Genomic DNA, 56,456 nt, shown 5'->3' on the forward strand with positions numbered 1-56,456 from the left:
CGCGGGCCTTGCCCGCGCTGCCGGGCCCAAGGCCGCTCAGGGGATCGGCGGCAGCCGATGGCCCGTGGCGGGCGCGGGAGGGTTTGTGCGATTGATCAGTCCTCTTCGAACGGATCCCATTCGTCCTCGACCTCGGGCAGCGCCTCGGTTTCGACTTGCGCCGCGCGTTGCTCCGGGGTTTCGATCCTGGTAATCCGCGCCTGGGGGAACTGCACCAAAACAGCCTGAACCAGCGGATGTGCTTCCGCTTCGGTCCGCAGCGCGGTTTCGGCGGCATCGCGGAGTTCGGCGATGGTTGGCGCGTCGCCGTCCGATACGATCGATACCGCCCACCGGTTCCCGGTCCAGCGTTGCAGCGCGGCCCCCAGACGCTGTGACAGGTCGGTCGGGGCATTGTCCGTCGGGGTGAATTCGATGCGTCCGGGCTGGTATGCGGTCAGCCGCACGCCATTTTCGACCTCGACCAGCAGCTTGACGTCGCGGTTGGCGCGGATCAGTTCGACCACGTGCTCGAAGCTGGGATAGCGCGCCAGAGCAGTCGTCACGTCCTCCGCCAGCGCAGCGGTCGGAGCGCCCGCGGGGCTGCGCGGGGGTGATGCGTATGCCCGCGGGGCCGGTTGCTGAGCAGGCGCAGCCGGGGCCGCGATGCCGCCGCCCGGTCCGCCGGTAGGGGGCGGAGGGCTATCCTGCAGCCGTTTGATCAGCTCTTCGGGGCTGGGCAGGTCGGCCACATGGGTCAGGCGGATCACGGCCATTTCGGCGGCCATCATGGCGTTGGGGGCCGCCGAGACCTCCTCGAGCGCTTTCAGCAGCATCTGCCACATGCGGGTCAGCACACGCATTGGCAAGGCGTCGGCCATTTGCTGGCCCCGGGCGCGTTCGTCGGGGGAAACGGTTGGATCCTCGGCAGCGTCGGGTGTGATTTTCACGACCGACACCCAATGGGTGATCTCGGCAAGGTCGCGCAGCACGGCCAGCGGATCGGCCCCTTCGGCGTATTGGGCGCTGAGTTCGGTCAGGGCCCCCGCCGCGTCGCCGCGCAGGATCATGTCGATCAGGTCCAGCACCCGGCCCCGGTCGGCCAGACCCAGCATCGCACGCACCTGATCGGCGCTGGTCTCGCCCGCGCCATGGGATATGGCCTGGTCCAGCAGCGAGGTCGCATCGCGGGCCGAGCCTTCAGCGGCGCGGGTGATCAACGCAAGCGCATCCTCGGCGATTTGGGCCCCTTCGGCGTCGGCGATCTTGCGCAGCAGGCCGATCATGTCCTCGGGCTCGATCCGGCGCAGGTCGAAGCGCTGGCAGCGTGACAGCACCGTCACTGGGACCTTGCGAATCTCGGTGGTGGCGAAGATGAACTTTACATGCTCGGGCGGTTCCTCAAGCGTCTTGAGCAGCGCGTTGAAGGCGCTGGTCGAGAGCATGTGGACCTCGTCGATGATGTAGATCTTGTAACGGGCCGAGGCGGCGCGATAGCGGACGCTGTCGATGATCTCGCGGATATCGTTCACGCCGGTGCGGCTGGCGGCGTCCATTTCCATCACGTCGACATGGCGGCCTTCCATGATGGCCACGCAATGTTCGCATTGGCCGCAAGGCTCGGTCGTGGGCTTGCCTTCACCATCCGGGCCGATGCAGTTCATGCCCTTGGCGATGATCCGGGCGGTGGTGGTTTTGCCGGTGCCGCGAATGCCGGTCATGATGAAAGCCTGCGCGATCCGGTCCGCCTCGAACGCGTTTTTCAGGGTGCGCACCATGGCGTCCTGACCGACCAGATCGGCGAAGGTTTCCGGGCGGTATTTGCGGGCGAGAACCTGATAGGCGGGGCTGGGCGTGTCGGTCATGTCTGCTTTCGCGGATTCGAGTTCTGCCGCAGCGTAGAGGCCCCCGCTGTCCGCGTCCACCGCCCGCCTTCATGATTTTCGTTTTGGAATGCCGGGCCACGCGGTTAAGATCGGACACTTGAAGACAGTATGAAGATCTTGCGATCAACGTTTCGGGGGGAACGTAGAATGTCTGAGATGGTTATCCACGCACTTCAGGTTGGCGGAGGAACGCTTGCGCTGACATCCATGCCGGGTCGGGGGGGCGATTATCAGAGTGATCTTGATGCCGTGGCCGATTGGAAACCCGGCCTGATCCTGTCAATGGCGACCGAGGTCGAGATGATACTCGATGGCGCAAGAGATTTCGGGATCGACGTGCGAAGCCGCGCCTGCCGCTGGGTTCATTTGCCGGTCGAGGATTATGGCACGCCATCGCCCGAGGTCGACGAACGCTGGGTCGAGGTCAGCGCCGCAGCGCGTCATGCGCTGTCAGGCGGTGGGCGGATTCTGGTTCACTGCAGGGGCGGCTGCGGTCGCTCTGGCATGATCGTATTGCGTTTGATGATAGAATGCGGAGAGCATCCTGATGCGGCGTTGCAGCGGTTGCGCGCGTTGCGGCCCTGTGCCGTCGAAACCGATGCGCAGATGGAATGGTCGATTGCGCCCGCCGGCATTCTGGCGGCGGGCTGAAGATCAAGCTGACGGGCGGCACTCGGCTTGCATCGGTGCGCCCCGAGACAGCGTCAACGCTTCGAGCATCGCGCAAGGCGGTGTCGTCAGGATATCCGTCGACAAGGCTGCGGTCTCGGAGCCGAACAACAGGTCTGCATAGCTGTCCAGTTGCTCGATGGCCTGGTCTGATCCGGTTCCGCAGAATACTCTGATTTCGGCCGCGCGGGCGCGAAAACGGGCGGTGCACCCGTCAGCGCAGTGCGTCAGTTCACTGCTGCCCTGAATCTCGAAATCTGCAGTTGTTGCTGGCGCAGCCTTGGTCATCGAATTGGCCAGTGCCCGTGCGATTCGCGCCAAAGCCGGACAGGTTTTCCCCGTCCTTTGGCAAATTGTTGCCGAGAACTGGTGGGTTCCGGTCTTCCATATCATACTGCGCCCTCCGCGCGTGGGGCTGAGGGCGTGAAACAGGTTGGACGGCGCTTTGCTGTCAGGACCTGCCCGGACACCCCGCCCGAGTTTCAGTTTCTGTTCCGATGGCAGGTCTCCTGACTTGCGGGTCATCGCTTTGCCGACCTTCCCAGCCTTTCGGCCAGTGGCATTTCGGCATTGCTCAACGCTTACAGTTGCGGGGGCAGTCGCGGATTTGGTCCGTTCCGGTTGTCGCCGGGCAGGGCCGCACCGTGTTCCCTTTTCATCCCGGCCTTGGTCAAAGGCGCGGGAACCATCACCGCATCGCTAGCGGTTGGGCGGGCATCGAGTCAAGCGAATTGGCGGGCGCGGCCCGCTAGTGGTCCCTTTACGTCAATCTTGACTCTGCGGTGACGAAATGAACTGATCGGTTCAGATTGTGCCAGAGGACCCAATGTTAGATGCGCAGCAGACCGTGATGACGGAAGATTTCCGGTTCCCCTCCGGCCCTGCGATGCTGTCGGCGCGGCTCTACCGGCCCGCGTCAGAGCCGGAAACGGTCGTCGTGATCAACAATGCGACCGGGGTGCCGCGTGACTATTATCAGCATTTCGCCCGCTGGTTGGTGGCTGAGCATGGAATGGCTTGCCTGACCTATGACTATCGCGATTTTGGCCAGTCCCTGACCGGGCCGCAGAAGGCGTCGACGGTGACGATGGCGGATTGGGCGCTGATCGATATCCCGGCCGCGCGCACTGAGATGCGGCGGCGGTTTCCGCAAGCAAAACTCTGGAGCATTGGCCACTCGTTGGGGGCGATGCTGGGGCCGGTGCAACCCGATATTGACCGTATTGACCGGATGATCTGTGTCTGTTCCGGGCTCGTGACGCTATCGGATCACCCGTGGCCCTATCGTGCCCTGGCTGCATTGTTTTGGTACGGTCACGCGCCGCTAGCGGCGCGTGCGCTGGGCTATCTGCCGGGTAAGGCGCTGGGCTTTGGTGAAAATCTGCCCGCCGGGGTTTATTGGCAATGGCGCAAATGGTGCACCGCGCCCGACAGCTATCTGCCCGAGATCGGACAGACCCTGCCCGCCGCGCGATGGTCCAGCATAGGCGGGCCTGTTGATCTGTTTGCCTTCGAAGACGACCAGATGGTGCCGCCCGAGGCGGTCTGGCGGCTCGCCGATCTCTACGGTCCCGCCGCGCGCCGTCATCTGCTGTCACCGCAAGAGTTCGGATTGTCCAAGGTCGGCCATATCGGTGTTTTCGCCCGGCGTAACGCTGCCGTCTGGCCCCGCCTGATCGCCTGATCAGACGAGGCCTGCCGGTCACAGTCGCTTGCGCGATTTCTTCTCTTGCATGACTCCGCGCACCATCTTGCCGAACGCTTTGTCGCGGGCACGAGACTGCGCGATAGTTTCCGAGTTGCGCTGATCCTCCCGCCGCAGCTTGCGCCACCGCTCCAGCCGTGAGGGATCAAGCGCACTGTCTTGGATCGCGGCCTGCACGGCACAGCCGGGCTCCGCCTCGTGCTGGCAATCCGAGAACCGGCAGTTCTTGCCAAGCTCCATGAGGTCCGAGAACACCTCGTCCACACCTTCCTGCGCGTCCAGTAACCGCAAGGCGCGCATGCCGGGCGTGTCGATCAGCCATCCACCGTTGCGCATGCGGTGCAGCGCGCGAGCGGTGGTGGTGTGCCGCCCCCTCGCATCGTCCTCGCGGATGCCTGCCGTGGCTTGATCCTGCCCGGTCATGGCATTGGCCAGCGTCGTCTTGCCAACACCGGATGAGCCCACTAGTGCGCCGGTCTGGCCCTTTGGACACCATGACAGAACCTGTTCGATCTCAGTCGGGTCCAGCGCATTGATCGCAAGTACCGTCAGAAACGGGTCGATGGCCTGTACCTGCTGCACATAGGTCTCGGGCGCATCCGATATGTCGGCCTTTGTCAGCACGATCACCGGATAGCTTCCGGCCTGATGGGCCAGCGCCAGATAACGCTCCAGCCGGGGCAGGCTGAAATCGGCGTTGCACGAACTGATGATGAACAGCACGTCGACGTTGGCAGCGATCAGTTGTGCCGAAGCTCCGGTGCCAGCCGCCCGGCGTTGCAGCAGGCTGCGCCGGTCCAGCAGGTGCCGGACGCGGTTGTCTGCGTCCGCCAGAACCCAGTCGCCGACCGTATAATCGCCCGTCGGGCGGTCCGGGGTCAGCAGCGGGGATTCGCCATCCGGGCTGAGACCGATCAGCCGGTCCCGGTGCACGGCGGTGATGCGAAAAGGTTGGCATGAAGGGTTGGCCGCGTGTTGCGCGGCGAAATGAGAGGACCATCCGAGGTCCGAGAGGGAAAGATACATTGCTCTGCCTGTGATCAGAAACAGCGTGTCCGTCGGATGGCAATCGCGCATCCGCTGGTCATGTGTTCAGGCAGTCAGAAGATCGCTGAGGATCAGAACCGGGCTGCCCGAAGGGTTTTTGCTACAATCATAAAGCCCTCCTGCGGCTATGGGTTGGTTCAGGTGAGAGGCTGGACATCGACCCAAGCGGGACTCGTTGTGGCTGCTTCCTTCCGGACCTGACCAGGTTGGCGAGGCGCTCGCCCGCGCCAACCTCTCGCCCCCCATATAGGCGCGCTGCGTGGCCTTGGCAACCCGTCACAGGGTCAGATGAACGGGCAGAAACCCGTCGTCATCCAGGGGTAGGAGGCGTGGAGCGTATTCGGCGAGCTCATCCATATAGGCGCGCGCGCCGGGGCCCGTCCGCAGAATTGCTTCGGTCCCGGTTGGCGCGGTCAACGTGAACGGACGCGGTGCCTGTTCCAAAAGATCTTTGGGGCATTTTCCAGATAGGTAGTCGCACAAAAGATCATGAATACGCAGCGCGGGCAGTGTGATCATCTGTAGCTGATCAGCAAAGGGAAAATGCCCGCCGCCGCTGGCGCGATAGTTATTGGTCGCGATGACAAAACTCTGATCGGCAGCGACCGGTTCGCCGTTCACCGCAAGCGCCCGGATGCGTCGATGGGCCGGGTCGGTCAGCTGGCCCGAGCTGTCGAAGCGGGCCGGTTGCGTCGGATCAATCTGGTATGTTGCACCGTGCAGGACGTCAAAGTTAAACCCGGCCCGATCAGAATCGATCAGGTCCACGGGTCCTTTTGCGTAAAGCTGGTTGAATACCCCTGCAGACATCTCCAGCCAATCGCGCAGCTGCGCTCCCGTCACACGGACCGCGCGCAGTTCATTGGGAAACACGTGCATATTGGCGACGTGGCGGATCGATATGTCGCCTGCCTGAACTTCGGTGTAGTGCCCGGGGCCTGCACGGCCACCGAATTTTGCTGGTGCGGTGGCCGACAGAATGGGCAGACCCTCGCAGTCTGTCCCAACAAGGTAAGGGCGCACCGCAGCCGCCTGTGCTGCTGCCATCAGCGCCAAACCCCGGTCCGGCGCACAGTACGAGAAATAGCTGTGCAGCGTTTGCGGCACCGACCCCACTGGCTTGGCAACCCGCTTGCGCGTTTCGGCATGGCCTTCGGCAAAGAGTCGGGCGATCTCGGCGTCTTCGGGTGTGAGCCCGGCGTCGGTCTTGATCGGAACGGCCTCGACCCGGCTGTCCACAACAGTCCAACCGCGCTGCGGGTCTTGCTCAAGCTCCAGATCGATGACGCCAAGATGCGAGCCCCCCCATCCCTGCATCACGACCGGTTTGCCATGTACCAAGCCCTTCTCGTGATCGACAAAAGGCAGTTCTGCATGCGCCTTGCCCGGCAAGGTCAGATGGGTATGACCTGCAACAATGACATCGATCCCAGCCAGTGCGGCCAATGGGATCGTCGCGTTTTCAAGACCGACTTTCGCCTTTGCGTCGTTCAACCCCGAATGCGCCAGCGCAACAACCAGATCGCACCCTTCGCCCTCAAGGTCTGACACAGTCTGCCGGGCTGCGGACAAAATGTCGGTCACTTCGACCTGACCGTGAAGCACATGCGCTTCCCATTGCGCGGTTTGCGGTGGCACGAGCGACAGGACGCCGATCCGGATTGGAACCTCCTGCCCGTTGACGCTGACGTGCCGATCCAAAACGAGATAGGGCAGCCACCCCTGCGGTCCATTGGTTGCGCGCATGTTGCTGCACACCATGGGGCAGGCATTCTGCGCGGCGATGCCATCGACAAACTCCAGCCCGAAGCCGAAATCATGATTCCCCAGCCCCACCGCATCATACCCCAGCGCGTTGAACGCAGCGGGCAGCGGGTGCGCATCGGGCGCGGCCTCCGCTGCCCAGTCACCGAACGGGGTTCCCTGCAGCGCGTCTCCATTATCGACCAACAGAACCAAGGCACCTTCTCGCCGAGCCTCCTCGCGCGCGGCGCGGATCAGGCTGGCCGTGCGGGTCAGGCCGATATCGGTGGTCGGGCTGTCGGCGTAATAATCGAATGCCGTCAGATGCATATGCAGGTCAGAGGTCGCCAATATCCGCAGGGATGCGCCGGAACGGCCCCCTTGTTGTGGGCGTGACGATGGACTGGATTTCAAAATTTCTACTTCTGGCTGTCAAAGTAACTCGATATTCACCATGAGGATGACTTAGTGCAAATTCCGGGGCAATGCTGCGGTCTTTCGGCGGCAGACGAAAATAATTTCGCTGGTGAATACCCGTTGCGCCGGGTCCAAAGACATGGCAGCCCTTTGCCCGGTACTTGAGGACAACAGGCATGAAGCGTGCGGAACAGGTCACATTTGGCGGCTCGGGGCTGAACCGGGCGGGATTGCTGCGCGGCGATGCGGGGAAACTGGCGCAGACCTATGACGATCCGGCGGCGCGTTGCCTGTTGCTGTGGCGCGGCAAGCTGCTGGTGCAGGGCGAGGGGTTGGACACGTTGGCCCTGATCCCGATGGATCACAAGGTTCTGCAACACGGGCCGGGCGGCGTGATAGAACAGCCGGTTCTGCTGGGCCTGTCGGACGATGGCATGCCGCTTTTTGCCATGGATATCTCGGGTTGGGCTGCCGAAGGGCTGGATCTGGCCGATGTAGGCGCCTTTGTGGATCGCAGCGAACAGCAGCACCCGGACCTGCCGGACGGCCATGTCTTTGCCGAGCTGCGACGAATCATGACCCGCCTCAGCCCGCGCGATGCCGAACTGGCGGCGACCGCCAAGGCGGTGATCGGCTGGCACGAAACGCACCGGTTCTGCGCCCGCTGCGGCGCGGCCAGCGAGATGTCTCAGGGTGGATGGCAACGCAGTTGCCCCGCCTGTGGGGGGCAGCACTTCCCACGCACCGACCCGGTGGTGATCATGCTGATTACGCATGGCAACTCGGTGCTGATGGGGCGATCGCCCGGCTGGCCCGAGGGGATGTATTCGCTGCTGGCCGGGTTTGTCGAACCCGGCGAGACGCTTGAGGCGGCGGTGCGGCGCGAAGTTATGGAAGAGGCGGGCGTGCCGGTCGGCGCGGTGCGCTATCTGGCCAGCCAGCCCTGGCCATTTCCGGCCTCGCTGATGTTCGGTTGCGCGGGCCAGGCCCTGTCCCCCGAAATCGAGATTGATCCGGTCGAGATCGAGGATGCGATCTGGGTCAGCCGGACCGAGATGATGGAGGTCTTTGCCGGGGATCACCCCCGGCTGCTGCCCGCCCGAAAAGGCGCGATTGCGCATTTTTTGCTGCAGCATTGGCTTGCAGACACACTGGACTAACGAGAAACTGGCCCCGAGCCCGGGGATGGAAAAGAAACGAGATGCAGTTTTCAGCGCAGGAAGATATCGAGGTTCCGATCGACACGGTGTTTGCCATGGTCGCCGATTTCGAACGTTTCGAACGGATGGCCATGCGCCGCGGGATCGAGGTGCGCCGCACGGCCGGATACGGGACCCCGCAGGCCGGGGCGACGTGGGAGACCGAGCTGAACATCCGCGGCAAACCGCGCCAGATCTCGGTATTGCTGGCCGAATGCGAGACGCCGTCGCTGATGCGGTTCGAGGCCAGCAGCAAGGGCATGAACGGCGACACGGTGATCGAATTGCTGGCCCTGTCCCAGCGCCGCACGCGGCTGAGCATTGCGACGTCGCTGGGCGCAAAAACGCTGCCCGCGCGGCTGTTGCTGCAATCGCTGAAACTGGGCCAGTCCAGATTTCGCCGCCAGTTCCAGACTCGCCTCAGCGACTTTGCGCGCGAGCTGGAAGAACGCCACCTGCACGGGGCCTGAGGGGTAAGCCGAATGGCTCAGATCACTATTCGAGAGGCTCGGGACAGTGACGCGGCGGGAATGTCCGCAGTGCTGCAGGCTCTGACCCAGGCGGGCAAACGCACCAAGCCAAGCGATGCCGCGTTCGCGCTGTCCCACTACATCAATGGTCCTCATCAAATCCGATGCTCGGTCGCGGTTGCGGCGACGGGTGAGGTTCTAGGGTTTCAATCGCTCAAACTGGCGATCGGGGGCAATCCTTATGGTGTGGCAACCGGATGGGGCATCATCGGGACACATATTGCCCCAACAGCCGCGCGCCGCGGCGTTGGACGGGCGCTGTTCGACGTCACTCTGACAGCGGCACAGGCCGCGGGTCTGCCGGCCATCGACGCCACCATCGGAGCGGGCAATGCCGAGGGTCTGGCCTACTATGAGGCGATGGGGTTTCGCGACTATAGGCAGAGCGCAGAGGCTATTTCAAAGTCCTTCGACCTCGGATAGCGTCATCCGATTAGTGCTGCAGGGGGAAGAACAGACATGGCGCAGATCATCTTCCTGCACGGTGCCTCAAGCAGCGGCAAGTCGACCATCGCCCAAGAGTTGCAGAACAAGGCCGAGGTCCCCTTCTGGCACGTCTCGATCGACCATCTGCGGGATTCGGGCGTCTTGCCGATGCAGCGATTCCGGCAGGGTCATTTCGACTGGGCCGAAAGCCGGTCGGCGACATTTGATGGCTTTCACGCGTCCCTTGCGGCCTACGCGAATGCAGGCAACAACCTGATCGTTGAACATATTCTCGATACACCGGGATGGATTGATGCCCTGAAGCAAGGTTTCGCGGGCCATGACGTTCTGTTCGTTGCCGTCCGTTGCCCCGTGGACGTGTTGGTGCAACGAGAACTTGCCCGCGGCGACCGCCAAGTGGGCAGCGCCGCCCGGGATGAACGCTCCATACATCTTGGAAGAGTATACGACCTAGAGGTCGACGCGACCGAGAGCGCGGACGCAAACGTGGCGACAATCCTCGACCTATGGCGCTCGGGGCGACGGTGTTCAGAGTTTTCGGGGCCCGAATAGCCCGCCTTCACCCGCGCGGCTGCGCTGCGGGGTAGACGCCCAGCAGTTCGACATTGGTGGTGAAGTGCTCCAATTCGTCCATCGCCAGCTGCACATTGCGGTCATCGGGGTGGCCCACGATGTCCGCGTAAAACTGCGTCGCGGTGAACGAGCCGTCGACCATATAGCTTTCCAGCTTGGTCATGTTGACACCGTTGGTGGCAAATCCGCCCATCGCCTTATACAGCGCGGCAGGGATGTTGCGGACCTGAAAGACGAAGCTGGTGATCATCCCGTGATCGCCGCGGCGCGACAGATTTGCCTCGCGCGACATGACCAGAAAACGGGTGGTGTTGTCGCCCTGATCTTCGATATGGCGCGCCAGCACGTTCAACCCGTAAATCTCACCGGCCAACTCGCTGGCCAGCGCGGCCGAGTGGATGTCACCGGCCTCGGCCACCTCGCGCGCGGCACGGGCGTTGTCGGGGCTGACGCGGCCCCGGATATCGTGCTGTTTCAGAAAACCCGCGCATTGCGGCAGCAGGACCAGATGAGAATGCGCCTCGGAGATGTCTTCAAGCTTTGCACCCGGCACTCCCAGCAGGTTGATATGTACCCGCACAAAGGCCTCATCGATGATATGCAACCCGCTATGGGGCAGCAGGCGGTGGATATCGGCAACCCGGCCATAGGTGGTGTTCTCAACCGGCAGCATCGCCAGTTCGGCCTCGCCCGAGCGCACTGATTCGATTACATCCTCGAAAGTACGGCAGGGCAGGGCGTCCATATCCGGGCGGGCATTGCGGCAAGCCTCGTGGCTATAGGCGCCGGGCTCTCCCTGAAATGCGATACGTTTGGTCATTTGGTCGATTCCGTGCAACAAGTTCGCGAATTGGGCGTTTCGTCGCGGTGTCTATACCTTGCCTCTTGTCAGGGGAAGCCTTAGACACCCCGCAGACAGCTGAAATGGACTCGCGATCAAAATGTTCGACACGATGACAGTTACCAAGGCCGCTGCAGGCCTGTTCGGCACCTTCCTGGTGCTGCTTCTGGCGAAATGGGGGGCGGACGTCCTCTATAGCACCGATAGCCATCATGCCGAGGCTTCCTATATTATCGAAACCGAAAGCTCGGGCGAAAGCGCCGACGGGGAAGAGGTTGTATTCGAAGACATGCTGGCCGCAGCCGACCCGGAAAAGGGCGCGCGTGTGTTCCGCAAATGCACCGCCTGCCACAAGCTTGAAGACGGCGCGAACGGCACCGGCCCCTACCTGTATGGTATCGTCGACCGCCCGGTTGCATCGGCCAAGGGTTTCACCGGCTATTCGGCCTCGATGCAGGCGCATGGTGGCAACTGGACGCCTGAGGCTCTGGACGCGTTCCTGACCCGCCCCAGCGCCTATATCTCGGGCACATCCATGAGCTTTGCGGGCCTGAAAAAACCGCAGGAACGCGCCGACCTGATTGCGTATCTGCAGACCATCGGCAACTGATCATTCGATCAGAATTGCAGGTTTCAAAGCCGCTGCTCTCGTGCAGCGGCTTTATTTTTTGTCTGACAGGAACTTCACAAAGCGTTCACGCATTCTAAACTTGCAACAGTAAGTGTTGGCCTTTTAGCTGGCGCGCACGAAGATTAAAGACGTCAACGACCCAGAGGATGAGCAACGATGAAATCCCTTCTGACCGCCCTGCGCCCGCCCGAATTTCAGTCATGGGCTGCAGCATTGGGGATTTCAGCGGCAGTTGTCCTGTCAGCGGGCAGCTTTGCCTCGGCCGCCGAGGATGGTGTCACGCGCAGCCATGGCTATTCCTATTTTGGCAATCTGGATTATCCGGCTGATTATCCGCATCTGAACTATGTCAATCCCGATGCCCCAAAGGGCGGAGAGTTGTCGCTGGCCGGGTCGGGGACGTTTGATTCTCTGAACCCCTACTCGCGGAAAGGCCGCCCGGGGGCGCTGACCACTCTGCAATATGACTCGTTGATCGAGTCGACCGCCGACAGTGTGGGCCAGTATTACGGGGTTCTGGCCGAAAGCATGGAGTATGACGAAGGCCGCAATTATGTGATCTTCCACATGCGCCCCGAGGCGACATTCTGGGACGGCACGCCCGTGACCGCCGAGGATGTGGTGTTCAGCCACCGTTTGTTCATCGAACAGGGCCTGCCCTCGTACGCGCAGGCGGTGGGTCGCATGGTCACCGGGGCCGAGGCTCTGGACGATCACACCGTAAAGTTCACCTTCAGCCCGGATGTGACGCGACGCGGCCTGATTGAGACGGTCGGGTCGACGACTGTGTTCTCGAAAGCGTGGTTTGAGGCGGATGAAAGCCGTCGTCTGGATGAACCAAGGCTCGAGGTCGCTGTCGGCTCCGGTCCTTACAAGCTAGACAGCTACGACATCAACCGCCGCATCGTCTATAAACGCCGGGATGACTATTGGGGCCAGGATCTGCCTTTCAACGTTGGTCGCAACAACTATGACACCATCCGGGTCGAGTATTTTGCCGACCAGACCGCCGCGTTCGAGGGGTTCAAGGCCGGAGAATACACCATGCGGATCGAGAGTGATCCCAAGCTCTGGGCGTCGGGCTATGATTTCCCGAAACTCAGCGAAGGGTCCGTGGTGCGTGATGAGATCGCCGATGGCAGCCCGCCGACCCCGTCGGGGTTTGTCTTCAATCTGGGTAAGCCGCAATTTGCCGACAAGAATGTACGCAAGGCGCTGGCGCTGGCGTTTAATTTTGAATGGGCCAATGAATCCCTGATGTTCGGATTGAACACGCCCCGCAACTCGTTCGTGCAGGGCACGCATATCGAAGCAACCGGCGCGCCGGAAGGTGCGGAACTGGAGTTCTTGGAATCGCTCGGCGATATCGTCCCGGCCGAGGTGCTGAGCGAACCCGCACTTGTGACGCATGAATCCAACCCGGCCCGTCTGAATGACCGGCGCAATCTGCGTAAGGCCTCAAAGCTGCTGGACGAGGCCGGATGGCCCGTAGGTGATGGTAACCTGCGCCGGAATGCGGAAGGGCAGACGCTGAAGGTGAATATCCCTTACGCGTCCAGCATCCCGACCTCGACCGCCACGATGATCGAGACCTATGTGCAGAACCTGCAATCCATCGGCGTCGATGCGACCGCAGAAAAGGTTGACCCGGCCCAGTTCACCCTGCGTCGGCGCGAGCGTGACTACGACATGGTGTATTCGAGTCGGTATGGTTCGTTCCTGTCGACGGGCGGCGGCCTCAGTCAGATGTATGGATCGAAAGAGGCGGCGTTCAGCCTGTTCAACCCGGCTGGCCTTGCCAGCCCGCTGGTGGATGCCGTGATCGAAGCGTCATTCGACACCACAAATCAGGCGGAACAGGACGCAGCGCTTATGGCGCTGGACCGCGTGTTGCGCTATGAGTTCTTCGTCATCCCCGATGGGTATGTGGCGGACTATTGGACAGCTTACTACGATATGTATGAATACCCCGAAAACCTGCCCCCGTTTACGCTGGGCTATCTGGACCTGTGGTGGGTCAACCCCGAGAAAGAGGCCGAACTGAAAGCGAAAGGCGCGCTGCGGTAATATGGGCGCCTATATCCTAAGACGCCTGTTGCTGGTCATACCGACGCTTCTGGGCATCATGATCGTCAACTTCACGCTGGTGCAATTCGTGCCCGGCGGGCCGATCGAACAGATCATCGCGCAGGTTGAAGGTCAGGGAGATGTCTTTGCCGGTTTTGCCGGTGGTGGCGATGCAGGTGCCGAGCCCGCAGGCGGAGCCTTTGACGATAAATATGTCGGTGCGCGCGGCCTGCCGCCGGAATTTATCGCAGAGCTTGAGAAAGAGTTTGGCTTCGACAAGCCTCCGCTTGAACGCTTTCTGGGCATGATGGGCAACTACCTGACGCTGGATTTCGGCGAGAGCTATTTTCGCTCGATCAGCGTGATTGATCTGGTGTTGGAAAAAATGCCCGTTTCGATCTCGCTGGGCCTGTGGTCGACCCTGATTGCCTATCTGGTGTCGATCCCGCTGGGTATCCGCAAGGCCATCAAGGACGGTTCAACCTTTGATACATGGACCAGCGGGGCCATCATCGTGGCCTATGCCATTCCCGGTTTCCTGTTTGCGATCCTGTTGCTGGTGCTGTTCGCCGGGGGCTCCTACTGGCAAATCTTCCCGCTGCGGGGGCTGACCTCGGACAACTGGGACAGCCTCAGCCTGTTCGGCAAGATCGCCGACTACTTCTGGCACATTGCCTTGCCGATCATCGCCCTGACGATTTCGGCCTTCGCGACGCTGACCCTGCTGACCAAGAACTCGTTTCTGGACGAGATCAAGAAGCAATACGTCATGACCGCCCGCGCCAAGGGCCTGAGTGAGCGCAAGGTGCTCTATGGCCACGTCTTCCGCAACGCGATGCTGATCGTGATCGCTGGCTTCCCGGCGGTGTTCATTGGCGTGTTCTTTGGCGGCTCGATCATCATCGAGACCATCTTCTCGCTCGACGGTCTGGGCCGTCTGGGGTTCGAGGCCGCCGTGGCGCGCGATTATCCGGTGATCTTTGGCACGCTCTTTATCTTCGGTCTGATGGGGCTGGTTGTCGGCATCATCAGCGACCTGATGTATGTGCTGGTCGACCCGCGCATCGACTTCGAAAAGCGGGAGGGGTAAATGGCGCTTTCCCCCCTCAACCAGCGCCGCTGGCGCAACTTCCGGCGCAATGGCCGGGCGTTCTGGTCACTGATCATCTTCTCGGTCCTGTTCGGGATATCGCTGTTTGCCGAATTCATCGCCAATGACAAACCGATCCTGGTCAAATACCGGGGTGAGTTTTACACACCGGTCTTCAACTTCTACGCCGAGACCGAGTTCGGCGGCGATTTCCAGACCGAAGCCATCTATCGCGACCCGGAGGTGATGTGCCTGATCGACAGCGGTGGTCTGGATCAGTGTTTCGACGACCCCGAAGGCATCATCGACGAGATCAAGGCAGGCACATTCGAAGCCGAGGGTTTTGAGCGCGGCTGGGCGATCTGGCCGCTGATCCCCTATTCCTTCAACACCAGCGTGGATCGCCCCGGGGCCGCGCCACTTCCGCCCAACGGTCAGAACCTGCTGGGCACCGATGACACCAAACGCGACGTGTTGGCAAGGGTGATCTATGGTTTCCGATTGTCGATCCTTTTTACGCTGATCGTCACCGGGGCAGCCAGTCTGATCGGCATCTTCGCCGGGGCCATTCAGGGCTTTTTCGGCGGCTGGCTGGATCTGATCTTCCAACGCATCATCGAGATCTGGTCGTCTACCCCCTCGCTCTATGTCATCATCATCATGTTCGCCATTCTGGGGCGAAGTTTCTGGCTCTTGGTCATCCTGATGATCCTGTTCAGTTGGACCGGATTGGTGGGTGTTGTGCGGGCCGAATTCCTGCGGGCGCGGAACCTTGAATATGTCCGCGCTGCCCGCGCGCTGGGTGTGGGCAACATGACCATCATGTTCCGCCACATGCTGCCCAACGCGATGGTCGCCACGCTGACCTTCATGCCCTTCATCGTCACCGGCACCATCGGCGGGCTGGCTTCGCTGGACTTTCTAGGGTTCGGTCTGCCGTCCTCGGCCCCGTCGCTGGGCGAGTTGACCTTGCAGGCAAAACAGAACCTTCAGGCTCCGTGGCTGGCCTTCACCGCGTTCTTCACCTTTGCCATCATGCTGTCGCTGTTGGTCTTCATTTTCGAAGGCGTCCGCGATGCGTTTGATCCCAGAAAGACCTTCTCATGAGCCTTTTGGATGTGAACAACCTGAAGGTCTCGTTCCGGCAGGACGGGCAGATCTCGGCAGCGGTCAAGGGCGTGTCCTTTACCGTGGATCGCGGTGAAACGGTGGCTTTGGTGGGTGAATCCGGCTCGGGCAAGTCCGTGACCGCGCTCAGCACCGTTTCGCTGCTGGGCGACAGTGCGATTGTCGAAGGCTCGGTCACCTATGACGGGCAAGAGATGATCGGCGCGTCCGAGGACAGGTTGATGGATGTGCGCGGCAACGACATCAGCTTTATCTTTCAAGAGCCGATGACCTCGCTGAACCCGCTGCACACGATCCAGAAGCAGATGGCGGAATCGCTGGCGCTGCATCAGAACGTGACCGGTGATGCGGCGCGGGACCGGATCATTGAACTGCTGACCAAGGTCGGCATCCGTGACCCGCAGGACCGGCTGGACAGCTATCCGCACCAATTGTCTGGCGGCCAACGTCAGCGGGTCATGATAGCGATGGCGCTGGCGAACAAGCCCGACATTCTGATCGCGGATGAGCCGACGACTGCTCTGGACGTCACCATCCAGGCGCAGATTCTGGAATTGCTGGCCGAGCTGCAGAAATCCGAAGACATGGGGATGCTGTTCATCACCCACGACCTTGGCATCGTGCGCCGGATTGCCGACCGGGTCTGTGTGATGAAGGATGGTGAGATTGTCGAAACCGGGGTGACCACCGAAATTTTCGACAATCCGCAGCACCCCTATACCCGCAAACTGTTGGCGGCCGAGCCATCAGGCCACCCCGATCCGGTTGCGACCGACGCCGAAGAGGTCGCCCGCACCGATCACCTGAAGGTCTGGTTCCCGATCCAGCGCGGGTTTCTTAAACGCACCGTCGGCCATGTGAAGGCGGTCAACGACGCGACGCTCAGCGTCCGCGCGGGTGAGACGCTGGGGATCGTGGGCGAAAGCGGCTCGGGCAAGACCACGCTGGCGCTGGCGATCATGCGGCTGATTGCGTCTGAGGGCGCGATCACCTTCCGCGATCAGGATGTGCGCCGCTGGTCGACGCGCGAACTCAGGCGGCTGCGCAAGGATATGCAGATCGTGTTTCAGGACCCGTTCGGCAGCCTCAGCCCGCGGATGACCTGTATGCAGATCATCGCCGAAGGGCTGGCGATCCACAAGGTCGACCCCCACCGCGCGCCCCGAGAACTGGTGGCCGAGGTGATGACCGAAGTGGGCCTCGACCCCGCATCAATGGATCGGTATCCGCATGAGTTTTCCGGGGGGCAGCGGCAACGCATCGCCATCGCCCGCGCGATGGTGCTGCGGCCCAAGCTGCTGGTGCTGGACGAACCCACCAGCGCGTTGGACATGACCGTGCAAGTGCAGATCGTCGATCTTTTGCGGGATCTGCAACGGAAATACGGGCTGGCCTATCTGTTCATCAGCCATGACCTCAAGGTCGTGCGGGCGATGTCCCACAACGTCATCGTCATGCGTAACGGCGATGTGGTCGAGATCGGTACAGCCGAGGACCTGTTCGAAAACGCCCAGACCGATTACACCCGCGAACTGATTGCGGCGGCGGGCTGACAGGCAGCCCGCGCCGTTAACCTCAGGCCATTTCCTTGTTTTTGGCGGATGCGGGTACCGGGCCGCGCAGCTCTTCATAGTGATCGAATTGTAGTTTGACCCAGCCGGTGCCGCGGGTGGCGCTGGCAAGTGTCCGGTGCAATTCGTCTTCGGCCACCGCCGGAAGCTGGGCGTTGAAGATTTCCCAGCCTGATGCGTTCGGGTTGCCCTCGAAACCCAGAACCTGACCCTGCAGCGAGCTGATAGTCGGCACCAGATCGCCCACGAAAGTCGAGGGCAGGTGAATCTCGGCATTCAGGATCGGTTGCAGGACCACCGGTTTCGCCTCGGGCAGCGCCTCGCGCACGGCGTTCTTACCCGCCGTGCGGAAGGCGAAATCGGAACTGTCCACGTTGTGATGTTTGCCGTCGCTCAGCGTCACCTTTACGTCCACAACCGGGAAGCCCTCGGGTCCTTCGACCAACGCATCCTTGGCCCCATGTTCCACCGAGGGGATATAGTTCCGAGGTACCGCACCGCCTTTGACGACCTCTTCGAACTGGAACCCGGAGCCGCGCGGTAGGGGCGCGATCGAGATGACCACGTCGGCAAACTGCCCCGCCCCGCCGGATTGCTTGCGGTGGCGGTGGCGGTGTTCAACCTTGGTGCGGATGGTCTCGCGATAGGCGGTTCCGGCGGCCTCGGCTTCGATTTCGATGCCGAAATCCTCGGCCAGCTTGGCTGTGACGCGCCGCATGTGCTGTGGGCCTTGCGAGCCCAGAATCGAATGCCCGCTCAGATCGTCCTGTTCCAGATGCAGACCGGGGTCAATCTCGACCAGCCGGGTCAGCGCGTTTGACAGGCGCACATCGTCGCGCTCATGCGCGGGCGATACCACCTGACGATGCGCCGCCGGATGCGATGAGGCCCATTCCGGCAGCGGCGTGGCCGCACCACTGTCATAGATGAAACCGGGGTTCAGGTGATCTGACTTCACCGCCAATCCGATCTGCCCAGCCTCAAGCGCCCCGATCTGGGTTTTGGCGTCCAGCGTGGTCAGGTTCCCGACGGTCTCACCTCCAAGGGGCTCATGCGCTTTCACACCATCGCCCAGGCCGCGCAGCACGGTGATCTTGCCGATGTGCTTTTTAACATCCGCAAAGCCCGCGATGGCGCGCGCGGTTTCTTCGGCTTCGTCCCGGTCGGCGGCGATGTTGAACTCGGGCGCCTCATGCCGCAGCGCCTTCATCAGCCGGGTCAGGCCGTTGCCGTGGCTTGCGGCCCCCAGACAGGCCGGGATCAGCTGATGGTTCTGCAGAACTTGCGCCGCAAGTTCATAGACCTCATCGCTTGGGGGCTGCTTGTCTTCAATCAGCTGCTCCAGAAGGTGGTCATCAAAATCCGATAGCGTCTCCAGCAGCTCGGTGCGGGCTTCCTGTTCGCGGTCCTCTACCGATTGCGGCAGTTCGATCAGGGCCGAGGGTTGCCCTTCCTGATATTTCCATGCGCGCTCTGAGATCAGGTCGACCGCGCCGATGATCGTGTCGCCGTCGCGGATCGGGACCTGCCGCAGGGCGATATGATGCGAGCAATAGGTCTGCAGGGATGCCACGATGTCACGGATGCGGCCATTGGGGCTGTCCATGCGGTTGATGAACAGGAAACAGGGGATACCGGCCTCTTCGACCAGCCGCAGATAAGGGGCACATAGAACGGCGGCGTCCGGGTCGGGCGGAACCACGACAACGGCAGCGTCCGAGATCGCCATTGCAGGGCCGACATAGGCCAGCGCATCGCCGCCGCCATCCACATCGACCGCGCACCAGGGCTCGTCCAAATAAGAAAAACCGTGCAGATGCACGGTTCCGGCAACATCGAATGTGGTGGGCCGCCCGTCGAGGCGGCTGATCGCTTCGACCAAGGTGGTTTTGCCCGATTGGCTGGGGCCGAGGACGGTGAAAACGCGCATGAGTGCTGTCCCTCTTTCAGGTTGCAGAATGGCTGCACGAAAAGGGCTGTCGAACGCGATTGCGTCGGCAAGAACTGTCTGCGAATTCGCCTGCCTCGGGCTGCGAAAGGGCGTACCCCTCCACCCCCTGAGTGTGGAGAATACCGAAGGCGTGCGTCAAGCCCCCGTGCCGGTGTGAGTGATGCGGGCCGAAGGGCCAGCCCGCGAAACAGGTGTCAGATCGCCGAGCTGTGCCCGGCCTTGCTCAGGTCATAGGCGTCGAAGCTGCGGGCGATCATGCGTGTCAGGGCGCGGGCCTCGGGCGGGATGAACAGACCGGTTTCATCGACGCGCAGCAACCCGTCAAAGGCGGCGTTTGCGGCGGCATACATCTGTTGCAACTCGGCGGCCGAGATATCGTGATCCCGCAGGATTTCGTTTGAATCGATCCGGAAATCGCACATCAACGCCTCGATAAGCCGTGCACGCAGGACATCCTGTCCTTTGAACAGGTGCCCGCGCGCGGTCGAGAACTGTCCCTCTCGAATAGCTTTGGTATGGGCCGAGGTGGCCGAGGCATTCTGCGCATAGCCCTGCGGGAAGCGCGAGATCGAACTGGCCCCCAGCCCGATCAGCACCGGAGCCTGATCGTCGGTATAGCCCTGGAAGTTCCGCTTCAGACGGCCCGCGCGCAGCGCATGGGTGAGGCCATCGTCCTGCGTGGCGAAATGGTCGATGCCGATCTCGGCGTAATTGTCCCACAGGAACAGGCGGCGGGCGGTCTCGAACAGTTCCAGCCGCTGCTCGGGTGTGGGCAGCGCGTCCGAGGGAATCATCTGCTGGCGCTTGGCCATCCAGGGCACATGTGCATAGCCATACAGCGCCACGCGATCCGGGTTCAGCGACAGCAACTTCTGCACACTTTCGGTCATGCGGGCTTTGGTCTGATGCGGCAGGCCATAAAGGATATCGGCGTTCAGGCTGGAAATCCCGCGCGCCCGAATCATTTCGGCGGCCTCGCGGGTGGTGTCATAGCTTTGGATGCGGCCGATGGTTTTCTGAATCTCGTCGTCGAAATCCTGCACCCCGATTGAGGCGCGGTTCATCCCGGCCTCGGCCAGCGCGTCCAGACGGGCCTCGTCAATCTCGTTGGGGTCGATCTCGACCGAGAATTCGGCATCCGGCCCCAGCGGCACGGTATCCAGAATGCGCGCCGCCAGATCACGCATCAGATCGGCGTTTAGCAGCGTCGGGGTGCCGCCGCCCCAATGCAGGCGCGACAAGGTGATGCCTTCGGGCAGGCGGGCGGCCAGCAGGTCAAGCTCGGCCTTCAGAACGTCCACATAGGCGATGACCGGATTGTCGGTCTGCGTGCCCTGTGTCCGGCAGGCGCAGAACCAGCACAGTCTGCGGCAGAACGGGACGTGGATATACAGCGAGACGGAACTGCCGGGCTGCAGTCCGGAGATCCAGTCGCCGAACAGCTCTGCCCCCACGTCATTGCTGAAATGCGGAGCGGTGGGATAGCTGGTATAACGCGGTACTTTCGCGTCAAAAAGTCCAAGCCGTGCCAATTGAGGTTTCATTGTCATGGCGATACGGGTATACCTAGGGAGGCTCAGATACTTTGACCGAGATCAAGTGGAAACGCGAATGACACTCAAGGCCTTGTATGAGCACACAAACTGTGATGAATGCCCGATCCGGCATCGGGCAGTTTGTGCGCATTGCGAAAAAGATGAGCTGGATGAGCTTGAAAGTATCAAGTATTACCGCAGCTTCGAGGCTGGCCAGACGATAATCTGGTCGGGCGATCCCATGAATTTCGTCGGCTCGGTCGTGTCCGGCATTGCCTCGCTGACCCAGACGATGGAGGACGGTCGCACGCAGATGGTGGGCCTGTTGCTGCCCAGCGATTTCGTCGGTCGCCCCGGGCGTGACAATGCACCCTATGATGTGATGGCGACGACCGATCTGGTGATGTGCTGCTTTCGCAAGAAGCCGTTCGAGGATCTGATGGTTTCCACGCCGCATATCGCCCAGCGATTGCTTGAGATGACGCTGGATGAACTGGATGCGGCCCGTGAATGGATGCTGGTTCTGGGGCGTAAGACCGCGCGCGAAAAGATCGCCAGCCTGTTGTCGATCATCGCCCGGCGGGATGCCTCGATCAATAAGACCGGTAGATCCGGTCCGATCGTGTTCGACCTGCCTCTGACCCGCGAGGCGATGGCGGATTACCTCGGCCTGACGCTGGAAACCGTCAGTCGCCAGATGTCGGCGCTGAAAAAGGACCAGATCATCGCGCTTGAGGGTAAGCGCCATGTCACCATTCCCGATATGGGGCGCCTGATGGAAGAAGCGGGTGACGATACGGATGGTGGTTTCCTCGTCTGACCGCTGACAGGTCGACCGCGCGGGCTTTCAACGGCAGGAGCAAGACAATGGTATTCAGCAGTCTGTTGGCGATGCTCTTTATCGGTGCGATTGCCGGGTGGCTGTCGGGCCGAATCATGGAGGGCCGCGGCTTTGGCCTGATCGGCAACGTCATCGTCGGGATTCTGGGCGCGTTTCTGGCCGGCACCATCTTTCCCGCACTGGGCTTTGCGGTCGGCGGTGGCCTGTTTTCGTCGGTCTTCTTTGCCACCGTCGGAGCGGTGATCCTGTTGTTCCTGATCGGCCTGATCCGCAAGACCTGACCAAAAAGCCGCCCCACAGGGCGGCTTTGGCGTCGTGCCGGTTCTGCGTCAGTGCGCCAGAAACACCGGTACAGCGGATTGTTCCAGCATGTTGCGGGTTGCGCCGCCCAGAATGGCCTCGCGGAAGCGCGAATGCCCATAGGCCCCCATCACAATCATATCCGCATTGGTATCTGCCGCATGGCGGTTGAGGATGTCCGAAACCCGGGTCATCGTCTTGCTGAGTACGTCGATCTCGCACCGGACACCATGCCGGGCCAGCATCTGCGACAGCAGTCCGCCTGGGTCTGACCGGTCCGGCCCGTGGCGGGGCGGATCGATGACCACGATGCGCGTCACAGCCGCCCGTTTCAGGAAGGGCAGGGCGCAGCGGATGGCCCGCATGGCCTCGACGCTTTCGTTCCAGCCGATCATCACTGTCTGCGGGGCCGCCACCGGTTGGACCTTGTCCGGCACCAGCAGAACCGGCGCGTGGCCCTCGAACATGGCGGCCTCGACAATGGGCTCGGCCTCGGTGTCGCGGTCCTTGCCATAGGGGCGGGGCAGAATCACCAGATCCGAAAACCGTGCACGCCGCGCGACGTGGCGACCGATATCAGCGATCTGGGCGACGCCGTTCTCGGCGGACCAGCGCACGCCGGACTTGCCCAGATAATCCTGCGCAAAGGTCAGAACCTCTTCCGCTTCGGCGTTAGCGCGGTTCAAAGTCTCTTGCAGGATCAGCGCGTTGGCACCGGCATAATAATAACCGGTCTGGCTACGGTCGACGCCCAGGCACAGGGCCTCGGCATGGGCGTCCTGCCCCTGAGCCAGCGCCACCATCTGCGCCAATGCTGCCCGGGACAGGTCAGTTTCCGTCATGACCGTGAGCAGGGATTTATATGCCATGTCGCCCTCGTGATTCTACCGCCGCCGGTTTGGCGCGCGCACCTGTTTCTTGGCAAATACCTGTCACAGAAAACAGAGGCTTGTCTTGATGCAGATCAAAGCAGCATCAGCGGCCTCGCTGCATTACAGCATACAGTCAAATGGGTCTCGGGCGGCATCGGAACCGTGCGGGGCATGGCAAAGGGACGCAATATGTCAAATTATATCAAGCTGATCGTGCTTGGGCTGGTTGTGGTGTTCGCCGCGATCGGATCCAATTATGCACGCGATTTGGCGTATCAGGTGCATGCGATACTGGTGATGTTGATCGCCGGTGGCCTGTTCATCTGGACGCTTAGAAACACAGACGAGCCAGATATTCTCGTGGACCGTTCAGGGGAATACATGGATGGCGTGATCCGCTATGGCGTGATCGCAACTGCATTTTGGGGTGTGGTCGGGTTCCTGGCAGGGACTTTCATTGCGTTCCAGCTGGCCTTTCCGGCGCTGAACTTCGAATGGGCGCAGGGCTATGCCAACTTCGGACGTCTGCGGCCGCTGCACACATCGGCGGTGATTTTCGCCTTTGGCGGCAACGCGCTGATTGCAACCTCGTTCTATGTCGTGCAACGCACCAGCGCCGCGCGCCTTTGGGGCGGCAATCTGGCATGGTTCGTGTTCTGGGGCTATCAGCTGTTCATCGTTCTGGCCGCAACCGGCTATCTGCTGGGCGGAACCCAGTCGAAAGAATATGCCGAGCCTGAATGGTATGTTGACCTGTGGCTGACCGTTGTCTGGGTGGCCTATCTGGCCGTCTATCTGGGCACGATCATCAAGCGGAAAGAACCCCACATCTACGTGGCAAACTGGTTCTATCTGGCGTTCATCGTGACCGTCGCCATGCTGCACCTGGTCAACAACATGACCATCCCGGTCAGCATCTGGGGTTCCAAATCGGTCATCGTCTGGTCGGGCGTCCAAGATGCCATGATCCAGTGGTGGTATGGCCACAACGCTGTGGGCTTCTTCCTGACCGCCGGTTTCCTGGGCATGATGTACTATTTCATCCCGAAACAGGCCGAACGTCCGGTGTTTAGCTATAAGCTGTCGATCATCCACTTCTGGGCGCTGATCTTCCTGTATATCTGGGCTGGTCCGCACCACCTGCACTATACCGCGTTGCCTGACTGGGCTTCGACGCTGGGCATGGTGTTCTCGGTCGTGCTGTGGATGCCGTCCTGGGGTGGTATGATCAACGGTCTGATGACGCTCTCGGGCGCATGGGACAAGCTGCGCACCGATCCGATCATCCGCATGATGGTCATCTCGGTCGGCTTCTACGGCATGTCCACGTTCGAGGGTCCGATGATGTCGATCCGCGCCGTGAACAGCCTCAGCCACTACACTGACTGGACCATTGGTCACGTGCACTCGGGCGCGCTGGGCTGGAATGGCATGATCACCTTCGGTGCGCTGTACTTCCTGGTGCCTGTCCTGTGGAAGCGTGAGCGTCTGTACTCGCTGCAGATGGTCAGCTGGCACTTCTGGCTCGCCACCATCGGCATCGTGCTCTACGCCGCGTCGATGTGGGTCACCGGGATCATGGAAGGCCTGATGTGGCGCGAAGTGGATGCCAACGGCTTCCTGGTGAACTCGTTCGCCGACACCGTGGCTGCCAAGTTCCCGATGTACGTGGTGCGCGGTCTTGGTGGGGTCCTGTTCCTCGCTGGTGCTGTGATCATGTGCTACAACCTGTGGATGACTGTGCGGAAAGCGCCGGCCAAAGAGGCCAGCCTGTCCGTCGCGGTCCCGGCTGAATAAGGAGGGCCGGAGCAATGGCAATTCTCGACAAACATAAGATCCTCGAGACCAACGCGACCCTCCTGCTGATCTTCAGCTTTCTGGTCGTAACCATCGGTGGTTTGGTTCAGATCACCCCGCTGTTCTACCTTGAGAACACCATCGAAAAGGTGGAGGGCATGCGCCCTTACACCCCTCTCGAAATGGCGGGGCGCGAGATTTATCTGCGCGAAGGCTGCTATGTCTGCCACAGCCAGATGATCCGCCCGATGCGGGATGAGGTCGAACGCTATGGCCACTACTCGCTGGCGGCTGAATCGATGTATGACCACCCGTTCCAGTGGGGATCGAAACGCACCGGGCCTGATCTGGCGCGCGTCGGTGGCCGCTATTCGGACCAGTGGCAGATGGACCACCTGCGGGATCCGCAGTCGGTGGTGCCGGAATCGGTGATGCCGAAATACGGCTTCCTCGAATATCGCAAGCTGGACGGCAAGTATATCGGTGACATCATGGCGGTGAACGCCGTCGTGGGCACGCCCTATACCGACGAGATGCTGGAGAACGCGCAAGCCGACTTCCGCGCTCAGGCCGACCCGGACAGCGACTATGACGGGTTGCTGGAACGCTATGGCGACAAGGTGAATGTGCGCAACTTCGACGGTCAGCCCGAACTGACCGAGGCCGATGCGCTGATTGCCTATCTGCAGATGCTGGGCACGCTGGTCGATTTCTCGACCTTCACGCCGGACGCTAGCCGTTAAGGAGGAATGTGATGGAAGAATACACAATCCTCAGACAGTTCGCGGACAGCTGGATGCTGCTGCTGCTCTTTGCCTTCTTCGTTGGCATCGTGATCTGGGTTTTCCGCCCCGGTGCCAGCAAGGAATACAAGGACACCGCCAACATCCCGTTCCGGCATCAAGATAAACCCGCCACATCCAAGGAGGCGCGGCAATGAGCAAGACACCTGAAAAACAGCCGGGTGATCCTAATACCACCGGGCACACCTGGGATGGGATCGAGGAATTTGACAACCCGATGCCGCGCTGGTGGCTGTGGACCTTCTACGCAACCATCTTCTGGGGCGTGATCTATACAGTCATGTATCCCGCATGGCCGCTGGTGCAATCGGCAACTGCCGGTGTGCTGGGTTGGTCCTCGCGTGAGCTGGTGCAGCAGGATATGGTTGCGTTCGAAGAAGCGAATGCGCCGTGGAATGCCAAGCTGGTCGAAACCCCGCTGGATGACATCGCAAGCGATGCAGAGCTGCAGCAATATGCAGTCAATGCAGGCGGTGCTGTATTCCGGACCTGGTGCGCACAATGCCACGGATCGGGCGCGCAGGGTGCGCCGGGCTTCCCCAACCTGCTGGATGACGCATGGCTGTGGGGCGGTACCCTTGAGGATATCGAGACCACCGTCGCGTATGGCATCCGTAACGAGGAAAGCGACGATGCGCGCTATTCCGAGATGCCCGCGTTTGGAGAAATCCTCGAACATGACGAGATCACCCAGGTGGTGCAATACGTCATGTCTCTGACCAACGCTCAGACCGACGATGCGGCGGCCGAGGCGGGCAAGGTTGTCTTTGAGGACAACTGCGCGGCCTGCCACGGCGAGGACGGCACCGGCGACATCTTCCAGGGTGCGCCGAACCTGACCGACGCGATCTGGCTGTACGGCGGCAGCGAAGAGGCTCTGACCGAGACGGTCACCAACAGCCGCTTTGGCGTCATGCCATCGTGGGAAAACCGTCTGACCCAGGCGCAGATCCGCGCAGTATCGGCCTATGTCCACCAGCTGGGTGGTGGCCAGTAAGGTCCAAAAGAACACCTCCGGGCGGTCTCCCGCCCGAAGGTTGAGGCACCGGCTGTTCCATCTGTTCGCGCGTTTCCAGAACAGCCGGTGCCGCTTTTCCTTAGTTTAGGGCTGGTTTGATCGCGGTCCAGAAACGGCCGCTGATCCCGCCTTAAAGATCGCGCAGGTCGACGTCGCGCGGCGTTTCCTTCCACCAGTGACCCTCGGGCAGCCAGCGCCGGCTGCGCTTGTGCGGCTTGGGCATGTCGCGGATTCGAGGTGCGTCGATGCGGGTGGCGGTCATGAAAGATCTGGCAAAAACGGTCAGCATGGGGGCCTCCTGTATGATCTGGTTTCTGCCATAAGGATTGACCTTCGGGGCGTGAAATGCGACTCAATTACCATTCCTTTGTGTAAGTTTGGGTTACATATGGACTGGCTGAACCTTCCCCCGCTTGCTGCGCTGCGCGCCTTTGCAGCCTTTGCTGACAGGCGCAATGTCGTCGATGCCGGGGCAGCGCTGAATGTCAGCCACGCTGCCATCAGCCAGCAGTTGCGCGCGTTGGAAAAGCATCTGGGCGTGGCGTTGCTGGACCGCTCGGGCAAGGCGCTGACCCTGACCGGCGACGGAGAGCATCTGGCCCGCGCCCTGCAACTGGGGTTCGGCGCGATTGAGACGGCGGTCGGTGATCTTGCCCGCTCTGGTCAGGATCGCCCCGTCCATGTCTCGCTGACCTCATCCTTTGCCGCGTCGTGGCTGATGCCGCGCCTGCCCAGCTTTCGCGCGACCCACCCCGAGGTCAACCTGATCCTCGACCCGACCTTCGAGGTGGTCGACCTGCGCCCGGGCGGCGTGGACGTGGCCATCCGCTATGGCGCGGGCGGCTGGCCCGGCGTGGACAGCGAGATGTTGCTGCAGACACCCATGGTCATCGTCGCCTCGCCCAAGCTTCTGGGCGGCAAGACCGATTGGACCCCGACGGAACTGGCGCAATTGCCGTGGCTCGAGGAATTTGGCACCACCGAGGCCACCACATGGCTGACCGAGCGCGGCGTTGGCCCCGAACGCGGGGCCGGGCGCACGCAATTGCCGGGCAATCTGCTGCTGGACGGGCTGCGGTCGGGGCAGGGGGTCACGGTCACCGTGCGACAATTCGTCGAGGCCGATATCAAGGTCGGCCGCATTGTCGAACTGTTCGCCGAACCCGACCTGCGCGGATACCATATTGTCACGCAAAAACGGGCACTTAGGCAGCCGGTCAGAACCTTTATCACATGGCTGAAACGTCAGGCTCGCGCGGTGTGACAAAAGGTGTCTGTACGATGCGCGTTTTGACCCATGTCAAAGTTCCTAGGCCTGTGATCTGGAACAACAAACACACAGAAATGCCAGTCCCGGAGCCAGCCTGTGAGCGATTCCAACCCCACCCCCAGTCTCTATGCCGCCAGAGAGCCAATCTTTCCAAGACGGGTGTCCGGCCCGTTCCGGAACCTCAAGTGGATCATCATGGCGGTCACGCTGGGCATTTATTACATCACGCCGTGGATCAGATGGGACCGCGGCCCCAGCCTGCCGGATCAGGCGGTGCTGCTGGATTTGGCTAACCGGCGCTTCTACTTCTTCTGGATCGAAATCTGGCCGCACGAGTTCTATTTCGTCGCCGGTCTGCTGATCATGGCGGGGCTTGGGCTGTTCCTGTTCACCTCGGCCTTGGGTCGGGTCTGGTGCGGCTATGCCTGCCCGCAGACCGTTTGGACAGACCTCTATATTCTGGTCGAGCGTTGGATCGAGGGTGATCGCAACGCCCGCCTGCGCCTGCACCGGCAGAAAAAGCTGGACGCCCGCAAGGTCCGCCTGCGGCTGACCAAATGGGTGGTCTGGTTCCTGATCGGCCTGGCCACTGGCGGGGCCTGGGTGTTCTATTTCGCCGACGCGCCGACACTGGCGCGCGATCTGGTCACCGGCAACGCGCATCCGGTGGCCTACACCACCATGCTGATCCTGACGGCGACCACCTTCTTCTTCGGCGGCTTCGCCCGTGAACAGATCTGCATCTATGCCTGCCCCTGGCCACGGATTCAGGCGGCAATGATGGACGAGGATACGCTGGTCGTCGGCTACCGCGAATGGCGGGGTGAGCCGCGCGGCAAGGGCAAGCGTACCAAGGATACCGAACTGGGCGATTGCATAGACTGCATGGCCTGCGTGAATGTCTGCCCCGTCGGGATCGACATCCGTGACGGGCAGCAGCTTGAATGCATCACCTGCGCGCTGTGCATCGACGCTTGTGACGACATGATGGCCAAGATCGGCAAGCCGCGCGGACTGATCGACTATATGGCGCTCAGCGATGAGACCCGCGAGCGCGAAGGGCAGCCGCCCAAGAATGTCTGGAAACACATCCTGCGCCCGCGCACCATCCTATATACCTCGCTATGGTCTCTGGTGGGCTTTGCGCTGCTGTTCGCCCTGTTCATCCGGTCGGACATCGACCTGACGGTGGCACCGGTGCGGAACCCGACCTTCGTGACCCTATCGGACGGCGCTATCCGCAACACCTATGACGTGCGCCTGCGCAACAAGCATGGCGAGGACCGGCCCTTCAAGCTGTCGCTGGCGGGCGATCCGGCGTTGCAGTTGGAAATTGAAGGCGTCGAAGGGGACACTGTCAATGTCACCGCAGATACGGCACAATTGACCCGCGTCTACATCGTTGCGACCAAGGATACCGGACCGGCAGCGGCCGACAGTACGGCGGTGCGCATCTGGGTCGAAGACCTTGAAAGCGGCGAGCGCGCCAACAAGGACACCACGTTCAACGGACGAGGGAACTGAGCATGGCTGAGCGTCAATTCACCGGAAAACACGCACTCGCGGTCTTTGTGGCCGCCTTCGGCGTCATCATCGCGGTGAACCTCGTGCTGGCGTATAGCGCGGTGAAGACTTTCCCCGGGCTTGAGGTCAAGAACTCCTACGTCGCCAGCCAGGAGTTCAACGAACGCCTGCAGGAACAACAGGCGCTGGGTTGGGATATCCGGGCCGAGGTCACGGGTGGCCTGCTGGTGCTGCACATCACCGACCAGACCGGTGCGCCGGTCGAAGTGGCCGATCTGCAGGCCGTGGTTGGTCGCGCCACCCACGTGCAGGATGATTTCTCGCCCGATTTCACCTTTGACGGTCGGGCCTATGCAGCACCTGCGGCGCTGGGCAAGGGCAACTGGAACATCCGTCTGATTGCCACGGCCAAGGACGGCGCCGAGTTTGCGCAGCGGGTACCGCTGTATGTGAAGGGCTAGGGTATGACGGCGCAGGTAACCCCGGCGACGGCGGCCTGTCCGGGCTGTATTGCGGCCCCGGCCCAGCCCGCACAGCCCATGCCCGAGGATGTGCAGATCGCGCTGTCGCTGCCGGGCATTCATTGTTCGGCCTGTATCGCCACGGTCGAGCGTGAACTGAATGCGACGCCGGGGGTCGAAGGTGCGCGGGTCAACCTGACGCTCAAGCGTGCGATGATCAAGGCCACGCCCGAAACCCGCGCCGCCGATCTGATCCCGGTGCTGGAGCGCGCCGGTTTCGAGGCGCATGAATTGGACCCCGGCGCCCTGTCCGCCACGCAGACCGACCGGGCCGGGCGCGATCTGCTGATGCGGCTGGCGGTGGCCGGGTTTGCCTCGATGAATGTGATGCTGCTGTCTGTGTCGGTCTGGTCCGGTGCCACCGACGCGACGCGCGATATGTTCCACTGGATTTCGGCAGCGATCGCCTTCCCCGCGATTGCCTTTGCCGCGCAGCCTTTCTTCAAAAACGCCTGGAGCGCGCTGCGGGTGCGCCGTCTGAACATGGATGTGCCGATCGTGCTGGCGATTGGGCTGGCGCTGGTCACGTCGCTGTGGGAAACCGCGCTCAGCGGCGAACACGCCTATTTCGACGCCGCCCTGACGCTGACCTTTTTCCTGCTGGCAGGCCGCTATCTGGACTATCGCACTCGTGCCGCCGCGCGCTCGGCGGCTGAGGAACTGACCGCGCTCGAGGTGCCCCGCGCCATCCGGCTGGTGGATGGGGCCGAGGAAGAGGTTGCCGTCGCCACCCTGACCGTGGGCGACCTGATCCTTGTGCGGCCCGGTGGCCGGATGCCGGTGGACGGAGAGATCGTCTCGGGCCGCTCGGAACTCGACCGCTCGTTGCTGACCGGGGAAACCCTGCCGGTCTTTGCCGAGGCCGGCCTGACCGTCAGCGCCGGTGAGGTCAACCTGACCGGCCCCCTGACCATCCGCGCCACGGCGGTGGGTGAGGATACCTCGTTGCACCGCATGGCCGATCTGGTGGCCATCGCCGAATCCGGCCGGTCCCGGTACACGTCGCTGGCCGACAAGGCGGCCAAGCTTTATGCGCCGGGGGTGCATATCCTGTCGGCGCTCAGCTTTGTGGGCTGGTATATTTATTCGGGTGACATCCGCACGGCGCTGAATATCGCGGCTGCGGTACTGATCATCACCTGCCCGTGCGCGTTGGGGCTGGCGGTGCCTGCGGTGACCACGGCGGCCTCGGGCAGGTTGTTCCGCAAAGGGATGTTGATCAAACACGCCACCGCGCTGGAACGTCTGGCCGAGGTCGACACGGTTGTGTTCGACAAGACCGGCACGCTGACCTCGGGCACGCCCGAACTGACCAATCTGGGCGATCACGCATGTGCGGACCTTGAGGTCGCGCTGGCGCTGGCCGAGGCCTCGTCGCACCCCTTGTCGCTGGCCCTTGCCACAGCCGCGCGCGAGGCCGGGATCAAACCGGCCAGCTTGCGCGATCTGGTCGAGGTGCCGGGTTACGGCACCGAAGGTGTTTACAAAGATCAACGCGTCCGGCTGGGCCGCGCGGCCTGGGTTGGTGGCGCGGACGGGGCGCAGACCTCGGCCTGGCTGGCCATCGGGGCTAACCCGCCCCTGTGCTTTACCTTTACCGACAGCCTGCGCCCCGGCGCGGCCGACGCCGTTGCAGCCCTGCGCAAGGCCGGCAAAGAGGTCATCCTGATCTCGGGCGATACGCAGGGGGCGGTCGAGGCGCTGGCCGGCAAGCTGGGCATCAAAACCTGGATCGCCGAAGCCCTGCCGGAGGACAAGGCCACCAAAGTGCAAGCGCTGCGCGATCAGGGCCATCATGTTCTGATGGTGGGCGACGGGCTGAACGACACGGCGGCACTGGCGGCGGCGCATGTGTCGATCTCTCCGGCCTCGGCGCTGGATGCAGCGCGGGTGGCGTCGGATATCGTGCTGCTGGGCAATGACCTATCCCCGATTGCGGATGCCTGCGACTCGGCGGTCCGGGCGACCCGGCGGATTCGCGAGAACTTTCGCATCGCCACCGTTTATAATATCATCGCCGTGCCGCTGGCCGTGGTTGGTCTGGCGACCCCGCTGATTGCGGCGCTGGCGATGTCGACCTCGTCGATCACCGTGTCCCTGAACGCCCTGCGGCTGAGGTAAGTTGATGGAAGTTCTGGCCTATCTCATTCCGATCTCGCTGCTGCTGGGCGGCGTTGGTCTGGTGGCGTTTATCTATACGGTGCGCTCGAACCAGTATGACGATCCCGAAGGCGACGCGCGGCGCATTCTCAGCGACGAATGGGACGATAAGCCCCGCCCCTGACAGCCCTTGAAATTGCCGCAATGCCCGGTTATGTCCGGCCCATCCGCTAGCAGAGAGATACGCCAAATGGCCACCACAAACCCGATCCAGTTCATTCAGCAGGTCCGCGCCGAAGTCGCAAAGGTCGTCTGGCCGACGCGCCGCGAGGTTCTGCTGACCACGGTCATGGTGTTCATCATGGCGGCGCTGACGGCTGTGTTCTTTGCGCTGGTCGATCTGGGCATTCGCGGTGGTCTGCAGCTGATCCTGGGCGCGTTCGGATAACGCCTGCGGGTCGCTGCCCTCTTGCACCTTGGGCGATGTGCTAGTAGGTGACGCGGGACTATTCGGAATGGGCGTGCGGCGATTCGATCTGCGCGCCGCTTTTTATTCCGGGTGGTGCGACAGATTTCAACGACAGGCGCGACGGGTCGCGGCCTACGGCAAACAAGGACAGCAGGTTCATGGCGAAACGGTGGTACTCGGTCAGCGTTCTTTCGAATTTCGAAAAGAAGATCGCAGAGCAGATCCGCACGTCGGTGGCCGAGCAGGGCCTTGAGGACGATATCGACGAGGTTCTGGTGCCCACCGAAGAGGTGATCGAAGTGCGCCGGGGCAAGAAGGTCACTACCGAACGCCGTTTCATGCCCGGCTACGTGTTGGTGCATATGGAGATGTCGGATCAGGGCTATCACCTGGTGAACTCGATCAACCGCGTCACCGGTTTCCTGGGCCCTCAGGGGCGCCCGATGCCGATGCGCGACGCGGAGGTGAACCAGATTCTGAACCGCGTTCAGGAAGGTGAAGAAGCACCCAAGCTGATGATCAGCTTCGAGGTCGGCGAGAAGGTCAAGGTCAACGACGGTCCGTTCGAGGATTTCGACGGCATGGTCGAAGGCGTGGACGACGAGAACCAGAAGCTGAAGGTCTCTGTTTCCATTTTCGGCCGCGAAACTCCGGTGGAGCTGGATTTCACGCAGGTTACGAAACAATCGTGACCACGATCCGTCCTGTGACGGATCTCACTTGGCAAACAATGCCTCGGTACCTAAGCTGAGCGGAGTTATTGCAGCAACTCCGTTCGGTTTTTGATGAAGATTGTTCTGATTTCCACGAATGCTGGAACAGATATGGGCGGAGAGGCGATCAAGGCCTTTCAGTATTTCCAGTTCCTGCTGCAAAACGGCCATGATGCCTATCTGATGACTCATGAGCGCTGCCGGGATGCGCTCGTGGGCGAGTTCCCCGAAGATCGCATGATTTTCGTGCCCGACACCGCTCTGATGGTGTTCTGCTGGCGCAGCCGGATTCTGAACCCGCTGGTGAACACTCTGTTTCATCGCTATGCGCGCAGGCTTTGCCAGCGGTTCGATCCGGCTGAAACGATCCTGCATTATCTATGCCCGATTTCACCGATGATGCAGCGGTTTGCTCCGCGCGGGTATCGGCATGTGGTGGGCCCGCTGTCCGGCAATATCTTCTACCCGCCGGGGTTCCGCGATCGGCAGGGCAAGGGACAACGTCTGCAGCAGCGCCTCTATCGACCGCTTCAGGGGTTCTTGGGCATCGTGCCTGGCATGATGAAGAAGGCGGATCGCCTCTTGGTCTCGGGCGGAGAGCGGACCCGCCAGGCCCTGCGCTGGTCCGGGTGCGACGAGGCGCGGATGATGACGGTTGCCGATGCCGGTGTCACTGAACGGATATCGGACGCGCGGCCAATCGATCACAGTCGAACCGGGCGAGAGTTTGTCTGGATCGGGCGGATGGTCAATTACAAAGGCGCCGACATTGCGATCCGGGCGGTTGCGCGATCCGGGCAGGATGCGCGGCTGACCATCTATGGCGACGGCCCGGAAAAACCGGGCGCTGAAGCGCTGGTTCAGGAACTTGGTCTGCAGGACCGCGTTACCTTTCCAGGCTGGCTGCCCCATGCCGATTACGTGCGCGAGATGTCCAGATTCCGAGGTTTCCTTTTCCCCACTCTGGCCGAGGCCAACGGCATCGTCATGCAAGAGGCGATGGGACTGGGACTGCCGGTCGTGGCGCTGCGCTGGGGTGGTCCGATGCAATTGGCCACCGACCAAGAAGCGCTGTTTGTCGAGGCCGCGGATCTCGACGCCGTCGTTGACGGCTTCGCGCGCGCGATGGACCACTTGATCAGCGACACCGATCTTGCGCAGGACGTGTCTGACCGCGCCCGCGCCCGCGCGATGTCCGAATATACGTGGCCGGTTGTCGCCGAAAGCTGGATGAAGGCCTATGACGGCTTGCTGGCCGGGTGCGACGGGTCGCGGCCTACGGCAACACGGACAGCAGGTGCATAGCGAAACGGTGGTGCTTGGTCAGCGCTCTTTCGAATTTCGAAAAGAAGATCTTAGATTAATCCGCACGTCGGTGCCGAGCAGGGCTATCGCCTTGTCAATTCGATCAACCGCGTTCAGTAAGGTGAAGAAATGCCCAAGCTGATGATCAGCTTCGAGGTTGGCGAGAAGGTCAAGGTCAACGACGGTGCGTTCGAGGATTTCGACGGGATGGTCGAAGGCGTGGACGACGGGAACCAGAAGCTGAAGGTCTCTGTTTCTATTTATGGTCGCAAAACCCCGGTCGAACAGGATCTCAGGCAGGTTACGAAGCAGGGCTGATTAGCTGCCCAGAGAATTCTCTGACGCCGCGGTGCCACAGGCAGCGCGGCTTTTTTTGTACCAGCGTCAAGAAATTCACTATCGAAGCCGAATGATCTTGGTGCGTGCAACTAGTGCGAGCAGCGACAATAATGTGAGCTGAAACAAGGGATGTAACAGGTAGAAGCCCTTGGGCGTGTGAGGCGAAAAGAGCCCGTATTCCGGCCAATAAGATTCCCAGCTGAAGAAACGAACTATTCCATAGGACGAGAGCATAGAAACCACGAACAACCAAACAGCAGCGCCAGAGCGCAACCAAAGTGCCAGCGCTATGCCTACCGGCATTGCAAGCCGTCCAAGTTTGAACAGAGTTTGGTTGGCGTTCAGTTCATTCGCCGAGATTGCTGCCCAAAACACACGGGAAACCAATTCGCTGGCCGGGTTCAGAGCCAAGATTGTAAACCAAGCTGTCAAAAACCAGTAAATCGCTTCCACCCTGACGGATCGTACCACAGACAAGGTCGAGGATTGGCTATCCTGTATAATTCTCCGGTTTATGCGTATTTGCGTTATCCCAAGAATGGAAACCAAGCCGAGCGCAAACCATACCCACTGCACCCATTCAGAGGCGATCCAATCAAACCCCGAGTAATAGTCATATCTCAAGATCACCAGTACTCGGCCAGAATCGGCAAAAACTGGTGGAGTCATGACGCAAGCTGCGAGCGCGCCGAACAGTGGAACAGCCGCAGGACGGTCTTTCGCGTAGGTGTAGATGAATGCGATGGCAAGAAGGGTCAGGGCTAAGGAGACCAAAAGGGTGTGTTGCACATGCACGCTAACGCCAATTCCGTATTCCAAAACAACGCGAGATTGCCGCCAGAAAGACCATGCGGAAAGGCTGCCGACCCAAATTGCAAGGGCGTTGGGGAAAATCGAGTAAACTTCGTCATTCATCATATTGCCCTTTGAATTCTGGGACATCTTCCCAACAACTGGTGCGCATTAGAAATTGATCTTCGGTGAAACTTCAACCAGACGGTATTGTCAGCCCCAGTTGGCACAATCAAAAATGGTTTTGAGTTCTCTCATCTTTGGATGATTGTTGCTCCAAGGGCGCACCGATCCGCGCCGCACCGGAACTTGCGTGTTGATCTACCGGGTACTTATATGGCCCGAAACCAACCCCCAGAGTATTCGACAGCCAATCACGACGTGCTAAAGGCCCTGACACGGAGGTCTGCGCTGCAAAGCATTTTCACCTACTTGCCAACCCCCTCATTCCCCTATAAACGCCGCCTCTATCGTCTTCGGGCGAGATTCTCTCGTGGGAGGTTGCCGGGATCGCGATTCCGGGCCGAACCGCGCAACATAAACCGGGTGGGACGCGTCCCATTCACGTTGAAAGGAAAACCAAATGGCCAAGAAGCTTGCTGGTACAATGAAGCTGCAGGTTCCTGCAGGTCAGGCGAACCCCTCGCCGCCAGTTGGTCCGGCGCTGGGTCAGCGCGGCATCAACATCATGGAATTCTGCAAGGCGTTCAACGCCAAGACCGCAGACATGGAGCAGGGTGCCCCTTGCCCGACCGTGATCACCTATTATCAGGACAAGTCCTTCACCATGGACATCAAGACGCCGCCCGCGTCTTATTACCTGAAAAAAGCCGCTGGTCTGAAGCCGGTTGGCAAGCGTAACCGCCCCCGCGGTGCGGAAAACCCCGGTCGTGAGACCGTGGCCACCGTGACCTCCAAGCAGGTTCGCGAAATCGCCGAAGCCAAAATGAAAGATCTCAACGCCAACGACGTCGAAGGCGCAATGCAGATCATCCTGGGCTCGGCCCGCTCTATGGGCATCGAGGTGAAGTAAGATGGCAAAACTCGGTAAACGTACCCGCGCTGCGCGCGAAGCTGTCGCCGGCAAGGAAAACCTGTCGGTTGAAGAAGCGGTTGCTCTGGTCAAGGGCAACGCAACCTCGAAATTCGACGAGACCATCGAAATCGCTCTGAACCTGGGCGTTGACACCCGTCACGCAGACCAGATGGTGCGCGGCGTTGTCGGCCTGCCCAACGGCACCGGCAAAGCGATGCGCGTTGCTGTTTTTGCTCGCGGCCCCAAGGCTGACGAAGCGAAAGAAGCTGGCGCGGATATCGTTGGCGCAGAGGACCTGATGGAAACCATTCAGGGCGGCACCATCGAATTCGATCGCTGCATCGCCACCCCGGACATGATGCCCATCGTTGGCCGTCTGGGTAAGGTTCTGGGCCCCCGCAACCTGATGCCGAACCCCAAGGTCGGCACCGTGACCATGGACGTAAAAGCGGCCGTGGAAGCAGCCAAGGGCGGTGAAGTTCAGTTCAAGGCGGAAAAAGGCGGCGTTGTGCATGCCGGTGTTGGCAAAGCGTCTTTTGACGAAGCCAAGCTGGTCGAAAACGTCCGTGCTTTTGTCTCGGCCGTGGCCAAGGCGAAGCCGTCTGGCGCCAAAGGTACGTACATGAAGAAAATCGCGCTGAGCTCGACTATGGGCCCGGGCGTGACTGTCGATGTGGCAGAGGCAGCGGGCGAGTAAGCCCCGGCTAATAGATGTAAAGAAATGGTCCCGGATGGTTTAAACCATCCGGGATTTTTTTGTTTTCAGCGCTCTTATCTAAGCTTATCACACGATGACCCCGATACCCGAAACGAGCGCTGGTGCGCCGTAAAGTGCGGGGCCGCGGTCGCAGGCTGAGACAGGAAGTAAGATGCAGTTGAATATGCCCGCCAAAGAACTGCGGCAGTTGAAACGCAGCATGCGTCAGTTCCGGCACGCCGCCAGTCTGCAGTATTTTGAGGAAGCTAATGGGGTCGTTCAGGGCGGATGCCTTTGCGGTCTGAAGCTGATGCACGAACACAGCGGCGGGGCATCGGACCTGATTGCCAAACTGATGGGATTCTACGAGCAGCACAATCAGCGGATTTTTCAGGCAAGCGATAGGAGGACCCTGGTCGATATCGGTGCTGCTGACGGGTACTGGGGCGTCGGCTTGGTGTATGCGGGATGCTTTGACCGAAGTATCTGCTTTGAGCAACGTCCCAAAGGGCGCCGGGCCATCCGGGACACAGCGCTGACCAATGGTGTCCGCGACCGTGTTGCAATCTCGGGCAGGGCGACGACCAGTTCTGTGCGCGACACTCTTGAAGGCCATAAGCCGGATGAGCTGTTCTTTCTCATTGATATTGAGGGGAACGAATTCGATCTGCTCACCTTCGATTTTCTGAACGATTTCAGGACCTCAGAATTCCTGATCGAGCTATACTCGGACGAGGCCTGGCTGGGCTCGGAAAAGGAGGAGCGTCTGCTGCGCGACGCAAAGATGCTGTTCGACACCGAGATTGTCACAGATACAACACGTGATGTGTTGCAGCTGCGCGAGGAACTGCGATTACCGGATGATCTGACCTGGCTGCTTGCCTCTGAGGGGCGGGAGTATCCGACGCGCTGGCTGCATCTGAAGCCCCGCACCGTTCCGGCAGAGATCGCGCCCCCTCGGATCGCATCAGATCAGTTGGAAAACAGGGGATTTGGCACGCTTTGGCTGGGCGACGAGATGGGGCCGCTGGAACAGGCCTGTCTGTTGTCGATGCGGGAGCACGGCTATGATCCGGTTGTTTTCTCCTATGCGCCAGTTCGTAATGTCCCCGAGGGGATTGAAACGGCCGATGCCCGGGAATTATATGAACCGAACCGTGTCGTGCGTCATTTCAGGTATCGCAGCACCGCGATTCATGCTGATGTTTTCCGCTATCACATGGTCCGAAAGACCGGGATGATCTGGCTGGATACCGATATGTACATGGTCCGCCCCGCCCGGGAATTGTTAAGCTCCGTCGCTGCACGTGACGGGTTTTGTGTTGGCAGAACCGGCCCGGATGATCCGACCAACAGAATGCGCCACTCCCTTTATAACAACGCTGTATTTGGCCTGCCCAAAGACAGTGTGGTCTTAGGGATGCTAAGCGAGATATTTGACGAAGGTACCCAGATAACGCAGGCCTGGGGCGGCTTGAGCGCGTTCTCAGCACTTAATGAAGCGGTCGCTGAAGGACGTGAGAAACCGTTCGGAAGCCTTCAGTGGGGCAGGACAGGTCCAAGGGCTTTGACCTCGGCACTGGAGGCGACAGGCGAGGCCCGGTTCGCGCATGAGGCCGAAGCCTTCTATCCAGTCGGCAGCCGGCAGATCCCAGAACTGTTGCGGGACGGAACGCGGCTATCCGATTTTGTGACACCCAACTCGTTCGGCCTGCATCTTTGGGGTCGTGACTTTCGTGCGGTGCTGGCGCAGATTGACGGTAACAGCGGTCCATGCGCGGCGCGCGAGATTCTTGGGCATCTGTTCTGACACCGACCGGTCCGTTTCAGACCAGCGGTTCGATCAGCGCCTGTTTCAGCCGAATTCTCAGCCGTTCGGCCTTGCGCCGTTCGAAATCGCTGTAGCTGTGACCCTGCTGGCATAGCAGAAGCCAATCTCGCAAGAGCCGCCCGCGGATGCAAAAATCGAGTATGTCGATGTCCACGGGATGGCGATAACGGCGGAAAAACATCTCCTTGTTGCGCCGGAGGATGCCGCTTCGGTCCATCTCTTCCGCGGAACCGGGTCTGAAGACATCCGCCTTGAGGAAGTCGACGATATCGTAGACGGCCAGTTTTTCGCGCGCTTCGGTGAAGTCCAGCCCGATCGCGGCGCCTTGTCCGAGGATCAGGTTCAGGCCATGAAAGTCGCCGTGGGAAAATACTTGGCTGTCCGCCTGCCCCCTCAGATGTGCCGCATCCGCCCGCATGATGTTCATCATCCGCTGATAGTCGCGCCGGATCCGGGGATAGATCGACGGGGCCGAGTTGCGGATACGTTCCATCATCCATTGCGGCCAGAACGGCTGCTGTTCGACAGGCCGATAAGCGTGCAGGTGGTGCAGCCACGCGCCGGCGCGCCGGAAGACCTGCGCGACCTGCCGGTCGTCCGGGCTGTTGTAAATCACGTCGACCGCGGTGGGGCGGTCGATGAATTCAGTCACGAAAAATGCCTTGCCGGGAGAGAAGTAAACCGGGCGCACCACCTGGCCGTCGGAAGTACTCGCAAAATGCGTCGTCAGATCCGACAGAACGCGAAATTCCTGTTGCAGCCGCCCGGTCCCGGGCGACTGGGTGTCGATCTTGAGGGCGAAATCCTGCTGCGGGGTCCTGAGACGAAGAACAAGTCGGGCATCCGGGAAGTCATGTGACCGCCAGATACATTCGAAACCGTCTACGCGATGATCAGGGCTCTGGGCGGCAAATTCCTCGACATATCCTGAGGCCATTCGGGTCTCGTCATCGGTGAGCGTCAGCATGTCGGAGAGGTTTCACGTTGCCCGTAATTTCGCCTGACCAAGACCGGACACCAGCGGGCCGGGCATGTCAATGCAGAGCGGCAGGGAACGCGGCGGGTGGAGGAGGGGACGGCCAATTTACCCCTTGGAAACCCCGGCCATCTGCCCTAAGTAGGGCTGCGGAATAAAGCGTGCGATTCGTCGTGCGCTTTATTTTGTTTCGTCCAAGACGGTGGGTGGTGCCATATGGCCCCTTAATTCCCTGCCTGAGACGGGTAAGACCAAAGAATTCTGAGGGTCACGATCCTCGGGCGCATTTTGGCCAATCCCGTAACAACGGACCTGAACGCCGGGGTTAACCCCTCGGCAAATATGAGCCGGGGTGAGATTTCGCCCCTAACTTGGAGAGAACTGTGGATAGAGCCCAGAAAGAGAAAGTGGTCGAGGAACTCGGCCAAATCTTCGAAAGCTCTGGCGTCGTAGTGGTTGCTCACTACGCCGGTCTGACAGTTGCCGAGATGCAGGACCTTCGCGCACGTGCTCGTGACGCGGGTGGTGCCGTGCGTGTTGCCAAGAACAGGCTCGCCAAAATCGCCCTTGAGGGTAAGCCGTGTGAAAGCATGGCCGACCTGCTGACAGGGATGACCGTTCTGACCTATTCCGAGGACCCCGTGGCAGCAGCCAAGGTGGCCGAGGACTTCGCCAAGGAGAACAAAAAGTTCGAAATCCTTGGCGGTGCAATGGGCGAGAACGCTCTGGACCGCAAAGGCGTCGAAACAGTTTCGAAAATGCCGTCCCGTGAAGAGCTTATTGCTTCGATCGTTGGCTGCATTGGCGCACCTGCTTCGAACATCGCCGGCGCGATTGGCGCACCTGCAAGCAATATCGCAAGCATCCTTTCCACCATCGAAGAGAAGGCGGAAGCTGCGTAAGCGGTTGGCACTGAATGATCTGCGTAGGGGATTGCCCCTGACGTTGGAACACACACTGTAAACGGAAAGAGCTGATAAAATGGCTGATCTGAAAGCACTCGCAGAAAGCATCGTGGGTCTGACCCTGCTGGAAGCACAAGAACTGAAAACCATCCTCAAAGACGAATACGGCATCGAGCCCGCAGCTGGCGGCGCCGTAATGGTTGCAGCCGGTGGCGACGCCGGTGGCGCAGCTGAGGAAGAGAAAACCGAATTCGACGTCGTTCTGAAGAACGCCGGCGCTTCGAAAATCAACGTGATCAAAGAAGTTCGCGGCATCACCGGTCTGGGCCTGAAAGAAGCCAAGGAACTGGTCGAAGCTGGCGGCAAGATCAAAGAAGGCGTGTCGAAAGACGAAGCCGAAGAAGTCAAAGGCAAGCTGGAAGCAGCTGGCGCCGAGGTCGAACTGGCCTAAGCGCTTATGCTCAGGGACCCGCTTTCTTGAAAAGAAAGCGGGCCGGAGTTCTTCAAGAACTCCGGTGCGAGCCCAAAAGTTCAGGCTGGGTCCGGAGAAATCCGGGTCCAGCCGAACCTGTCTTAGAAAGGGCCTCAATCGAGGGGGCGTTTTCTAAGACACGGTTTTCGGATCGGGAGGCCGCCTTCGGGACGGTGGCCACGAATTGATCCGGACGTGTCGTCTCGATTGTGCAAGATGCCGGGGCCCGACGGTGTCTTTGCCCGCTGAGAACATCGAAAGGTGACATCTGACATGGCTCAAACGTTCCTTGGCCAGAAACGTCTTCGTAAATATTACGGCAAAATCCGCGAAGTTTTGGAAATGCCGAACCTCATTGAGGTGCAAAAATCTTCTTATGACCTTTTCCTGCGCTCCGGCGATGCAGAACAGCCCACAGACGGCGAAGGCATCAAAGGCGTGTTCCAGTCGGTTTTCCCGATCAAGGATTTCAACGAAACCTCCGTTCTGGAGTTCGTGAAATACGATCTGGAAAAACCCAAATACGACGTCGAAGAGTGTATGCAGCGCGACATGACCTACAGCGCGCCGCTCAAGGTCACTCTGCGTCTGATCGTGTTTGATGTCGATGAGGACACCGGCGCGAAATCGGTCAAGGACATCAAAGAACAGGACGTTTTCATGGGCGACATGCCCCTGATGACACCGAACGGCACGTTCATCGTGAACGGCACCGAGCGTGTGATCGTCTCCCAGATGCACCGCTCGCCCGGTGTGTTCTTTGACCACGACAAGGGCAAGACCCATTCCTCGGGCAAGCTGCTGTTTGCCTGCCGCATCATCCCGTATCGCGGCAGTTGGCTGGACTTTGAGTTCGACGCCAAGGACATCGTGTTCGCCCGTATCGACCGTCGCCGCAAACTGCCTGTGACAACCCTGCTTTATGCGCTGGGTCTGGATCAGGAAGCGATCATGGACGCATATTACAACACCGTGTCCTACAAGCTGGACAAGAAGAAAGGCTGGGTCACGCCGTTCTTCCCCGAGCGTGTGCGCGGCACCCGTCCGACATACGATCTGATCGACGCAAAGTCGGGCGAAGTGATTGCCGAAGCGGGTAAGAAAGTCACCCCGCGCGCGGTCAAAAAGCTGATCGACGAAGGCAGCGTCACCGACCTGCTGGTGCCCTTCGACAACATCGTCGGCAAGTATGTCGCCAAGGACATCATCAACGAAGAAAACGGCGCGATCTATGTCGAAGCCGGTGATGAGCTGACCCTTGAGTATGACAAAGACGGCGACCTGATCGGTGGCACCGTCAAGGATCTGATGGATGCGGGCATCACCGACATCCCGGTTCTGGACATCGACAACGTCAATGTTGGCCCCTACATGCGCAACACCATGGCTCAGGACAAGAACCTGAACCGTGAAAGCGCGCTGATGGACATCTACCGCGTCATGCGCCCGGGTGAGCCGCCCACCGTCGAAGCGGCCTCGGCCCTGTTCGACACGCTGTTCTTCGACAGCGAGCGCTATGACCTGTCCGCCGTTGGCCGCGTGAAGATGAACATGCGTCTGGCACTGGACGCGCCCGACACCCTGCGCACCCTGCGTCGCGAAGATATCGTGGCCTGCATCAAGGCGCTGGTGGAACTGCGCGACGGCAAAGGCGACGTGGACGATATCGACCACCTCGGCAACCGTCGTGTGCGTTCGGTCGGCGAACTGATGGAAAACCAGTACCGCGTCGGTCTGCTGCGCATGGAGCGCGCGATCAAAGAGCGTATGTCGTCGGTCGAGATTGACACCGTCATGCCGCAAGACCTGATCAACGCGAAACCGGCTGCGGCTGCGGTCCGCGAATTCTTCGGCTCGTCGCAGCTGTCGCAGTTCATGGACCAGACCAACCCGTTGTCGGAAGTTACCCACAAACGCCGCCTCTCGGCGCTTGGCCCCGGTGGTCTGACACGCGAACGTGCAGGCTTTGAGGTACGCGACGTACACCCGACCCACTATGGCCGGATGTGCCCGATTGAAACGCCCGAAGGTCCGAACATCGGTCTGATTAACTCGCTGGCCACCTTCGCTCGCGTGAACAAATATGGCTTCATCGAAACACCTTACCGCGTCGTCAAGGACGCCGAGGTGACCGATGAGGTTCACTATATGTCCGCGACCGAGGAAATGCGTCACACCGTGGCGCAGGCGAACGCGACGTTGGATGCGGATGGCAAGTTCATCAACGATCTGGTCTCGACCCGTCAGGCTGGCGACTATACGCTTGCCCCGCGCGAGAATGTGGACCTGATCGACGTGTCGCCGAAACAGCTGGTTTCGGTCGCTGCATCGCTGATCCCGTTCCTTGAAAATGACGACGCTAACCGCGCTCTGATGGGCTCGAACATGCAACGTCAGGCGGTTCCGCTGTTGCGGGCCGAGGCGCCGCTGGTTGGTACCGGGATCGAGGAAAAGGTTGCGATTGACTCGGGTGCTGCGATTCAGGCGAAACGCGCCGGTATCATCGACCAGGTCGATGCTCAGCGTATCGTTATCCGCGCGACTGAGGATCTGGAACTGGGCGACGCTGGCGTTGACATCTACCGTCTGCGCAAGTTCCAGCGGTCGAACCAGAACACCTGCATCAACCAGCGTCCGCTGATCAAGGTGGGTGACACCGTCCAGAAAGGCGAGGTCATTGCCGATGGTCCGTCGACCGATATGGGTGAACTGGCTCTGGGTAAGAACGTGGTCGTCGCGTTCATGCCTTGGAACGGTTACAACTACGAAGACTCGATCCTGATCTCGGAACGTATCGCACGTGATGACGTCTTTACTTCGGTCCATATCGAGGAATTCGAAGTCGCCGCCCGTGATACCAAGCTGGGTCCGGAAGAGATCACCCGCGACATCCCGAATGTCGGTGAAGAAGCGCTGCGCAACCTCGACGAGGCGGGCATCGTTTACATCGGCGCGGACGTTGAGCCGGGCGATATTCTGGTCGGCAAGATCACTCCGAAGGGCGAAAGCCCGATGACCCCGGAAGAAAAGCTGCTGCGCGCCATCTTTGGTGAGAAAGCATCTGACGTGCGCGATACCTCGCTGCGCGTGAAGCCGGGCGATTACGGGACTGTCGTTGAGGTCCGCGTCTTCAACCGTCACGGCGTCGAGAAAGACGAACGTGCGCTGCAGATCGAGCGTGAGGAAGTCGAACGTCTGGCCCGTGACCGGGACGACGAGCTGGCGATCCTTGACCGCAACATCTATGCGCGTCTGCAGGGCCTGATCCTGGGTAAAACCGCTGTCAAAGGCCCGAAAGGCGTCAAGCCGGGCTCGGTGATTACCGAGGACCTGCTGGAAACCCTGACCCGTGGTCAGTGGTGGCAGCTGGCGCTGGAAGGCGAGCAGGACGCACAGATCGTTGAGGCTCTGAACGAGCAGTACGAAGTGCAGAAACGCGCTCTGGACGCTCGTTTCGAAGACAAGGTCGAAAAAGTCCGCCGTGGCGACGACCTGCCGCCGGGTGTGATGAAGATGGTTAAAGTCTTCATCGCCGTGAAGCGCAAGTTGCAGCCGGGCGACAAGATGGCCGGTCGTCACGGGAACAAAGGTGTGATCTCCAAGGTTGTTCCGATGGAAGACATGCCGTTCCTGGCTGATGGTACTCCGGTTGACTTCTGTCTGAACCCGCTGGGTGTGCCGTCGCGTATGAACGTCGGTCAGATCCTTGAAACCCACATGGGTTGGGCCGCGCGCGGTCTGGGTCTGAACATCGACGACGCTCTGGGTGAATACCGCCGCTCCGGCGACCTGACCCCGGTGCGCGAAGCGATGAAGCTGGCCTATGGCGAGAATGTCTACGAAGAAGGCATCACCGGTCTGGACGAGGATGGCTTGATCGAGGTTGCGGGCAACGTGACCCGCGGTGTTCCGATCGCAACCCCGGTCTTCGACGGCGCCAAAGAGGCTGACGTCAACGACGCGCTGGTGCGCGCGGGCTTCTCGGAAAGCGGTCAGTCGGTTCTGTTCGACGGTCGCACCGGTGAGCAATTCGCGCGTCCGGTAACCGTGGGCATCAAGTACCTGCTGAAACTGCACCACCTGGTGGATGACAAGATCCACGCGCGTTCGACCGGGCCGTACAGCCTGGTTACCCAGCAGCCGCTGGGTGGTAAGGCGCAGTTCGGTGGTCAGCGCTTTGGTGAGATGGAAGTCTGGGCTCTGGAAGCTTACGGCGCCGCCTACACCCTGCAGGAGATGCTGACGGTGAAATCGGATGACGTCGCCGGCCGGACCAAGGTCTATGAGTCGATCGTCAAGGGCGAGGATAACTTTGAAGCGGGCGTACCGGAATCGTTCAACGTTCTGGTGAAAGAAGTCCGTGGCCTCGGCCTGAATATGGAACTCCTGGATGCGGAGGTTGAGGAGTGACATCAAAAGGTTTCACAATGCTTGCGCCATTCTGCCTTGCCGCCTGTGCAAGCGCGGGTAGCGTGAGCGTTGGGAAACTGGACGAGGATAGCGGCCTCCGGCACAGCGCGTTCAGCAACGAAAGCGCTACTCATTTTTTGAGTGTGCACACGCCAAGAGCAAATTCACATGTCCCAGAAGACATAATGGATGTTGTTTCGGAGTCCTGCGGTTCCCAGACGAAACTAGAGCGCAAGGATGTCGACCTAACTCATGTGTTGAACTCGCATGGAGATGGGCCAAGAGGCACAGTCGACAACACTGACATTTACACTTTCCGCTGTCCGGAAAATGGAAAGGATACCTGATGAACCAGGAAATCACCAACAACCCGTTCAACCCGCTGACGCCCCCGAAGGTATTCGACGAGATCAAGGTCTCGCTGGCGTCGCCCGAGCGGATCCTGTCTTGGTCCTATGGCGAGATCAAGAAACCCGAAACCATCAACTACCGGACGTTCAAGCCTGAACGTGACGGTCTGTTCTGCGCGCGTATCTTTGGCCCGATCAAAGACTACGAGTGTCTGTGCGGCAAGTATAAGCGGATGAAGTATCGCGGCGTTGTCTGCGAGAAATGCGGCGTGGAAGTCACCCTGCAGAAAGTCCGCCGCGAGCGTATGGGCCACATCGAACTGGCCGCGCCTGTTGCACACATCTGGTTCCTGAAATCGCTGCCGTCCCGCATCGGTCTGATGCTGGACATGACGCTGCGCGATCTGGAACGCGTTCTGTACTTTGAAAACTACGTCGTCATCGAGCCCGGTCTGACCGACCTGACCTACGGCCAGATGCTGACCGAAGAAGAGTACATGGACGCGCAGGATGCTTACGGCATGGACGCGTTCACCGCGAATATCGGTGCCGAAGCCATCCGTGAGATGCTGGCCCAGATCGATCTCGAAGCCGAAGCCGAGCAGCTGCGTGCTGATCTGGCCGAAGCAACCGGCGAGCTGAAGCCCAAGAAGATCATCAAGCGTCTGAAGGTTGTTGAATCCTTCCTCGAGTCGGGCAACCGGCCTGAGTGGATGGTCATGACCGTGATCCCGGTCATTCCGCCGGAACTGCGTCCGCTGGTTCCGCTGGATGGTGGCCGTTTCGCGACCTCGGATCTGAACGATCTGTATCGCCGCGTCATCAACCGGAACAACCGTCTGAAGCGTCTGATCGAGCTGCGCGCGCCTGACATCATCGTCCGCAACGAAAAGCGGATGTTGCAGGAATCCGTGGATGCTCTGTTCGACAACGGCCGTCGTGGCCGCGTGATCACCGGCGCCAACAAGCGTCCGCTGAAATCGCTGTCGGACATGCTGAAAGGTAAGCAGGGCCGCTTCCGTCAGAACCTTTTGGGCAAGCGGGTCGACTTCTCGGGCCGTTCGGTCATCGTGACCGGTCCGGAACTCAAGCTGCACCAGTGTGGCCTGCCCAAGAAGATGGCGCTGGAGCTGTTCAAGCCGTTCATCTACTCGCGCCTTGAAGCCAAGGGGCTGTCTTCGACCGTGAAACAGGCGAAGAAACTGGTCGAGAAAGAGCGTCCCGAAGTGTGGGATATCCTTGACGAGGTGATCCGCGAACACCCTGTCATGCTGAACCGTGCGCCGACGCTGCACCGTCTTGGCATTCAGGCGTTCGAGCCGGTCCTGATCGAAGGTAAAGCCATCCAGCTGCACCCGCTGGTCTGCTCGGCCTTTAACGCCGACTTCGACGGTGACCAGATGGCCGTTCACGTGCCGCTGAGCCTTGAGGCGCAGCTGGAAGCCCGTGTTCTGATGATGTCGACGAACAACGTCCTGTCGCCTGCAAACGGCGCGCCGATCATTGTTCCGTCGCAGGATATGATCCTGGGTCTCTACTATGTGACTCTGGAACGCGAAGGCATGCCGGGTGAAGGCAAAGTGTTCGGTTCGATCGACGAAGTTCAGCATGCGCTGGATTCCGGCGAAGTGCACCTGCACTCGAAAATCACCGCGCGGATCACGCAGATCGACGACGAAGGCAACGAAGTTCAGAAGCGTTATGAAACCACTCCGGGCCGTCTGCGTCTGGGTGCCTTGCTGCCGATGAACAACAAAGCGCCGTTCGAGCTGGTCAACCGCCTGCTGCGGAAGAAAGAAGTGCAGCAGGTGATCGACACCGTCTACCGTTACTGCGGTCAGAAAGAGTCGGTTATTTTCTGTGACCAGATCATGTCGATGGGCTTCAAAGAAGCGTTCAAGGCGGGCATTTCGTTCGGTAAGGACGACATGGTCATTCCGGACGACAAGTGGGGCATTGTTGATGACACCCGCGGTCAGGTAAAAGACTTTGAACAACAGTACATGGACGGCCTGATCACTCAGGGCGAAAAGTACAACAAAGTTGTTGATGCCTGGTCGAAATGTAACGACCGCGTCACCGAAGCCATGATGTCGACGATCTCGTCGTCGGATCGGGCAGAGGACGGCTCTGAACAAGAACCGAACTCGGTCTACATGATGGCCCACTCGGGTGCGCGTGGCTCGGTCACTCAGATGAAACAGCTGGGCGGTATGCGCGGCCTGATGGCGAAGCCGAACGGTGACATCATCGAGACGCCGATCATCTCGAACTTTAAAGAAGGTCTGACCGTTCTCGAGTACTTCAACTCGACCCACGGTGCCCGTAAGGGTCTGTCGGATACCGCTCTGAAGACGGCGAACTCGGGTTATCTGACCCGCCGTCTGGTAGACGTCGCACAGGACTGCATCGTTCGTGAGATCGACTGCGGAACCGAACGCGCCATCACTGCCGAAGCCGCCGTGAATGACGGTGAGGTTGTCGCCTCGCTGGCCGAACGCGTGCTGGGCCGTGTCTCTGCCGACGACGTTCTGCGTCCCGGCACGGATGAGGTTCTGGTCGCAGCAGGTCAGCTGATCGACGAACGCATGGCGGACACCATCGACGAAGCCGGTGTTGCGTCGATGCGCATCCGCTCGCCTCTGACCTGTGAGTCCGAGGAAGGCGTCTGTGCAACCTGCTACGGTCGTGACCTTGCGCGCGGTACCATGGTGAACACAGGTGAGGCTGTCGGCATCATCGCCGCCCAGTCTATCGGTGAGCCCGGTACACAGCTGACCATGCGGACCTTCCACATCGGCGGTGTTGCGCAAGGTGGTCAGCAGTCGTTCCAGGAAGCCAACCAGGAAGGCGTTGTCGCGTTCGAGAACCCGCAGATCCTGGTCAATGCCGCAGGCGAAAGCTTGGTCATGGGCCGGAACATGAAGCTGGTGATCAACGACGAACACGGCGAAGAGCGTGCCAGCTTCAAGCTGGGCTACGGCTCTAAGCTGTTCGTCAAAGACGGCACCAAAGTGGCCCGTGGCGACAAGCTGTTCGAGTGGGATCCCTACACCCTGCCGATCATCGCCGAGAAAGCCGGTACTGCGAAATATGTTGACCTGGTTTCAGGCCTTGCTGTCCGCGACGAGACCGACGAAGCAACCGGTATGACCCAGAAGATCGTGATCGACTGGCGCGCGGCCCCCAAAGGCAGCGACCTCAAGCCCGAGATCATTCTGGTCGGCGAAGATGGCGAACCGGTCCGCAACGATGCGGGCAACCCGGTTCACTATCCGATGTCGGTGGATGCGATCCTGTCGGTTGAAGATGGCCAGAAAATCGAAGCCGGTGACGTTGTCGCGCGTATCCCGCGCGAAGGCGCCAAGACCAAGGACATCACCGGTGGTCTGCCGCGTGTGGCCGAACTGTTCGAAGCGCGTCGTCCGAAAGATCACGCGATCATCGCAGAAGCCGATGGTTACGTGCGCTTTGGTCGCGACTACAAGAACAAGCGCCGCATCAGCATCGAACCGGCGGACGAGTCCATGGAGACCATCGAATACATGGTGCCCAAGGGCAAGCACATCCCGGTCGCCGAAGGGGACTTCATCCAGAAGGGTGAATACCTGATGGACGGTAACCCGGCTCCGCATGACATCCTGTCCATCATGGGTGTCGAAGCGCTGGCAGATTACATGATCGACGAGGTGCAGGACGTGTATCGTCTGCAGGGCGTGAAGATCAACGACAAGCACATCGAGGTCATCGTGCGCCAGATGCTGCAGAAGTGGGAGATCCTGGATTCAGGCGATACCACCCTGCTGAAAGGCGAACATGTCGACAAGCAGGAGTTCGACGCGGCCAACGAGAAAACCATCTCGCGCGGCGGCCGTCCGGCTCAGGGTGAACCGATCCTTCTGGGGATCACCAAAGCCTCGCTGCAGACGCGTTCGTTCATCTCGGCGGCGTCGTTCCAGGAAACCACCCGCGTGCTGACCGAGGCATCGGTTCAGGGCAAGAAGGACAAGCTGGTTGGCCTGAAAGAGAACGTCATCGTCGGCCGCCTGATCCCCGCCGGGACCGGTGGGGCCACTCAGGCCGTCCGCCACATTGCGCAGTCGCGTGACAACGTGGTTATCGAAGCGCGTCGGGAAGAGGCCGAAGCGGCCGCTGCTCTGGCCGCTCCGACTTTCGACGACGATATGGTCGGGGATGAGCTTGACGTTCTGGTGGAAACCCCGGAAAGCCGCGAATAAGCGTCACGACTTAAACCGATTAAGGCCCTGCAGTTTTGCGGGGCCTTTTTCTTTCGCGGGTGCCCGGTTTCTTGAAAAGAAACCGCCCCTGAAACTTTTCAAGTTTCAGGCCCCCAAGTCAGCTTTGGGCGTAACGTCTCAACCGCTCTTCCAGTGTGCCGCTGTGCAACTCGAACATGTGATTGTCGTGATCATAGAAATAGATCGAGTGCCCTTCGCCCGAAACCCGCGACCGGCCTTCTCGCACTTCGAGGCCGAGGGACTGGATGCGCTGCAACCGGTCGTCATATTCATCTTCACCCATCTTGAAGGCGACATGATTGTAAGTTTTTTCGGCCAGCGGGTCGCCCTCCATCGTGGCAACCCAAATGCCGCCGATGTCGAAGAAGCGTTCTTTGGACAGGGAAAATGTTCGGTCGCCGCTGTCATAGATCTTTCTGGCATCCAGAACGGTTGTCAGCATCTCCTCCATCTTGTCGAGGTCTTTTACGATGAACGTCATGTGACTTAGGCCTTCGATCACGGTATACCTCTTTGATTTGGCTGGATTTCACCATAGCAGAGCGCAGGGCTCTGTCAGCAGGGTCTTCATTGAGACGTTGACATCGGGCGGAGCTGGCCCGCCAATGGCCCCGTTCACGTGCGATTGGATCAAGGCCGAATGACCCCGAATATGAAAGGCGCGCTGCTGATGATGGGCAGCATGGCGGGTTTTACCGTCAATGACACGCTGGTCAAAGTTACGCTGCAGGATTTGCCGCTGTTTCAACTGGTTGCGATCCGCGGCGCGGTGGCGACCGCTTTGGTCTTTCTGCTGGCTCGGCATCTGGGTGCGCTGCATTTGAACTTTCCGCGCCATGACAAGGGGCTGATCGCCCTGCGCTGCCTTAGTGAGCTGTCCGCCACTTTCTTCTTCCTGACTGCTCTCAAGCATATGCCGCTGGCCAATGTGACGGCGGTGCTGCAGGCGCTGCCGCTGACGGTGACGCTTGGGGCGGCCTTGGTGTTTGGCGAGCGTATCGGCTGGCGGCGGATCACCGCGATTGCACTTGGCTTTGCCGGAATGCTGCTGATCGTGCGCCCCGGCCCGGATGGGTTCAGCCTCTACGCCGTCTACGCGTTGGTTGCGGTTGCCTCGGTCACCCTGCGGGACCTGATCACGCGGCGGATGTCGGCCGAGGTGCCCTCGATGGTGGTCACACTGGCCACATCGCTGACGATCACGGTGACCGCTGCGGTGGTTTCGGTCTTTGAGGGCTGGGTGCCGGTCCCGCTGACTGCCGGGGTGCTGACGGTATCCGCAGCGGTCTTTGTCCTCAGCGGTTATCTGTTCAGCGTCATGGTGATGCGTGTGGGTGAGGTCGGTTTTGTCGCGCCGTTCCGCTATTCCAGCCTGATCTGGGCCTTGGTACTGGGCTGGTTGGTCTTTGGCGACTGGCCGGATGCGGTGACGATGCTGGGGGCGGCTTTGGTTGTCGGGGCAGGGCTGTTCACCCTGTTCCGGGAAAGGTCCACTCAGGCCGAGTGAACCCGCCGCACCACGTCCTGATCGATGGCAAAGCGCGCGATGAATTCGCCCTCTAGCTCGGGTGTCAGAGCTTCAAATTCATCCTTGTTGTTCCGCGCGTGTTTGGAATCGTTGAACCCGTTCAGCGTGCGCACCCACATCGGCGCATCCGAGTAGCTGATGACAGGCATGAACCGTGCGATGCGGTGATGCGTGAAATTCATGACCGACTGGGTACACCCGCCTGCGATATACATGCCCTGCGCAACCCCCAGCATGGGTTTGTAGACCTCTGACGCGCGGACGCCGTTGGGGCCGAACCGGGCAAAGAACCCGAGGCTGTAGTCGATCCCGACCATCTGATTATTCGCCAAAAGCCCCGCACTGTCCTGCGCTGCGATGCGCAGGCGTTCGACCAGATCGACCGACACCGCATCGTCATCGTCATGCCGGAACTGGATGCAAGGCTGATCGGGATCGGTGCGAGCCGCATTCAGCACCGATCTCATGACCTGACGCGGCCTCATCTGGGTGTCGGCGGATTTCTGGATGATCCGAACCTGCTTCATTCCGGCAGTCAGATCGTGCAGCCGGTCAAAGGCCGGTTTGGGCAGGCAGTCCCCGATCACGATCAGGAAATCGAAATCCTCATCGGTGTGTTCACGAAAACAGGGCAGGGTCGAAGCTTCGAACAGGCGGAACCGTTCCTCCAGACGGGCGGGGCTATAGAGATAACGGCGGCGCTCTTCGACGGTTTCATGTTCGGTTTGAAACCCTCCGAGGGCAGGGTAGGAAAAGCGGCACAGGCCGAGGATTTGCATAGGGCACCCGTCAGAATTGGCTTGGCCAAACTATGCCTTTGCACCTTCCGACCCGCAACCGGCATAAGGGCTGGAGCGCGGCGGGGTCGGATGGTAAATCGGCGCGACCCGGCCCAACGGGCACACGGTGCCATGTGCTGTTGACACTTGGGCCGACTCCGCTTAATACGCGCGACATCTCGGTACCGGGGGCCGCCCCATAACCGATTTCAGTAATGAACTGGTCAAGGCCCGGACACTTTTATCGTTCGCGCCCTCTGATAACAAACCGCGACGTTCGCCTCGGAATGGGAACGCTCGCGGGTTTTGCGCTTGTGGACGCATGAGTGCAGCGAATTTAACCGCACGCAACCGCGTGCATGTCATGTGTGTTGCAAAACGGGGAAGAAACCGGAATGCCAACTATTCAACAGCTGATCCGCAAACCGCGGCAGCCCAAAGTAAAACGCTCGAAGTCCATGCACCTGGAGCAGTGCCCGCAGAAACGCGGCGTCTGCACCCGTGTGTACACCACCACACCGAAGAAACCGAACTCGGCTATGCGTAAGGTTGCCAAGGTGCGCCTGACCAACGGGTTCGAGGTCATCTCGTACATCCCCGGTGAAAGCCACAACCTGCAGGAGCACTCGGTTGTTCTGATCCGTGGCGGCCGTGTGAAAGACCTTCCCGGTGTGCGTTACCACATCCTGCGCGGTGTTCTGGATACTCAGGGCGTCAAAGATCGTAAGCAACGCCGTTCGAAATACGGCGCGAAGCGTCCCAAGTAAGAAGGAGAGGCTGATATGTCACGTCGTCACGCCGCCGAAAAACGCGAAGTCCTGCCTGACGCCAAATTTGGCGACAAGGTTCTGACCAAATTCATGAACAACCTGATGATCGACGGCAAGAAGTCGGTCGCAGAGCGCATCGTTTACAACGCGTTTGACCGCGTTGAGAACAAGATCAAGCGCGCACCGGTCGAAGTGTTCCACGAAGCGCTCGACAACATCAAACCGTCGGTCGAGGTTCGCTCGCGCCGGGTTGGTGGTGCAACCTATCAGGTTCCGGTCGAAGTGCGCCCCGAGCGCCGCGAAGCACTAGCCATCCGCTGGCTGATCACTGCTGCGCGCGGCCGCAACGAAAACACCATGGAAGAACGCCTCGCCGGTGAACTGCTGGACGCTGTACAGTCCCGCGGTACCGCCGTGAAGAAGCGCGAAGACACCCACAAGATGGCCGAGGCGAACAAAGCCTTCAGCCACTACCGTTGGTAATTCAGAGGCTTATCAAAAATGGCACGCGAATATCCGCTCGAACTATACCGTAACTTCGGTATCATGGCGCACATCGACGCAGGTAAGACCACCTGCTCGGAGCGTATCCTGTATTACACTGGTAAATCCCACAACATCGGTGAGGTGCACGATGGTGCAGCCACCATGGATTGGATGGAGCAGGAGCAGGAACGCGGCATCACCATCACTTCGGCTGCGACCACCACCTTCTGGGAGCGCACCGAAGACGGTCAGACTGCCGATACCCCCAAGCACCGCCTGAACATCATCGACACCCCCGGCCACGTTGACTTCACCATCGAAGTTGAGCGTTCGCTGGCGGTTCTCGACGGTGCCGTCTGCGTTCTTGACGCAAACGCCGGTGTTGAACCCCAAACCGAAACCGTGTGGCGTCAGGCTGACCGCTACAAGGTTCCGCGTATGGTTTTCGTCAACAAAATGGACAAGATCGGCGCAGACTTCTTTAACTGCGTTCGCATGATCGAAGACCGCACCGGCGCACGCGCTGTTCCGGTTGGTATTCCGATCGGCGCTGAATCCGAGCTGGAAGGCCTGATCGACCTTGTGACCATGGAAGAATGGCTGTGGCAGGGCGAAGATCTGGGCGCAAGCTGGATCAAAGCTCCGATCCGCGACAGCCTGAAAGACATGGCTGACGAATGGCGCGGCAAGATGATCGAAGCGGCCGTCGAAATGGACGACGACGCGATGATGGAATATCTGGAAGGCAATGAGCCCGACGTTCCGACCCTGCGCGCCCTGCTGCGCAAAGGTACTCTGGACATCGCGTTTGTTCCGGTTCTGGGTGGGTCTGCGTTCAAGAACAAAGGCGTTCAGCCGCTGCTCAACGCTGTGATCGACTATCTGCCCAGCCCGCTGGACGTTGTTGATTACATGGGCTTCAAACCCGGCGACGAAGAAGAAGTTCGTGACATCGCACGTCGTGCCGATGACGCAATGGCGTTCTCGGGTCTGGCGTTCAAAATCATGAACGACCCCTTCGTTGGCTCGCTGACCTTCACCCGGATCTACTCGGGCACCATGAACAAGGGTGACTCGATCCTGAACTCGACCAAAGGTAAGAAAGAGCGCATCGGTCGTATGATGATGATGCACTCGAACAACCGGGAAGAGATCGAAGAAGCGTTTGCAGGCGACATCATCGCGCTGGCGGGTCTGAAAGACACCACCACCGGTGACACCCTGTGTGATGCGAAGGATCCGGTGGTTCTGGAAACCATGACCTTCCCCGATCCGGTGATCGAAATCGCGGTTGAGCCCAAAACCAAGGGCGACCAGGAAAAAATGTCTCAGGGTCTGGCCCGTCTGGCCGCCGAAGACCCCTCCTTCCGTGTGGAAACTGACCTGGAATCCGGTCAGACCATCATGAAAGGCATGGGCGAACTTCACCTGGATATCCTGGTTGACCGTCTCAAGCGTGAGTTCAAGGTCGAGGCGAACATCGGTGCGCCGCAGGTGGCCTATCGCGAAACCATCTCGATGCCGGTCGAACACACCTACACCCACAAGAAACAGTCGGGTGGTTCGGGTCAGTTCGCGGAAGTCAAGCTTGAGATCCAGCCGACCGAAGCCGGCGAAGGCTATTCGTTCGAAAGCCGCATCGTTGGTGGTGCTGTTCCGAAGGAATACATCCCCGGTGTTGAAAAAGGCATCAACTCGGTCATGGATAGCGGCCCGCTGGCTGGCTTCCCCGTGATCGACTTCAAGGTTGCCCTGCTGGACGGTAAGTTCCACGACGTTGACTCGAGCGTTCTGGCGTTCGAAATCGCGGCCCGTATGTGTATGCGTGAAGGTATGCGCAAAGCTGGCGCGAAACTGCTGGAACCGATCATGAAGGTCGAAGTGATCACCCCGGAAGAATACACCGGCGGTATCATCGGCGACCTGACCTCGCGTCGTGGCCAGGTGTCTGGTCAGGAACCGCGCGGCAACGCCATCGCGATTGACGCGTTCGTTCCGCTGGCGAACATGTTCGGCTACATCAACACCCTGCGTTCGATGTCGTCGGGCCGTGCCCAGTTCACCATGCAGTTCGACCACTACGATCCGGTTCCGCAGAACATCTCGGACGAGATTCAGGCGAAATACGCATAAGCGAAGATTTGAGGGAGCGTGGGTATCACGCTCCCTTCATTACCGAAAAAGGAGGCCATCATGGCAAAGGAAAAGTTTGAGCGTACAAAACCGCACGTCAACATCGGTACGATTGGCCACGTTGACCACGGCAAGACCACGCTGACCGCAG

General features: G+C 60.3%; 50 protein-coding genes, 1 other RNA gene, 1 pseudogene and 1 riboswitch. Of the genes and pseudogenes, 38 read left to right on the top strand and 14 right to left on the bottom strand.

From position 1 onward, the window contains the following. Positions 1 to 95: 95 nt before the first annotated feature. Positions 96 to 1,844 carry a DNA polymerase III subunit gamma/tau gene (locus ACR1XV_RS19875; protein ID WP_480534560.1) on the bottom strand — a complete coding sequence of 583 codons (1,749 nt, stop codon included), beginning with the start codon at positions 1,842 to 1,844 and terminating at the stop codon, positions 96 to 98. A gap of 168 nt (positions 1,845 to 2,012) precedes the next feature. On the opposite strand from ACR1XV_RS19875, the gene ACR1XV_RS19880 reads away from it, so the two are divergent. Then, positions 2,013 to 2,516 carry a protein-tyrosine phosphatase family protein gene (locus ACR1XV_RS19880; protein ID WP_480534562.1) on the top strand — a complete coding sequence of 168 codons (504 nt, stop codon included), beginning with the start codon at positions 2,013 to 2,015 and terminating at the stop codon, positions 2,514 to 2,516. Between the two features lie 3 nt (positions 2,517 to 2,519). Here ACR1XV_RS19880 and ACR1XV_RS19885 read toward each other — a convergent pair whose 3' ends face one another. Then, entirely contained in the window at positions 2,520 to 2,822 is a 303-nt protein-coding gene (locus ACR1XV_RS19885) for a hypothetical protein (protein ID WP_480534564.1), read from the bottom strand. Between the two features lie 194 nt (positions 2,823 to 3,016). After that, positions 3,017 to 3,239, bottom strand: a riboswitch (cobalamin riboswitch). 121 nt (positions 3,240 to 3,360) lie between these two features. On the opposite strand from ACR1XV_RS19885, the gene ACR1XV_RS19890 reads away from it, so the two are divergent. After that, the gene (locus ACR1XV_RS19890) at positions 3,361 to 4,218 is read left to right on the top strand and encodes an alpha/beta hydrolase family protein (RefSeq protein WP_480534566.1); all 858 of its coding nucleotides are present in this window, start codon (positions 3,361 to 3,363) and stop codon (positions 4,216 to 4,218) included. Between the two features lie 18 nt (positions 4,219 to 4,236). Here the strand turns inward: ACR1XV_RS19890 and rsgA are convergent, their stop codons facing one another. The 3 genes from rsgA to ACR1XV_RS19905 form a co-directional block, all read right to left on the bottom strand. Continuing rightward, entirely contained in the window at positions 4,237 to 5,265 is a 1,029-nt protein-coding gene (gene rsgA, locus ACR1XV_RS19895) for a ribosome small subunit-dependent GTPase A (RefSeq protein WP_480534569.1), read from the bottom strand. A gap of 160 nt (positions 5,266 to 5,425) precedes the next feature. After that, an RNA gene (gene ffs / locus ACR1XV_RS19900) (signal recognition particle sRNA small type) lies at positions 5,426 to 5,524 on the bottom strand. A gap of 38 nt (positions 5,525 to 5,562) precedes the next feature. After that, positions 5,563 to 7,443 (bottom strand): bifunctional 2',3'-cyclic-nucleotide 2'-phosphodiesterase/3'-nucleotidase, encoded by a 1,881-nt coding sequence (locus ACR1XV_RS19905; protein WP_480534571.1) that lies wholly within the window; start codon positions 7,441 to 7,443, stop codon positions 5,563 to 5,565. Between the two features lie 179 nt (positions 7,444 to 7,622). Here ACR1XV_RS19905 and nudC point away from each other — a divergent pair, with 179 nt between their 5' ends. The 4 genes from nudC to ACR1XV_RS19925 are packed head-to-tail and all read left to right on the top strand — an operon-like array spanning position 7,623 to position 10,174. Next, entirely contained in the window at positions 7,623 to 8,606 is a 984-nt protein-coding gene (gene nudC / locus ACR1XV_RS19910; protein ID WP_480534573.1) for an NAD(+) diphosphatase, read from the top strand. Positions 8,607 to 8,647: 41 nt separating this feature from the next. Beyond that, a complete protein-coding gene (locus ACR1XV_RS19915; protein ID WP_480534575.1) occupies positions 8,648 to 9,115 on the top strand; it encodes an SRPBCC family protein in 468 nt (155 codons plus the stop codon). Positions 9,116 to 9,127: 12 nt separating this feature from the next. Further along, positions 9,128 to 9,598, top strand: a complete 471-nt coding sequence (locus tag ACR1XV_RS19920; RefSeq protein WP_480534577.1) for an N-acetyltransferase family protein — start codon at positions 9,128 to 9,130, stop codon at positions 9,596 to 9,598. Positions 9,599 to 9,634: 36 nt separating this feature from the next. Then, positions 9,635 to 10,174 (top strand): chloramphenicol phosphotransferase CPT family protein, encoded by a 540-nt coding sequence (locus tag ACR1XV_RS19925; RefSeq protein ID WP_480534579.1) that lies wholly within the window; start codon positions 9,635 to 9,637, stop codon positions 10,172 to 10,174. Positions 10,175 to 10,181: 7 nt separating this feature from the next. Here the strand turns inward: ACR1XV_RS19925 and ACR1XV_RS19930 are convergent, their stop codons facing one another. Beyond that, positions 10,182 to 11,015 carry a prephenate dehydratase gene (locus tag ACR1XV_RS19930; RefSeq protein ID WP_480534581.1) on the bottom strand — a complete coding sequence of 278 codons (834 nt, stop codon included), beginning with the start codon at positions 11,013 to 11,015 and terminating at the stop codon, positions 10,182 to 10,184. A gap of 121 nt (positions 11,016 to 11,136) precedes the next feature. Between ACR1XV_RS19930 and ACR1XV_RS19935 the strand changes: the two genes are divergently transcribed. From ACR1XV_RS19935 to ACR1XV_RS19955, 5 genes are all read left to right on the top strand, one after another. Then, complete coding sequence (locus tag ACR1XV_RS19935; protein ID WP_480534583.1) at positions 11,137 to 11,646, top strand: c-type cytochrome; 510 nt, start codon at positions 11,137 to 11,139, stop codon at positions 11,644 to 11,646. A 177-nt stretch (positions 11,647 to 11,823) separates the two neighbouring features. Further along, positions 11,824 to 13,734 carry an extracellular solute-binding protein gene (locus ACR1XV_RS19940; protein ID WP_480534585.1) on the top strand — a complete coding sequence of 637 codons (1,911 nt, stop codon included), beginning with the start codon at positions 11,824 to 11,826 and terminating at the stop codon, positions 13,732 to 13,734. A gap of 1 nt (position 13,735) precedes the next feature. Then, entirely contained in the window at positions 13,736 to 14,824 is a 1,089-nt protein-coding gene (locus ACR1XV_RS19945) for a microcin C ABC transporter permease YejB (RefSeq protein ID WP_480534587.1), read from the top strand. After that, positions 14,825 to 15,931 (top strand): ABC transporter permease, encoded by a 1,107-nt coding sequence (locus ACR1XV_RS19950; protein ID WP_480534589.1) that lies wholly within the window; start codon positions 14,825 to 14,827, stop codon positions 15,929 to 15,931. After that, a complete protein-coding gene (locus ACR1XV_RS19955) occupies positions 15,928 to 17,505 on the top strand; it encodes an ABC transporter ATP-binding protein (RefSeq protein ID WP_480534591.1) in 1,578 nt (525 codons plus the stop codon). Before ACR1XV_RS19950 ends, ACR1XV_RS19955 begins: the two co-directional genes overlap by 4 nt. 22 nt (positions 17,506 to 17,527) lie before the next feature. Here the strand turns inward: ACR1XV_RS19955 and ACR1XV_RS19960 are convergent, their stop codons facing one another. Next, entirely contained in the window at positions 17,528 to 19,453 is a 1,926-nt protein-coding gene (locus tag ACR1XV_RS19960; RefSeq protein ID WP_480534593.1) for an elongation factor G, read from the bottom strand. A 215-nt stretch (positions 19,454 to 19,668) separates the two neighbouring features. Further along, entirely contained in the window at positions 19,669 to 21,024 is a 1,356-nt protein-coding gene (gene hemN, locus ACR1XV_RS19965; protein WP_480534595.1) for an oxygen-independent coproporphyrinogen III oxidase, read from the bottom strand. 61 nt (positions 21,025 to 21,085) lie between these two features. On the opposite strand from hemN, the gene fnrL reads away from it, so the two are divergent. Next, a complete protein-coding gene (fnrL, locus tag ACR1XV_RS19970; protein ID WP_480534597.1) occupies positions 21,086 to 21,829 on the top strand; it encodes a transcriptional regulator FnrL in 744 nt (247 codons plus the stop codon). A 47-nt stretch (positions 21,830 to 21,876) separates the two neighbouring features. Continuing rightward, positions 21,877 to 22,131 (top strand): GlsB/YeaQ/YmgE family stress response membrane protein, encoded by a 255-nt coding sequence (locus ACR1XV_RS19975; RefSeq protein WP_480534599.1) that lies wholly within the window; start codon positions 21,877 to 21,879, stop codon positions 22,129 to 22,131. Positions 22,132 to 22,179: 48 nt separating this feature from the next. On the opposite strand, the gene ACR1XV_RS19980 is transcribed toward ACR1XV_RS19975, so the two are convergent. Further along, on the bottom strand, positions 22,180 to 23,019 hold the full coding sequence (locus ACR1XV_RS19980; RefSeq protein WP_480534601.1) for a universal stress protein: 840 nt from the start codon (positions 23,017 to 23,019) through the stop codon (positions 22,180 to 22,182). 192 nt (positions 23,020 to 23,211) lie between these two features. Here ACR1XV_RS19980 and ccoN point away from each other — a divergent pair, with 192 nt between their 5' ends. From ccoN to ccoP, 4 genes are read left to right on the top strand one after another with little or no spacing between them, the layout of a single operon-like run. After that, complete coding sequence (gene ccoN / locus ACR1XV_RS19985) at positions 23,212 to 24,819, top strand: cytochrome-c oxidase, cbb3-type subunit I (protein ID WP_480534603.1); 1,608 nt, start codon at positions 23,212 to 23,214, stop codon at positions 24,817 to 24,819. A gap of 14 nt (positions 24,820 to 24,833) precedes the next feature. Further along, entirely contained in the window at positions 24,834 to 25,562 is a 729-nt protein-coding gene (gene ccoO, locus ACR1XV_RS19990) for a cytochrome-c oxidase, cbb3-type subunit II (protein ID WP_480534605.1), read from the top strand. An 11-nt stretch (positions 25,563 to 25,573) separates the two neighbouring features. Continuing rightward, on the top strand, positions 25,574 to 25,759 hold the full coding sequence (locus ACR1XV_RS19995) for a CcoQ/FixQ family Cbb3-type cytochrome c oxidase assembly chaperone (RefSeq protein ID WP_050605006.1): 186 nt from the start codon (positions 25,574 to 25,576) through the stop codon (positions 25,757 to 25,759). Further along, entirely contained in the window at positions 25,756 to 26,619 is an 864-nt protein-coding gene (ccoP, locus tag ACR1XV_RS20000; RefSeq protein ID WP_480534607.1) for a cytochrome-c oxidase, cbb3-type subunit III, read from the top strand. The genes ACR1XV_RS19995 and ccoP overlap by 4 nt, the downstream gene beginning before the upstream one ends. 151 nt (positions 26,620 to 26,770) lie before the next feature. Here the strand turns inward: ccoP and ACR1XV_RS20005 are convergent, their stop codons facing one another. Further along, positions 26,771 to 26,929 carry a hypothetical protein gene (locus ACR1XV_RS20005; protein ID WP_480534609.1) on the bottom strand — a complete coding sequence of 53 codons (159 nt, stop codon included), beginning with the start codon at positions 26,927 to 26,929 and terminating at the stop codon, positions 26,771 to 26,773. A gap of 99 nt (positions 26,930 to 27,028) precedes the next feature. On the opposite strand from ACR1XV_RS20005, the gene ACR1XV_RS20010 reads away from it, so the two are divergent. From ACR1XV_RS20010 to ACR1XV_RS20050, 9 genes and pseudogenes are all read left to right on the top strand, one after another. Next, positions 27,029 to 27,904, top strand: coding sequence for a LysR family transcriptional regulator (locus ACR1XV_RS20010; RefSeq protein ID WP_480534611.1), 876 nt, complete (start codon positions 27,029 to 27,031; stop codon positions 27,902 to 27,904). 102 nt (positions 27,905 to 28,006) lie between these two features. Then, the gene (ccoG, locus tag ACR1XV_RS20015) at positions 28,007 to 29,434 is read left to right on the top strand and encodes a cytochrome c oxidase accessory protein CcoG (protein WP_480534613.1); all 1,428 of its coding nucleotides are present in this window, start codon (positions 28,007 to 28,009) and stop codon (positions 29,432 to 29,434) included. A gap of 2 nt (positions 29,435 to 29,436) precedes the next feature. Further along, on the top strand, positions 29,437 to 29,895 hold the full coding sequence (locus ACR1XV_RS20020; protein ID WP_480534615.1) for a FixH family protein: 459 nt from the start codon (positions 29,437 to 29,439) through the stop codon (positions 29,893 to 29,895). Positions 29,896 to 29,898: 3 nt separating this feature from the next. Beyond that, positions 29,899 to 32,076 carry a heavy metal translocating P-type ATPase gene (locus ACR1XV_RS20025; protein ID WP_480534617.1) on the top strand — a complete coding sequence of 726 codons (2,178 nt, stop codon included), beginning with the start codon at positions 29,899 to 29,901 and terminating at the stop codon, positions 32,074 to 32,076. 4 nt (positions 32,077 to 32,080) lie between these two features. Then, positions 32,081 to 32,239, top strand: coding sequence for a cbb3-type cytochrome oxidase assembly protein CcoS (gene ccoS / locus ACR1XV_RS20030; RefSeq protein ID WP_170328799.1), 159 nt, complete (start codon positions 32,081 to 32,083; stop codon positions 32,237 to 32,239). A gap of 66 nt (positions 32,240 to 32,305) precedes the next feature. Beyond that, positions 32,306 to 32,503 (top strand): preprotein translocase subunit SecE, encoded by a 198-nt coding sequence (gene secE, locus ACR1XV_RS20035; protein WP_171124314.1) that lies wholly within the window; start codon positions 32,306 to 32,308, stop codon positions 32,501 to 32,503. 179 nt (positions 32,504 to 32,682) lie between these two features. Continuing rightward, a complete protein-coding gene (gene nusG / locus ACR1XV_RS20040) occupies positions 32,683 to 33,216 on the top strand; it encodes a transcription termination/antitermination protein NusG (protein WP_170415591.1) in 534 nt (177 codons plus the stop codon). 93 nt (positions 33,217 to 33,309) lie between these two features. Beyond that, a complete protein-coding gene (locus ACR1XV_RS20045) occupies positions 33,310 to 34,542 on the top strand; it encodes a glycosyltransferase family 4 protein (protein WP_480534619.1) in 1,233 nt (410 codons plus the stop codon). A 120-nt stretch (positions 34,543 to 34,662) separates the two neighbouring features. Beyond that, a pseudogene (locus ACR1XV_RS20050) lies at positions 34,663 to 34,860 on the top strand (transcription termination/antitermination protein NusG); the annotation flags it as partial. A 78-nt stretch (positions 34,861 to 34,938) separates the two neighbouring features. Here ACR1XV_RS20050 and ACR1XV_RS20055 read toward each other — a convergent pair. Further along, the gene (locus ACR1XV_RS20055; RefSeq protein ID WP_480534622.1) at positions 34,939 to 35,796 is read right to left on the bottom strand and encodes a hypothetical protein; all 858 of its coding nucleotides are present in this window, start codon (positions 35,794 to 35,796) and stop codon (positions 34,939 to 34,941) included. 460 nt (positions 35,797 to 36,256) lie between these two features. Between ACR1XV_RS20055 and rplK the strand changes: the two genes are divergently transcribed. The 3 genes from rplK (at position 36,257) to ACR1XV_RS20070 (ending at position 39,216) form a co-directional block, all read left to right on the top strand. Further along, a complete protein-coding gene (gene rplK, locus ACR1XV_RS20060; RefSeq protein WP_037314971.1) occupies positions 36,257 to 36,706 on the top strand; it encodes a 50S ribosomal protein L11 in 450 nt (149 codons plus the stop codon). 1 nt (position 36,707) lies between these two features. Next, positions 36,708 to 37,406 (top strand): 50S ribosomal protein L1, encoded by a 699-nt coding sequence (rplA, locus tag ACR1XV_RS20065; protein ID WP_480534624.1) that lies wholly within the window; start codon positions 36,708 to 36,710, stop codon positions 37,404 to 37,406. A 172-nt stretch (positions 37,407 to 37,578) separates the two neighbouring features. After that, complete coding sequence (locus ACR1XV_RS20070) at positions 37,579 to 39,216, top strand: glycosyltransferase family 32 protein (protein ID WP_480534626.1); 1,638 nt, start codon at positions 37,579 to 37,581, stop codon at positions 39,214 to 39,216. Positions 39,217 to 39,232: 16 nt separating this feature from the next. On the opposite strand, the gene ACR1XV_RS20075 is transcribed toward ACR1XV_RS20070, so the two are convergent. After that, positions 39,233 to 40,204 carry a phosphotransferase gene (locus ACR1XV_RS20075; protein ID WP_480534628.1) on the bottom strand — a complete coding sequence of 324 codons (972 nt, stop codon included), beginning with the start codon at positions 40,202 to 40,204 and terminating at the stop codon, positions 39,233 to 39,235. Positions 40,205 to 40,596: 392 nt separating this feature from the next. Here ACR1XV_RS20075 and rplJ point away from each other — a divergent pair, with 392 nt between their 5' ends. The 4 genes from rplJ (at position 40,597) to rpoC (ending at position 50,588) form a co-directional block, all read left to right on the top strand. Beyond that, positions 40,597 to 41,115 carry a 50S ribosomal protein L10 gene (gene rplJ / locus ACR1XV_RS20080; RefSeq protein ID WP_209252870.1) on the top strand — a complete coding sequence of 173 codons (519 nt, stop codon included), beginning with the start codon at positions 40,597 to 40,599 and terminating at the stop codon, positions 41,113 to 41,115. Positions 41,116 to 41,194: 79 nt separating this feature from the next. Next, entirely contained in the window at positions 41,195 to 41,569 is a 375-nt protein-coding gene (rplL, locus tag ACR1XV_RS20085; protein ID WP_010441182.1) for a 50S ribosomal protein L7/L12, read from the top strand. A gap of 294 nt (positions 41,570 to 41,863) precedes the next feature. Further along, positions 41,864 to 46,000 carry a DNA-directed RNA polymerase subunit beta gene (gene rpoB / locus ACR1XV_RS20090; protein WP_480534631.1) on the top strand — a complete coding sequence of 1,379 codons (4,137 nt, stop codon included), beginning with the start codon at positions 41,864 to 41,866 and terminating at the stop codon, positions 45,998 to 46,000. A gap of 346 nt (positions 46,001 to 46,346) precedes the next feature. After that, positions 46,347 to 50,588 carry a DNA-directed RNA polymerase subunit beta' gene (gene rpoC / locus ACR1XV_RS20095; RefSeq protein WP_480534632.1) on the top strand — a complete coding sequence of 1,414 codons (4,242 nt, stop codon included), beginning with the start codon at positions 46,347 to 46,349 and terminating at the stop codon, positions 50,586 to 50,588. Between the two features lie 118 nt (positions 50,589 to 50,706). On the opposite strand, the gene fosX is transcribed toward rpoC, so the two are convergent. Continuing rightward, positions 50,707 to 51,111, bottom strand: coding sequence for a FosX/FosE/FosI family fosfomycin resistance hydrolase (fosX, locus tag ACR1XV_RS20100; RefSeq protein ID WP_480534634.1), 405 nt, complete (start codon positions 51,109 to 51,111; stop codon positions 50,707 to 50,709). 138 nt (positions 51,112 to 51,249) lie between these two features. On the opposite strand from fosX, the gene ACR1XV_RS20105 reads away from it, so the two are divergent. Beyond that, positions 51,250 to 52,116, top strand: coding sequence for a DMT family transporter (locus tag ACR1XV_RS20105; RefSeq protein WP_480534636.1), 867 nt, complete (start codon positions 51,250 to 51,252; stop codon positions 52,114 to 52,116). On the opposite strand, the gene ACR1XV_RS20110 is transcribed toward ACR1XV_RS20105, so the two are convergent. Next, positions 52,104 to 52,916 (bottom strand): putative rhamnosyl transferase, encoded by an 813-nt coding sequence (locus ACR1XV_RS20110; RefSeq protein ID WP_480534638.1) that lies wholly within the window; start codon positions 52,914 to 52,916, stop codon positions 52,104 to 52,106. The genes ACR1XV_RS20105 and ACR1XV_RS20110 overlap by 13 nt on opposite strands. Positions 52,917 to 53,311: 395 nt before the next feature. On the opposite strand from ACR1XV_RS20110, the gene rpsL reads away from it, so the two are divergent. From rpsL to ACR1XV_RS20130, 4 genes are all read left to right on the top strand, one after another. Beyond that, positions 53,312 to 53,683, top strand: coding sequence for a 30S ribosomal protein S12 (rpsL, locus tag ACR1XV_RS20115; RefSeq protein WP_005621086.1), 372 nt, complete (start codon positions 53,312 to 53,314; stop codon positions 53,681 to 53,683). Between the two features lie 15 nt (positions 53,684 to 53,698). Then, complete coding sequence (gene rpsG / locus ACR1XV_RS20120) at positions 53,699 to 54,169, top strand: 30S ribosomal protein S7 (RefSeq protein WP_039529242.1); 471 nt, start codon at positions 53,699 to 53,701, stop codon at positions 54,167 to 54,169. Between the two features lie 18 nt (positions 54,170 to 54,187). Then, on the top strand, positions 54,188 to 56,305 hold the full coding sequence (fusA, locus tag ACR1XV_RS20125; protein ID WP_480534640.1) for an elongation factor G: 2,118 nt from the start codon (positions 54,188 to 54,190) through the stop codon (positions 56,303 to 56,305). A 60-nt stretch (positions 56,306 to 56,365) separates the two neighbouring features. After that, positions 56,366 to 56,456: GTP-binding protein (locus ACR1XV_RS20130; RefSeq protein ID WP_215675807.1), on the top strand; the 91-nt coding region annotated here is incomplete at its 3' end.

This window comes from Ruegeria sp. AD2(2025), from assembly GCF_056542385.1.

Excerpts from the sequence above, each read along its gene's own strand:
- ACR1XV_RS19875 (WP_480534560.1), bottom strand. The coding sequence starts at position 1,844 with ATGACCGACACGCCCAGCCCCGCCTATCAGGTTCTCGCCCGCAAATAC.
- ACR1XV_RS19880 (WP_480534562.1), top strand. The coding sequence starts at position 2,013 with ATGTCTGAGATGGTTATCCACGCACTTCAGGTTGGCGGAGGAACGCTT.
- ACR1XV_RS19885 (WP_480534564.1), bottom strand. The coding sequence starts at position 2,822 with ATGACCAAGGCTGCGCCAGCAACAACTGCAGATTTCGAGATTCAGGGC.
- ACR1XV_RS19890 (WP_480534566.1), top strand. The coding sequence starts at position 3,361 with ATGTTAGATGCGCAGCAGACCGTGATGACGGAAGATTTCCGGTTCCCC.
- rsgA (WP_480534569.1), bottom strand. The coding sequence starts at position 5,265 with ATGTATCTTTCCCTCTCGGACCTCGGATGGTCCTCTCATTTCGCCGCG.
- nudC (WP_480534573.1), top strand. The coding sequence starts at position 7,623 with ATGAAGCGTGCGGAACAGGTCACATTTGGCGGCTCGGGGCTGAACCGG.
- ACR1XV_RS19915 (WP_480534575.1), top strand. The coding sequence starts at position 8,648 with ATGCAGTTTTCAGCGCAGGAAGATATCGAGGTTCCGATCGACACGGTG.
- ACR1XV_RS19920 (WP_480534577.1), top strand. The coding sequence starts at position 9,128 with ATGGCTCAGATCACTATTCGAGAGGCTCGGGACAGTGACGCGGCGGGA.
- ACR1XV_RS19925 (WP_480534579.1), top strand. The coding sequence starts at position 9,635 with ATGGCGCAGATCATCTTCCTGCACGGTGCCTCAAGCAGCGGCAAGTCG.
- ACR1XV_RS19930 (WP_480534581.1), bottom strand. The coding sequence starts at position 11,015 with ATGACCAAACGTATCGCATTTCAGGGAGAGCCCGGCGCCTATAGCCAC.
- ACR1XV_RS19935 (WP_480534583.1), top strand. The coding sequence starts at position 11,137 with ATGTTCGACACGATGACAGTTACCAAGGCCGCTGCAGGCCTGTTCGGC.
- ACR1XV_RS19940 (WP_480534585.1), top strand. The coding sequence starts at position 11,824 with ATGAAATCCCTTCTGACCGCCCTGCGCCCGCCCGAATTTCAGTCATGG.
- ACR1XV_RS19945 (WP_480534587.1), top strand. The coding sequence starts at position 13,736 with ATGGGCGCCTATATCCTAAGACGCCTGTTGCTGGTCATACCGACGCTT.
- ACR1XV_RS19950 (WP_480534589.1), top strand. The coding sequence starts at position 14,825 with ATGGCGCTTTCCCCCCTCAACCAGCGCCGCTGGCGCAACTTCCGGCGC.
- ACR1XV_RS19955 (WP_480534591.1), top strand. The coding sequence starts at position 15,928 with ATGAGCCTTTTGGATGTGAACAACCTGAAGGTCTCGTTCCGGCAGGAC.
- ACR1XV_RS19960 (WP_480534593.1), bottom strand. The coding sequence starts at position 19,453 with ATGCGCGTTTTCACCGTCCTCGGCCCCAGCCAATCGGGCAAAACCACC.
- hemN (WP_480534595.1), bottom strand. The coding sequence starts at position 21,024 with ATGACAATGAAACCTCAATTGGCACGGCTTGGACTTTTTGACGCGAAA.
- fnrL (WP_480534597.1), top strand. The coding sequence starts at position 21,086 with ATGACACTCAAGGCCTTGTATGAGCACACAAACTGTGATGAATGCCCG.
- ACR1XV_RS19975 (WP_480534599.1), top strand. The coding sequence starts at position 21,877 with ATGGTATTCAGCAGTCTGTTGGCGATGCTCTTTATCGGTGCGATTGCC.
- ACR1XV_RS19980 (WP_480534601.1), bottom strand. The coding sequence starts at position 23,019 with ATGGCATATAAATCCCTGCTCACGGTCATGACGGAAACTGACCTGTCC.
- ccoN (WP_480534603.1), top strand. The coding sequence starts at position 23,212 with ATGTCAAATTATATCAAGCTGATCGTGCTTGGGCTGGTTGTGGTGTTC.
- ccoO (WP_480534605.1), top strand. The coding sequence starts at position 24,834 with ATGGCAATTCTCGACAAACATAAGATCCTCGAGACCAACGCGACCCTC.
- ACR1XV_RS19995 (WP_050605006.1), top strand. The coding sequence starts at position 25,574 with ATGGAAGAATACACAATCCTCAGACAGTTCGCGGACAGCTGGATGCTG.
- ccoP (WP_480534607.1), top strand. The coding sequence starts at position 25,756 with ATGAGCAAGACACCTGAAAAACAGCCGGGTGATCCTAATACCACCGGG.
- ACR1XV_RS20005 (WP_480534609.1), bottom strand. The coding sequence starts at position 26,929 with ATGCTGACCGTTTTTGCCAGATCTTTCATGACCGCCACCCGCATCGAC.
- ACR1XV_RS20010 (WP_480534611.1), top strand. The coding sequence starts at position 27,029 with ATGGACTGGCTGAACCTTCCCCCGCTTGCTGCGCTGCGCGCCTTTGCA.
- ACR1XV_RS20020 (WP_480534615.1), top strand. The coding sequence starts at position 29,437 with ATGGCTGAGCGTCAATTCACCGGAAAACACGCACTCGCGGTCTTTGTG.
- ACR1XV_RS20025 (WP_480534617.1), top strand. The coding sequence starts at position 29,899 with ATGACGGCGCAGGTAACCCCGGCGACGGCGGCCTGTCCGGGCTGTATT.
- ccoS (WP_170328799.1), top strand. The coding sequence starts at position 32,081 with ATGGAAGTTCTGGCCTATCTCATTCCGATCTCGCTGCTGCTGGGCGGC.
- secE (WP_171124314.1), top strand. The coding sequence starts at position 32,306 with ATGGCCACCACAAACCCGATCCAGTTCATTCAGCAGGTCCGCGCCGAA.
- nusG (WP_170415591.1), top strand. The coding sequence starts at position 32,683 with ATGGCGAAACGGTGGTACTCGGTCAGCGTTCTTTCGAATTTCGAAAAG.
- ACR1XV_RS20045 (WP_480534619.1), top strand. The coding sequence starts at position 33,310 with ATGAAGATTGTTCTGATTTCCACGAATGCTGGAACAGATATGGGCGGA.
- ACR1XV_RS20055 (WP_480534622.1), bottom strand. The coding sequence starts at position 35,796 with ATGAATGACGAAGTTTACTCGATTTTCCCCAACGCCCTTGCAATTTGG.
- rplK (WP_037314971.1), top strand. The coding sequence starts at position 36,257 with ATGGCCAAGAAGCTTGCTGGTACAATGAAGCTGCAGGTTCCTGCAGGT.
- rplA (WP_480534624.1), top strand. The coding sequence starts at position 36,708 with ATGGCAAAACTCGGTAAACGTACCCGCGCTGCGCGCGAAGCTGTCGCC.
- ACR1XV_RS20070 (WP_480534626.1), top strand. The coding sequence starts at position 37,579 with ATGCAGTTGAATATGCCCGCCAAAGAACTGCGGCAGTTGAAACGCAGC.
- ACR1XV_RS20075 (WP_480534628.1), bottom strand. The coding sequence starts at position 40,204 with ATGCTGACGCTCACCGATGACGAGACCCGAATGGCCTCAGGATATGTC.
- rplL (WP_010441182.1), top strand. The coding sequence starts at position 41,195 with ATGGCTGATCTGAAAGCACTCGCAGAAAGCATCGTGGGTCTGACCCTG.
- rpoB (WP_480534631.1), top strand. The coding sequence starts at position 41,864 with ATGGCTCAAACGTTCCTTGGCCAGAAACGTCTTCGTAAATATTACGGC.
- rpoC (WP_480534632.1), top strand. The coding sequence starts at position 46,347 with ATGAACCAGGAAATCACCAACAACCCGTTCAACCCGCTGACGCCCCCG.
- ACR1XV_RS20105 (WP_480534636.1), top strand. The coding sequence starts at position 51,250 with ATGACCCCGAATATGAAAGGCGCGCTGCTGATGATGGGCAGCATGGCG.
- ACR1XV_RS20110 (WP_480534638.1), bottom strand. The coding sequence starts at position 52,916 with ATGCAAATCCTCGGCCTGTGCCGCTTTTCCTACCCTGCCCTCGGAGGG.
- rpsL (WP_005621086.1), top strand. The coding sequence starts at position 53,312 with ATGCCAACTATTCAACAGCTGATCCGCAAACCGCGGCAGCCCAAAGTA.
- rpsG (WP_039529242.1), top strand. The coding sequence starts at position 53,699 with ATGTCACGTCGTCACGCCGCCGAAAAACGCGAAGTCCTGCCTGACGCC.
- fusA (WP_480534640.1), top strand. The coding sequence starts at position 54,188 with ATGGCACGCGAATATCCGCTCGAACTATACCGTAACTTCGGTATCATG.